The sequence below is a fragment of the Pseudomonas sp. Irchel s3f10 genome (genome assembly GCF_900187515.1).
GTDB classification, from domain to species: Bacteria; Pseudomonadota; Gammaproteobacteria; order Pseudomonadales; family Pseudomonadaceae; genus Aquipseudomonas; species Aquipseudomonas tensinigenes.
This window is the reverse complement of the sequence record NZ_FYDZ01000007.1, coordinates 230065-286225: the sequence shown is the minus strand read 5'-3', so window position 1 is coordinate 286225 and position 56161 is coordinate 230065. Positions and strand designations below refer to the sequence as shown.

Sequence of the window (56161 nt, the reverse complement as noted above, 5' to 3'; positions counted from 1 at the left end):
TCCAGAGATTTTGAAAGCCTTCTCTGGAACCTTGTATGGTGCCGGCACCAGGAGTCGAACCCGGGACCTACTGATTACAAGTCAGTTGCTCTACCAACTGAGCTATACCGGCGTTGTGGGCGACGATTATAGCGATTGGGAAGATCCTGTAAACCCCTGAATTCGAACTATTTTTGCATCGCGGCAAATTAAGCCCTGCGCAGTGCGCAACGTAGGCTTTGCGCCTGACGCACGATAGGGCTGTTTGGCAGAGCGCACATTGAGTTTCGGCTTTCTCGAGCGCCGCAATTATTCGTTCGGTGGCCCATTATTCGGCGGTTATGTCGGTTTGATTGGCAGCTTATGCACAACTGAGAGCCACGAAATCGGACTCAGGCGGGGTTTTGTGAACCCATTCTCATTTTGTTCGCAAATCCCTGTTTTACAGGTTTTTTATTCATGTGAACAAAAAATGACCAGTGCTGTTAACCCAGCGAAACAGGCGCAGATATTGGATCCACGGGAAAACCATCAACAGAGTTATCCACAGGCTGTGATGTTTTAAACGCGTTCGGCCAGTAGCAGCAAATTACGCGGAGTCAGCGGGGTGTCGCAGAAGGTTCCGAGGCGGACGGTGTAGTCCTGTTCTTCAAGGAAAAGCGCTCGATCCAGATTCAGCCAAAGCTCTAGCGGCCGTCGGAACAATCCGCGAAGCAATTCCAGATTGCGAACTTCGGCCAACCGCTGCCAACCCGCAGCTTCGAGTGCGGGCCAATCTGGCGAGCCGATTGTGGATAACTCTTTGAGCGCAGCCAAATCGCGACAGTAATTGGCGAACGGTTTTTCCAGCCAGGCGCTGGGCAGGGAGGGCGTCTGCAGGTATTCGTCGACGCCGCGCACTTGCCGTTGCAGCAGGTCAAAGGCCAGACGACGGGCCATCGAAGTGTCGCGCTGACGTCGGACCCGTGCACCGGCGGTAACGGTTTCGCTCATCGGCAGCGCCAGATCTTCCAGCGAGAGCTGTAGGAACGTTCTCGATCCAGCCGTGGACAATGGCTGATATTCGCTGCGACTGATGCGGTTGTAGCAGCAAGGCGCAATTGCCATTTGCTGGCAACCCACAGCACTGGCCAGTTGCATCAATCGCACATGCAGGTCACCGCAGGCGTGAAGGGCGACGGGCGTGTGATTCGCGCTCAATACAGCAGAGGCGTCCGCCGCCAGGACATTCTGTTCCACATGCAAAGCGTGCAAGTGATGACGCTGACTCAAGGCCTGACCGCTGGCGACCAACAGAGGGTCGTATTCAACGCAAGTCAGTTGCTGCCCCGCGGCCAACAAGCGTCGCCCCAAATGCCCCTTGCCCGAACACCAATCCAGCCAATGCGTCGGCTGCGAGGCAAAGGACAAACAACTGGCAAACGCCTCGATCTGCTGCCACTTGCGCCCCGGCACATCGACATTCAATCGATGCCCCGCAGCTTCCAGCGCATGTCCCGGCAACTCGCTAACAGAACTCAGTTCAGCCGACAACGCTGCCAATGAAGCAAATGGCTCCGGCGCAACGGCAAGATCAGCAGGTTGGTTGTGAGCACTTTCCGCGTCTTCCAGCGACCGTCCGCGCAGCCAAGAGGCCAGCTCCGGGTAGGATTCTTCCCAAGGAAGATGTAGATGAGTGAACGGTCGAGGTTTCCACAGCGCCTGATGCTCAATCAAAAAAGCATCCAGCGCCGTGAAGCGGGCGAGTAAGTCCTCGCCCGTCAGCACGTGGGAAATGTCAGCGCCCTTGGCAGGCATCGACGCGCAGCCAGCGCTCCAGCAGCTTGAAGCCGCGTACCAGCACGTAGGCCATCAGCAGATAGAACACGCCCGCCGCGAAGAAGATCTCCACCGGCAAGTAGGTGCGGGCAATGATCGTGCGCGCCATGCCGGTCAGTTCCAGCAGAGTCACGGTGCTGGCCAGCGCACTGGCCTTGAGCATCAGGATCACTTCGTTGCTGTACGCCGGCAGGCCGATGCGCGCGGCACGCGGGAGGATGATGTAGAACATCGCTTTCGGCTTGGACATGCCCAAGGCCCGCGCCGCTTCGATCTCACCCGGCGGAATCGCCTGAATTGCCCCGCGCAGAATCTCGGCGATGTACGCCGCCGTGTGCAGTGTCATGGTCACCGTGGCACACCAGAACGGATCGCGCAGGTACGGCCACAACGCGCTTTCACGCACCGCGTCGAACTGCGCCAGGCCGTAGTAGACCAGGAACAGCTGAACCAGCAACGGCGTGCCACGGAAAAAGAAGATGTAAGCGTAAGGCAGCGAGCGTGCGTACCACAGCTTCGAAGAGCGGGCGATGCCCAGCGGAATCGCCAGCAGCAGACCGGCAATCACGGCGATGGCGACCAGTTCCAGGGTCAGGGTCGCGCCCTGTGCCAGTTTCGGCAGCCACTTGATGATGACTTCCCAGTTCATTAAGCGCTCCTCGCAAAGCCGCGAGCGGCGCGTTTTTCCAGGAAGTGCATGCCGGTCATCGCCAGCACGGTCAGGCCCAGGTACATGATCGCGGCGACCATATAGAAGGTGAACGGTTGTTTCGACACGGTCACGCCGATTTGCGCGTGACGCATGATTTCTTCCAGGCCAATCACCGAGACCAGCGCGGTGTCTTTCATCAGGATCATGAACAGATTGCCCAGACCGGGCAGGGCGATGCGCCACATCTGCGGCATGATCAGCCGGGTGAAAATCCGCCATTTCGACAGGCCCAGGGCCTGGCCGGCCTCACGGTGGCCTTTGGGAATGGCAAGAATCGCACCACGGAACACTTCCGTGGCGTAAGCGCCGAAGCACAGTCCGAGTGCGATCACACCGGCGGCGAAGGCGTTGAGCTGCAGGTCGGGGTTGCCGAAGAACTCACCGAGGGCGCGCATCAGGTTGACCGTACCGAAGTAGATCAACAGCACCCAGAGCAATTCCGGGACGCCACGCACCAGGGTCGAATAAGTGCCGCCAAGCCATTGCAGCGGCTTGTACGGGGAAGTCTTGGCCAAGGCGCCGAGCAGACCGAGCACCAGTCCCAGGCACAGGGCGGTGAGGGCCAGTTGGACGGTCATCAGCGCGCCGGCAGCGAGGGCCGGGCCGAATCCGTAGAGGTCGATAATCATGGGTTTCTGTTCAAATTGCGGCAGGCAAAGTCGGGAGCCGACGCCGTTCAATCACGGCGCCAGTCCCACAGGTCAGGATCAGTAGATGCTGAACGGGAAGTACTTGTCGTTGATCTTCTTGTAGGTACCGTCGGCGACGATTTCCTTCAGCGCGGCGTTGAGCTTCTCACGCAGTGGATCGCCCTTGCGCACAGCGATGCCGATCTTGTCGCTTTCTACGACCGGGTCACCTTTGAACTCGTAGTTCTTGCCAGCGTCGCTTTTCAGCCAGTCATAGTTGGCGTACTTGTCAGCGAGGATCGCGTCGACACGACCTGAGGTCAGGTCGAGGTAGGCGTTTTCCTGGGTGTCGTAGAGGCTGACCTTGATGTCATCGGCGTAGGTGTCTTCCAGCCAGGTACCGGCCAGGGTCGCACGCTGGGTACCGATGGTCTTGCCTTTCAGCGAGTCCTTGTCGGTTTTGAAGTCGACGTTTTTCGGTGCGATGAACTGCAGCTTGTTCGAGTAGTACGGGTTGGTGAAGTCCACCGCGCCTTTGCGCTCTTCGGTAATCGACAGCGAGGAGATCAGGAAGTCGAACTTCTTCGCGTTCAGGGCCGGGATGATGCCGTCCCAGTCGGAAGTGACCACGGTGCACTCGACTTTCATCTTCGCGCACAGGGCGTCGCCGATGTCTTTGTCGAAGCCGACCACGTTGCCGCTGGCGTCTTTGTTGTTGAACGGCGGGTAGGCCGCTTCGATGCCCATCTTCAGGGTTTCAGCCATGGCACCGGCGCTGAACGCGAGGGTGACGGCGGCGGCCAGGAAGACCTTCTTGAAATTCTGCATGCATGTTGCTCCGTTAGCGGTTGCTGGACATGAATTGTTTGCAGCGCGCCGAAAGCGGGTTTTCGAACACCTGCTGAGGCGATCCTTGCTCTTCTATAAGGCCTTGGTGAAGGAACACCACTTCGCTGGAGACCTGACGGGCAAAGCCCATTTCGTGGGTCACGAGCAGCATGGTGCGGCCTTCTTCGGCCAATGCGCGGATGACACTAAGTACTTCCTGAACCATTTCCGGGTCAAGCGCCGAGGTGGGTTCGTCGAACAGGATCACCTTCGGTTGCATCGCCAGCGTGCGGGCAATCGCCGCGCGTTGTTGCTGGCCACCGGACAATTGCGCCGGATACGCGTGGCGCTTGTCGGCGATGCCGACCTTGGCCAGCAGCGCTTCGGCGACTTCGATCGCCTCGGCTTTGCTCTGGCCGAGCACGCGACGCGGTGCCTCGATGATGTTGTCGAGGATGCTCATGTGCGGCCACAGATTAAAGTTTTGAAACACAAAACCAATCTCGGAGCGCAGGCGGTTGATCTGTTTGCCATCGGCGGCAACCAGTTCGCCATTTTTGGCGGCCTTGAGCTTGAGTTCTTCACCGGCCACCAGAATCTGGCCCTGGTGCGGGTTCTCCAACAGGTTGATGCAACGCAGGAACGTGGACTTGCCGGAACCGGAGGAACCGAGGATCGAGATCACATCGCCGTCGCGGGCGGTCAGCGAGATGCCTTTGAGCACCTCCAGCTGTCCGTAGCGTTTGTGCAAGTTGCGGATTTCAAGCGCGGGCGTGGCCTCAGCCATGTGCGTTCCTCATATATGTTGCGCTCCTGCTGTTGGATGGCCTTCCTGGCGAGGCGGCCAAGCTAGCATAGCGTTTCAATGGCAGCCAACAGCGCTACGAGCGGTTAACGGGTGGCATGTGGCAGGTTGTCGCATCGGCACAGCAGACTGTCGCCCCATCAACAACCGAACGGGTGTTTGATCGTGCAAACCCGTGGGTGTCGCGTAAAAAAAGGCGCGATGTTGCCAGCTTTGGCGGGGTGTTGGAAGCGCTATCCGGCCGAACGTTCCTGATTCGCCCTTTTATTGTGCATCCCACACTTTTTCAGTGTGTTTCTGGTGCGCGAATTCGTCTTGAAAGTGAGTCGCAGGGTAACGCTCTGGCGGATTGCCATTAAATCCAAGGACTTGCGATGACTGTCCGGTCGCGCGCAAAGCCGCGGCACAGAAGAGTTTGAAACATTTTGGCGCAAAACTTGCGTGCAGAATAAGGAACGCCCCGTTGGTTTCTTTTTACGAGAAAGAAAATGCCAGACGGGCCGGACGCAATCGCTTTCCTCGCAAAGGTAGTTTCGATGAGCAGTACCCCAAGCACCAATGGCCTCGAACAGGGGCTCAAACCGCGTCATGTGACCATGTTGTCGATCGCCGGTGTAATCGGCGCCGGTCTGTTCGTTGGCTCCGGCCACGCCATCGCTGCCGCCGGCCCTGCCGTGCTGCTGGCCTACGCCGCCGCCGGTACCCTGGTGGTTTTAGTGATGCGCATGCTCGGCGAAATGGCCGTTGCCTCGCCGGACACTGGCTCCTTCTCGACGTACGCCGACCGTGCCATCGGGCACTGGGCCGGTTTCACCATCGGTTGGCTGTACTGGTGGTTCTGGGTCTTGGTGATTCCCCTGGAAGCCAACGCCGCCGCAACCATTCTCCATGCATGGTTCCCTGACGTCGGCATCTGGGCGTTCGCACTGGTCATCACCCTGTTGTTGACCGTCACCAACCTGTTCAGCGTAAAGAATTACGGCGAGTTCGAATTCTGGTTCGCGCTGATCAAAGTGCTGGCAATCATCGGCTTCATCATCCTCGGTCTGGCGGCGATCTTCGGCTTTCTGCCAAACAGCCAGGTCAGCGGCGTTTCGCACCTGTTCGACAGCGGCGGCTTCCTGCCAAACGGCATGGGTGCGGTGCTTGGCGCGATCCTGACCACCATGTTCTCTTTCATGGGTACCGAGATCGTGACCATCGCGGCCGCGGAATCGAAGAACCCGGGCAAGCAGATCTCCAAGGCCACCAATTCGGTGATCTGGCGGATCGGTCTGTTCTACCTCGTGTCGATCTTCATCGTTGTGGCCCTGGTGCCATGGAATGATCCTACGCTGGCCAACCTCGGTTCCTACCAGACCGTGCTTGAGCGCATGGGCATTCCTAACGCGAAAATGATCGTCGACATCGTGGTGCTGGTTGCTGTGACCAGCTGCCTGAACTCGGCGCTGTATACCTCGTCGCGCATGCTCTTCTCCCTCGGCAAGCGTGGTGATGCACCGGCCATGGCGACGCGGGTGAACAAAAGCGGTACGCCTTACTGGGCGGTGATGCTGTCCACTGGCGCGGCGTTCCTGTGCACCTTCGCCAACTACGTGGCCCCGGCTGCGGTGTTCGAATTCCTGCTGGCCAGCTCCGGCGCGATCGCACTGCTGGTGTACCTGGTGATCGCCTTCTCGCAACTGCGCATGCGTAAACAACGCATGGCACGCGGCGAGAAAATCGTCTTCAGCATGTGGCTGTTCCCGGGCCTGACCTACGCGGTGATCATCTTCATCGTCGCGGCCCTGACCATCATGCTGTTCCAGGAAGCGCATCGCGTGGAGATCCTCGCGACTGGTTTGCTGAGTCTGATGGTGGTGGCTGCCGGTCTGCTGGTGGCACGCCGTCGCAAGCTGGAAAAACGTGGCACGGTGGTGTTGAACTGATCCGTAACGCTTAATGCAAAACGGCCGCTGTCAGTGATGACGAGCGGCCGTTTTTGTTTGTGAGCGATGTTTATTCGCTCTTGTCTTCCTGTGCTTCCACCGACTTGCCATAAGCATCCAGCGCAACCCCGAAATCGGTGATGAACTGCGGTTCGCTCAGCCAGGCCTGGGCTTCTTCGATCGTTACGCCTTCGGCCCACATGCGGTAGTCGATCAGCATGTCGGCGGCCAGGTGGGTGGCGGCCATGCCTTCGTTGTCGGCGTTTTCCATGTCCAGCAGCTCTGGATGGTCAACGATGACGAACGCCAGCTCGCGCAGCAGTGTCAGCAGCATCTCGTTGCGGCTGATGGCTTCGGCGTCGCGCATTTTGCTGAACATCGCCAGGACGTATTCCGGCACCGGCTCGGCGAGGTGGCCGAGGTCTTCGTCCTGGTCCAGCGGCTTGCGGCCGACCATGCGGATTTGCTTGGCTTTGGCCTTGGCGCGTTTGGCGCGTTTCTGTTGCTTGTTCAGGGATGCCATGGGAACTCAGTTCTTCTGTTGGGTTTGTGCGGCAATCGCGTCGGACGCCGCCACATAGTCGGCCTGGAAGGCCGGGGATTCGATCCACGCCAGCGCGCCGGCCTCGTCGGTTTCCTGCGACCACTGGCGATACTCGATCAGCGCGGCAAGGATGAAATCCATCGCGCCTTCTTCGCCTTCCTGTTCGTAGACCAGTTCCAGCAGCGGGTCTTCGAGGAACGCGGTGCACAGCGCTTGCTGGCTGATCTTCTCGGCGTCGATCATTTTCTTGAACAGCTCGGTCAGGTCTACCGATTCGAAATCAATGCGGTCGTCGTTCGGGTCCAGCTCGACCGGCGCCTCGGCGCGTTTGGTGCGGTTCTGTTTGGCCTTGGCTTTGGCCCGGGTGGCGCGTTTTTGCTGCTTGTTGGCGGAGGCCATGATGTGTTCCGTCGTGCGTTGAGAGGGGCTCAGCTGCGCGGGACTTGCCGCCCGGGGGTGTCGGGGGCCAGTGTGCCGGTTTGCAGCCAGGTCAGAGCGATGGGCCATAGTGTGGCTTGGTATGCGCTGCGAAAAAAGGCGAAATGTCCGACTTGTTGTTCGTTGATGTCCTGCGGTTCGATGCGCAAGTGGGTTTTTGTAGCGTTGCTGAGGTAGTCGAGCAGGCGTTCGATGGCGGGAAGGGTGCCGTAGGGATCGTCGCTGATGCTGATCGCCAGTGTCTGTGCGCGTACGTTGGCGAAGGGCAGGGCGCCGCTCTTTTTCATCAACGCGCGACCACTGGGGCGCTGTTCGTAACGCGCGGCAGGCGTGCTCCAGTCGCGCACTACACCGGCCGGCGTATCTTCCAGCCAGCCAAGACGTTTGCCCGGGAAGTAACCGCAGATCAGCGTCAGCAGCGGCATCAACACATGCCATTTGCCAAACATGCGCCAGCGCTGTGCGGGGGCGTAATCGCGCCAGTAGGCGAACTGCGCACCGACGGTGACCAGCCGTCGGATAACTCGCCCGGATTCGCCCAGACCTGCCGCGCAACCGCCGAAGCTGTGGCCGACCACATCGATCGGCTGACCGGGAAACTCTCGTTGTGCGCGTTTGAGCATCGCTTCGAAATCCAGTGCGCCCCAATCTGTCCACGAGGCGTTCAAGCCTTTGATCGACGCGGATCGTGATTCGCCGATGCCGCGGTAGTCGTAGGTCATTACGTCGAAGCCGTTTGCGAACAGATAAGCCGCGAAACGCGAGTAGTGGCGGCAACGTACTGAGGTCGCGGCGTTGATGATCACTACCGGGCGTTGGCTATCAGGCAAGAACTGACGCCAGGTGAAACCACCAAGTGCAAAACCGTCGGCGGCAGCTTCTTTGAAAGGCTCACCTTGCTCAGCAGTCAAGGTTGGCGACCCTGACCGCATGTCTTGCCTTGCGGGCGTGTCCTGACAGCTCATGACGCTCGACCTTGAAGAGTAAGCTGACAACGATAGTCTCAGCGCCGCCCGGCAACAATCCGCAAGTTTTACTCGGTGGATTGAGTGAGCCTGCGCTCTTCGATCAACGCCTGCTCGCGATTGAGTTCCGCGCGTAACTCGTCTTCACTCGGCAGGATCGTCTTGTAACTGCTGGCAAACAGTTGCTCATTGCCCTTGAGCATTGAGTAACGCGCCACCGAGTCGTTGCTCTCGGCAGACAGAATAATCCCGACTGTCGGCTTGTCGCCCTCGCTGCGCATGAGCTCATCGTACATGCGCACATACATGTCCATCTGCCCGACATCGCGGGCGCTGAGCTTGCCGCGTTTGAGATCAATGATCACAAAGCATTTGAGCAGGTAGTTGTAGAACACCAGATCGATGTACAGATCGACGCCGTCGGTACTGATGCGTTGTTGGCGGGCGACAAAGGAAAAGCCTTTGCCCAGCTCTAGCAGAAAGCCCTGCAGATGGTCGATCAGAGCTTGTTCGAGACCGCTTTCCCTGACCTTGCCTGCCGAGGGCAGACCGAGAAATTCGAGCATGACGGGATCACGAATGAATTCACGCGGGTTGCATTTCAGCGCTTCGATATTGGTGGTGGCTTCTTCGATCACATCGGCTTTGTCCCGACTCATGAGGAGCCGCTCGTAGTACAGCGTAAGGATCTGGCGATCGAGGGCGCGGCTTGACCAGTTCAGATTGGCGCATTCGTCCATGTACCAATGGCGGGCTTTCTCGCTTTCAACCCGCAGTAGACGGCGGTAGTGGGTCCAGCTCAATTCGGGACGCAGTGCGTCTCGAATTGGAAATTTTTGATAAAACAGGCGCATCTTCCATAAATTGGTTTCATCAAAGCCTTTTCCGAACTGCCCAGTCAGATCCTTCGCCAGTAGGCCAATCAGCTGTTTTCCATAGCCCGCACGCTGGGCTCCCTCTTGTTCAAACTCGACAATATGCCTGCCGATCTGCCAGCAGGTCTGCACTTGAATCGTGTCCACCGCACGCAGTACTTTTTGCCGCGCCTGGCGAATCAATTCGCCCAGCTCCCCCAGCAACGAATCGATTTTCGGGTCTTGCGTGTCAGCAGGTTTTAGCGGGCTCATCGGCTCTTCCACATCGTTGGATACAGGCGTCAAAGCATGCCAAGAGTCGCCGCGTGGGTATGTCGGGCGAGCCGGTTAAATGGGACGGAAGAAGGGATTGATGTTGCAGGACGTTGCCGCTGAAAGATGCGTCAGAGAGTCATGGTCTGTAGTCCATTTCGTACACGTGCCAAGTTCCAAACAATCTAAAACCCACCCGGATACGCAAAATCTAAAAGGAGTAACGGTTGGGTTCTGCAAGAACCCGGGAGTCGTGATCATGAAACGCGTTCTTTCATTCATGCTGCCCATCGCCGCAGTCGCTGCATTGCTGTTTCCGGTGATGTTGCAGGCAGCCAGTCTTGAGCCCATCGACAGTACCGGGGTGCAAGTTCAGCAGCAACAACAGAACGGCGTCACTTATCTGGCTGGCGGGATCGGTGAGGATGAGGCGAAGGCTATTCAACAAAGCAGCGGTTACAACCTGCACATGACATTCGCCGTGGGCGCGCAAGATGAGTACACCGCTGATGTCGATGTAAGGATTGAAAAGTCTTCAGGGCAAACCGTACTTACGCTTAGCCAGACGGGCCCGCTGGTGTATGTGCAATTGCTGCCCGGCAAGTACACGGTGGTGGCCACGCGTAAAGGCGAAACGCGGCACGACGTGACCGACGTTGGCAGCGGCACCCCGCGCAATCTGGTGTTCCACTGGAATGATGCTGGATAGCGATGGGTGTGATGGCAGAGTTGAGGCGCGGGTACAATCCCGCGCCTCATCTTTGTGACGTAAGGAAACGCTGGTTTGAAAGGGATTTTGCGTACGGTTGGTGTCATCGGCCTGGTATTGCAGTTGGCCGGCTGCGGAACGTTTATCGGGCGTTTGAATGACGGTTTGTCCGATGCTCAGTATTACCGAGGCGTTGATGGCAACCTTCATCTGCTGGGTGTGCGTGGCGGCGGCAGCGATGGCATGCCGGCGGCGATCGTCTGTTACATGATGATTGTCTGCCCGCTCATCACCGTCGTATCCCTGCCAGTGGATGCCGCGCTGGATACGGTTCTGCTGCCTGTCGATTACATCAATACGCTTTAGGTTTTCTTTGCGCGGCGTTTGCGATTCGCTGGCTTCGACGGCTTCTGCACTTTGCGGTAGATCCACACGCCGAACACCGCAATTGCCAGCAGCAACACCATGACGACGCCTTGCCGCACAAATTCAAACCAGAACCGCCGGGGATGCTCGGCCAAGGTGTAGGTGCTGCGCGGGCCACGGTTGGTGGTGGTGATGGAGCCGCTGATCCAGCTGTCGATCAGCATCCAGATTGATGCGCCAATGGCGAAGGCAATCAGCACAACAAAGAGCACGGTCAGCCAGTAACTCGTGCGGCTCGGACGATAGGGCGGCGGATGAGGCAGGGGGACGCGGGTTCGTTTCTGGTTCATCAGCTTGATGACCCTCTTCCGTAAGGGGCGGCCAAAGTAGCGCGGATTACGGCTGATGGGAAAGCGCTGACGTACAAACCCGCGACCACTGAGTAAGGGCCGCATACTTCTATTTCGTGAAAAGTGTTTTTAGAACCAGGCCAGATTCTTCATCTATCCGGCAATCGAACCCGGAAAAGTTTCCAACCCACAGCGGTTCTTCGCTTATCACGCCGGTATAGGCGTCTCCACCGCCCATGCCAATATCGGGCGCTCGCCAGAGCAGGTTGCCTGAGCGGTCGTAGCAGAACAGATTTTGCGAGGGGGCTGCGCGCTCAAAAGCCATCCAGTCATAGATGACCAAGACTCGCTCGTTGATCAGGACGGCTTGCAGGACACAATAGCAGCCCTCAAAACGTATGCCGTCGCCGATGATCCATCTGCCGCTCACTTCAAGCCTCATGCGTTCCCTGCTGTGCCAAGCACTGTAATGCGCGAGTGTAGGTTTTCTGCGCCGCGTAAACAGCTGAACTCAGTGTTTATCAAATCGCAGGCATAAAAAAACCCTGAATCTTGCGATTCAGGGTTTTCGGTATTTGGTGCCCAGAGACGGAATCGAACCGCCGACACGGGGATTTTCAATCCCCTGCTCTACCGACTGAGCTATCTGGGCAACGGGGCGCATTAAAAGGGTTTTTCGGATTTACGTCAACGACTTTTTTAAAATTTCTTAAATTAATTCCGTCGCTTACGATCCGACCCCCGATTTTGCAGGGTTTACTCAGCAGGCGGAACGTAGCCTTCAGCCTTGGCGTATTCCTCGCCGGAGAAGTACTTGTCCATTTCGCCCTGCAGATATTTGCGGTCTTCGGCGTTCATCATGTTCAGACGCTTTTCGTTGATCAGCAGGGTTTGGTGTTTCTGCCAGTCAGCCCAGGCCTTGGCCGAGACGTGGTCGAAAATATCCTGACCTTTGGCGCCCGGGAAAGGAGCGCGGTCCAGCGCGGGCAGTTCTTCTTTGTACTTGCGGCACATTACGGTGCGGGTCATGGCGACTCTCCTGCATTCAAGACGGCGGCCGCGCGTTCGAGCAAGGTTTTGACCGGGGCGGCGAGGCCCAGGCGCGGCGGGGTGGCGAGGTTATACCAGAGCCAGTCGGCCTCGGCCACGTGATGGGCGGCCTCCTGCACCTGAACCAGCCAGGGTTCGATGGACAGCTGGAAATGACTGAACGTGTGGACGAGGCTCGGCAGCGCCTGCTGCTCGCCCATGGTCAGCGAGTGCTGAGCGGCGAGATGTTGCAGGTCATCGAGGTCGTCGAGTTCCGGCAGGCTCCACAAACCGCCCCACAAACCGCTCGAGGGGCGACGGTAAAGCAGAATCGCGCCGTCGCCGTTGGCGAGCATCGGCATCAGCGTGCGCTTCTGCGGGATGGCTTTGCGCGGCTTGGGGATCGGGTAGCGAGTTTCGAGACCGAGCATGTGCGCCTCGCAGCCACGCTCCAGTGGACACAGCAGGCAACTCGGCTTGCTGCGCGTACACAGTGTGGCGCCGAGATCCATCATCGCCTGGGTGTAGGCGTTGACCCGATCGTGCGGCGTAAAGCGCTCAGCGTTGGCCCAGAGCTGTTTGGCGACCTTCGGCTCGCCGGGGTAGCCCTCTTGCGCGGTAAAACGCGCCAGCACGCGTTTGACGTTGCCATCGAGAATCGGCGCGCGCAGGCCCATGCTGATGCTGGCGATGGCGCCCGCAGTAGAAAGGCCGATGCCTGGCAGGTCCGTGAGCTTTTCGACATCCCGCGGAAACTCGCCACCGTACTGGCTGACGACGATCTTCGCGGTCTTCTGCAAGTTGCGCGCACGGGTGTAGTAACCGAGCCCGGTCCACAGGTGCAGCACCTCGTCTTCCGGCGCTGCGGCCAGCGCTTCGACCGTCGGCAGCGCGGCCATGAAACGGTCAAAATAATTGAGCACGGTGCTGACCTGGGTCTGCTGCAACATGATCTCCGACACCCACACCCGATACGGGTTGATGTCCTGCTGCCAAGGTAAATCGTGGCGGCCGTGGCGGTCGAACCAATCCAGCACCGCCGTGGAAAATTGCTCCGCTCTCATCGCTTGAACAGCCCCTTCAATGCGTTTTTCAATTCCGGGCTGACCTTGTCACCGAGTTTTTCGTCGATTTTTTCACTGAGCTTGTCGCCGGCCAGTCTGGTCGCGACCTGACCGAGGCGATCATTGTCGACGCGGCAGGCTTTGGCGCCCAGTTCCAGCGGGCCACGGCAGCGCAGCGGCCATTCGACACCGACGAATTTTTCGCCGACCTGACAGGCTGGATCCGGCATGGCGCTGGTGTCGCCTTCGACGATGATGCCGACGCGGTAGTCCATGCCGAGCACGCGCAAATCGATGTCGCCGTCACCGTTGACGGTCATGCCGGGGATGCGCACTTTCAGGTCCGGATTGCTGGCGACGCCGTTGCGGAAGGTCAGGTTGCCCTTGAGTTCCTGGAACGGCGTGTCTTTGCCGCGTGGCTCGCCGCTGAGGGTTTTGCGGTTGAGCGTGGCGATGCCTTTGCACAGTTGCTGCTCAAGGTTGGCGTTGAGCAGCACGCCGTTGTTGATCACGAAACTGGCGTTGCCGTTAAGCGTATCGATCAGTGCCTGCTGGCTGTTGCCGCTGCCAGTGACATTGCTGGTGAGGGTCACCAGACCTTTGACCGGCGGGTTCTTGCCTTGGCTTTCGAGGATTTTTTCTACAGGCACGCGATTGAGCCTGGTCTGCAGATTCAGCACAGGCGCGCTCGGGCGTACATCGAGAGTCCCGTTGGCGGCGAAACCGCCGTTGTACAACTCACCGCTCAGGTTGGTCAGGGTCAGCAGGCCGCCCTGGCCGGTGGCTTTCAGTGCGGCGTTCTGGATCGGCAGTTTATCGAGGGTCAGTTGGCCGAAGGTCAGATCGGCGTCTACGTCGAGTTTGGCCAGACGTTCAACCGGCAGCAGGCGCTCGGTGCTCCAGGCGGTTTTGCTGGGTTTGTCCGGCAGAGGCGTTGAGCCGGCACCGGCCATCGCATCGGCTTCGGTGCTGGCGACTTCGGCCTGACGCACTTGCGTGGCGCTGTTGGCTTGCGCCGATTTTGGCGGCAGGTAGCGGTCGACGTTGAACGTGTCAGCCTTGAGGATTGCCCGCAGTGACTGTTTGGCGAAATCCTCGACGGCGATGCGGCCGCTGAAGCTGCTGTCGTCGAGTTTCAGGTTGATGTTGTCGAAAGCGATGCTGGTTGGCGTGGCGGCAACGCGGCTGACCAGTTCGACCTTGCTCAGGCTGCCTTCGGTCATGGCCGGCAGTTTCTGGCCGATGCTGTCGACGAATTTCGCCAGATCGAACTGGGCGATGGAGAGGCCGCCAGTGATTTGTGGGGTCTTGTCGAGGTCGTTGGCTTTCAGCTCGCCCAAGGCGCGCAATTGGTTGGCGGAGATCTTGATGCCGGTCCATTCGGCGACGTTCGCGGCTTTGTCCAGCGATAACTGGCCTTGAGCTGCGAAGGTCATGGTCTTGCCTTGCAACGGATCGCCGGCCAGCTCGCCGGACAGCTTCATGTCTTCGAACCTGTAGCGTTGCAGCGCGCGCTCGATGCGCAGCTCGCCGGTGAGCTCGGTACGCACGCGCAGGACGGGCTGGTTGGTGCCGAGGAATGCCGTGGCTTTCACCGGAATATTCGTCGAATCGTGTACCGGGCCGGTGCTCAACTGAATGCTTTCGGCGCTGAACTGCTTGCCCGTCAGTTCATCGTTGTATTCAACACGGGCGTTGTTGACGGTCAAGCTGTCGATATCCAGGCGGATCGGCTGTGGCGGTTTTTCGGGTTGGGCAGGGGCCTCTGCAGTGGCTGTGCTGGCCGGCGCCGGAGTGCCGGCAGGTGCGGCGGCTGTCGGCACTTTGCCGATGTCTTCCCAGTTACCGTGGCCGTTCTTGTCGCGTTTCAGGCGCAGATTCAGACCTTCAACGCGCACATCGCTCATTTGCACTTCGCGGCGCAACAGCGGTAGCACGCGCACGGACAGGCCGAGCATCTGCAGATCGGCATACGGTTCGGTCGGATTGATCAGGGTGGCGACGCTGGCTTCGTGCAGTTCCAGGCCGAGCCACGGAAACAGGCTCCAGCCGATGTCGCCATTGAGCGTCAGCTCGATGTGGGCCTTGTCGCGGGCTATCTGGCGGATCTCGTCTTTGTAATCGTTGGGATCGAAGAGGTGGGTCAGGGCAAAACCTGCCGCCACGATGATCAGCAACAGCCCGAGAAGTACCAGACCCAGGATTTTGCCGAACGCTTTCATGGGCGAGTCCTTGTAGTTAGTCGAATTCGTAATTTAGCCGGGGAGTATAGCGCTGCAACTGCCCGGTTCGCTGTGACGTCATGTTGCCGCGACTTCCAGCGGAACACACAATTTGGCGGCGAGTGCCTGAGCCTCCAGATGCCCGGCAGGCGCCAGCAGACGCAACTCAGCCCCCGCTTGCGACGCCATTTTCTGTGCTTGGTTCACCAGCCGTTCGGCAACTCCACGGCGACGGGTAACTTTTCTTACGCATAAATGGGACAAGTACCAGACGTCGTGGTGCCTTTGCAGAATGCCGGCACCGAGCAGGCGATCGTTGAAGCGGCCGGCAATAAGAGCCCCGTCCGCGAGTGCGCTTTCGATCAGCCCGGCCTCCCCGGAAAACGGCGTGAACAGCCATTCAGGGGCGTCGCGATAGATCTTCTGCAGATCCTGTTGATCCTGATAACTGGCGTCTTTCAAGGCTTGGACAATGATCGGCATGGCGTTTTCCTGGTGGTACGAGAACAGATGACAGAAAAAAGGTGATATCAGTTTGGTTTTTCTGTCACGTGCAAATGGTAACCTTCGCCCGTTCGTCCGTCCTTCTGCGACTTAACGTCGCGCCTTCAAGGAGCTTCACCCAAAAAAACGGTCATGCCTGCGTGCATAAAGGCCGGGGGTGAACAGTGGCTGGCGAACCATACTAATAATTGGGGGATACACAATGAGCACGAGCATCACGGCGGACGGCCTTCGCGCCGACCAGCCTGCGTTCCTGTCCAAGGAACGCATCATCGCCAAGCCCGGTTTCAACCGCTGGCTAGTTCCACCGGCCGCTCTGGCCATCCACCTGTGCATCGGCATGGCCTACGGCTTCTCGGTGTTCTGGTTGCCGCTGTCCAAGGCGTTGGGCGTTACTGCTCCAGTGGCTTGCGCACCGGACATGAGCTTCATCGCACAGGTATTTTCGTCGAACTGCGACTGGCCGATCTCCATGCTCGGCTGGATCTACACGCTGTTCTTCATCTTCCTCGGCTGCTCGGCAGCGATCTGGGGTGGCTGGCTGGAACACGCCGGGCCACGCAAGGCTGGCGTGGTATCGGCACTGTGCTGGTGTGGCGGTCTGCTGATCTCGGCGCTGGGTATTTATACCCATCAGATCTGGCTGATGTGGATCGGCTCCGGCGTGATTGGCGGTATCGGTCTCGGTCTGGGCTATATCTCGCCGGTGTCGACCCTGATCAAGTGGTTCCCGGACAAGCGCGGCATGGCCACCGGCATGGCGATCATGGGTTTCGGTGGCGGCGCGATGGTTGGTGCACCGCTGGCAACCGCACTGATGAGCCACTTCGGTTCGGCTGAGGGTGTCGGCGTCTGGCAGAGCTTCGTGGCCATGGCTGCGATCTACTTTGTGTTCATGATCGGTGGCGCTCTGGCTTACCGCGTGCCGCCAACCGGCTGGAAACCTGAAGGCTGGACCGCTCCGGCGAAGAAAGCTGCGAACGCAATGATCACCAACCGTCACGTGCACGTGAATGTGGCGTGGAAAACCCCGCAATTCCGTCTGGTCTGGCTGGTGCTGTGCCTGAACGTGTCCGCCGGTATCGGCATCCTCGGCATGGCTTCGCCACTGCTGCAGGAAGTGTTCGGCGGCAAGCTGCTGGGTGTTGATGTGCCGTTTGGTCAGCTCGATGCTGGGCAACTGGCTTCGATCGCGGCGATTGCTGCCGGTTTCACCGGTCTGCTGAGCCTGTTTAACATTGGTGGCCGCTTCTTCTGGGCCTCGTTCTCGGACTACCTGGGCCGCAAAAACACCTACTTCGTGTTCTTCGCCCTGGGTTTCGCCCTGTACGCACTGATCCCGAACATGGGCCATCTGGGCAACGTTGCGCTGTTCGTGGCGGCGTTCTGCATCATTCTGTCGATGTACGGCGGCGGTTTTGCCACTGTTCCGGCGTATCTGGCCGACCTGTTCGGTACGCAGATGGTTGGTGCGATCCACGGTCGTCTACTGACGGCTTGGGCTGCGGCTGGCGTGCTGGGTCCGGTATTGGTGAACTACCTGCGTGAATATCAGCTGAGCATCGGCGTTGAACGCGCTGCGGCTTACGACATCACCTTGTACATCCTCGCCGGCCTGCTGGTGCTGGGCTTCCTGTGCAACCTGATGGTGCGTCCGGTGGCTGACAAGTACTTCATGACCGACGCTGAACTGGCGGCCGAACAGGCGCTGGGCCACGATAAAGGTGCTGATGCCAGCACGGTTCTGGAGTGGAAAGCCGCAGCGGGCAGCAAGCCGCTGGCAATCGCTGCCTGGCTGGTTGTAGGTATTCCGTTGGCGTGGGGTGTGTGGGTAACCCTGCAGAAGACGGCGGTACTGTTTCACTAAGTAATGGGTCAAACGCAGTACCCCTGTGAGAGCGAGCCTGCTCGCGAAGACGGAGTGTCAGTCGACATAAATGTTGGCTGACCCACCGCATTCGCGAGCAGGCTCGCTCCCACATTTGTTTTTGCGCTGCCTGTAATGGCTTGTATGGACATGTCTACCCGCGACAGCCGGGGGTTCTATCCGTCAGCCATCTCACCTCTCGTGTTTCTGTTTGCGCCCCGCGTGCCTATAATGGCTGCCTTTTTCGCCCAATGATTTTGCGGAGCTGGTGATGGCCGAACGTAAGGCGTCTGTCGAGCGCGACACTCTGGAAACCCAGATCAAAGCCTCGATCAACCTTGATGGCACCGGAAAGGCCCGATTCGATATCGGTGTTCCTTTTCTTGAGCACATGCTGGATCAGATCGCCCGTCACGGGTTGATCGACCTGGATATTGAATGCAAGGGCGATCTGCATATCGACGACCACCATACGGTGGAAGACGTCGGTATCACCCTCGGCCAGGCGTTTGCCAAAGCCATCGGCGATAAAAAAGGCATCCGTCGCTACGGTCATGCCTACGTGCCGCTCGATGAAGCGCTATCGCGCGTCGTCATCGATTTCTCCGGTCGTCCAGGCCTGCAGATGCACGTGCCGTACACCCGCGCTACCGTCGGCGGCTTCGACGTTGACCTGTTCCAGGAATTCTTCCAGGGTTTCGTCAACCACGCGCTGGTCAGCCTGCACATCGACAACCTGCGTGGCACCAACACCCACCACCAGATCGAAACCGTGTTCAAGGCTTTCGGCCGCGCGCTGCGCATGGCCGTCGAGCTGGATGAGCGCATGGCCGGGCAAATGCCATCGACCAAAGGCGTTCTGTAATGCAGACGGTTGCAGTTATCGATTACGGCATGGGTAACCTGCACTCGGTGGCCAAGGCCCTCGAGCACGTCGGCGCCGGCAAGGTGCTGATCACCAGCGATGCTGCGGTGATTCGCGAAGCTGACCGCGTGGTGTTCCCCGGTGTTGGCGCGATTCGCGATTGCATGGCGGAGATCCGTCGCCTCGGCTTCGATTCGCTGGTGCGTGAAGTCAGTCAGGATCGTCCGTTCCTCGGTATCTGTGTCGGCATGCAAGCGTTGCTCGACACCAGCGAAGAGAACGACGGCGTCGACTGCATCGGCCTGTTCCCGGGCGCGGTGAAGTTCTTCGGCAAAGACCTGCATGAAGACGGCGAACACCTGAAAGTCCCGCACATGGGCTGGAACGAGGTGAAGCAGAAAGTCAGCCACCCGCTGTGGCATGACATTCCGGACATGGCGCGTTTCTACTTCGTGCACAGCTACTACATCGCCGCCGCCAACGCGCGGCAGGTGGTCGGTGGCGGTCATTACGGCGTCGATTTCGCTGCGGCGCTGGCCGACGGCTCGCGTTTCGCCGTGCAGTTCCACCCGGAGAAAAGCCATACCCATGGCCTGCAATTGCTGCAGAACTTCGCCGCGTGGGACGGTCGCTGGTAAATGGCTGCCAAGAAGTCCAAACCGCCGATCCTGACCCTCACTCCCGAACAGGAGAACGAGGCCAATCGCAAGATTCAGCGGTTCATGGAAGACCGTTTCGAACTCGACCTGGGTTCGTTCGAAGCGGCGGAAATTCTTGAGCTGTTTACCCGCGAAATTGCTCCGCACTATTACAACAGGGCGATTTTCGATGTGCAGACCCACCTCAAAGAGCGGTTTGAAAGCATCGAAAGCGACCTGTGGGCGCTCGAAAAAAATTAGGAGCAGCTGCAAGCCGCAAGCTTCAAGCTGCAAGAACTGGTACACCGCATGCTCGCAGCTAGTCGCTTGCAGCTTGCCGCTCTTTTGACGAAGGAAAAAGCATGCTGATTATTCCCGCTATCGATCTTAAAGACGGTGCCTGCGTACGTCTGCGCCAGGGCCGCATGGAAGATTCCACAGTGTTCTCCGATGACCCGGTGAGCATGGCTGCCAAGTGGGTGGAGGGCGGTTGCCGCCGTCTGCATCTGGTCGATCTGAACGGCGCTTTCGAAGGCCAGCCAGTCAACGGCGAAGTGGTCACCGCGATTGCCAAGCGCTACCCGACCCTGCCGATCCAGATCGGTGGCGGTATCCGTTCGCTGGAAACCATCGAACACTACGTCAAGGCTGGCGTCAGCTACGTGATCATCGGCACCAAAGCGGTGAAAGATCCTGCATTCGTCGCTGAAGCGTGCCGTGCGTTCCCGGGCAAGATCATCGTCGGTCTGGATGCCAAAGACGGTTTTGTCGCCACCGATGGCTGGGCTGAAATCAGCACCGTGCAGGTCATCGATCTGGCCAAGCAGTTTGAAGCCGACGGCGTGTCCTCGATCGTTTATACCGACATCGCCAAAGACGGCATGATGCAGGGCTGCAACGTGCCGTTCACCGCTGCGCTGGCCGCTGCGACCAAGATCCCGGTGATCGCCTCCGGCGGCATCCACAATCTGGGTGACATCAAGTCGCTGCTCGACGCCAAGGCGCCAGGCATCATCGGCGCCATCACGGGTCGCGCGATTTATGAGGGCACGCTGGATGTGGCAGAAGCCCAGGCTTTCTGCGATAGCTACGCGACCAGCTCCAAGCTGTAAGCTGCGAGCTGCAAGTTAGAAGCGCGACCGCGTCCGCTCTTTCTTGCAGCTTGAAGCTTGAAGCTTGCAACTCTTAATCGGAGATTAAGCCCATGGCGTTAGCCAAGCGCATCATCCCTTGCCTGGACGTGGACAACGGCCGGGTCGTCAAAGGTGTGAAGTTCGAGAACATCCGCGACGCCGGTGACCCGGTGGAAATCGCCCGTCGTTACGACGAGCAGGGTGCCGACGAGATTACTTTTCTCGACATCACCGCCAGCGTCGATGGTCGCGACACCACGCTGCATACCGTCGAGCGCATGGCCAGCCAGGTGTTCATCCCGCTGACCGTCGGCGGTGGCGTGCGTACCGTGCAGGACATTCGCAATCTGCTCAATGCCGGTGCAGACAAGGTGTCGATCAACACCGCGGCCGTGTTCAACCCGGAGTTCGTCGGTGAAGCCGCACAGCATTTCGGCTCGCAGTGCATCGTTGTCGCCATCGACGCGAAGAAAGTCTCCGGCCCGGGCGAAACCCCGCGCTGGGAAATCTTCACCCACGGCGGGCGCAAGCCAACCGGCCTCGACGCGGTCGAGTGGGCGAAGAAAATGGAAGGCCTCGGTGCCGGTGAGATCCTGCTGACCAGCATGGATCAGGACGGCATGAAAAACGGTTTTGATCTCGGCGTGACCCGCGCGATCAGCGATGCGCTGGGCATTCCGGTAATTGCTTCCGGTGGCGTCGGCAACTTGCAGCACCTGGCTGACGGCATTCTCGAGGGGCACGCCAGTGCAGTGCTGGCGGCGAGTATTTTCCACTTCGGCGAATACACTGTGCAGGAAGCCAAGGCCTATATGGCCAAACGCGGCATCGTGATGCGTTAAGCGTCAAATTCGATACAGGCCAGTGGACACCATGGCGCACCCAAGGCACTCTTGGGCACGCCATGGATTTCGGTAGCCCGACATGATCAAACGCCTGCTTCTCGTTCTCGCCAGTGTTTCTTTGTTGCTGGTCAACACGGCTCGTGCCGAGGACAGTCCCGACACCGATCTGGTGCTCCTTACCGAAAACTTCCCGCCGTACAACATGGCGAAGAACGGCAAGAACTTCGCCCAGGGCGAAAACATCAACGGTATCGCCACCGATATCGTGCGTGAGATGTTCCGGCGCTCCGGCCTCACTTACAGTCTGACTCTGCGCTTTCCCTGGGAGCGGGTGTACAAACTGGCGCTGGAAAATCCCGGCTACGGTGCTTTCGTGATGGCACGCCTGCCTGATCGCGAGAAACTCTTCAAATGGGTCGGACCGATCGGCCCCGACGACTGGATCCTGTTGGCCAAGGCCGACAGCAAGATCACTCTCGAAACCCTGAATGACGCGCGCAAGTACAAGATCGGCGCCTACAAGGGCGATGCCATTGCCGAGACGCTGACCAAACAAGGCTTGAAGCCAGTGGTTGTGCTGCGCGATCAGGACAATGCGAAAAAGTTGGTCAATGGTCAGATCGACCTGTGGGCCACGGGGGATCCTGCCGGGCGCTATCTGGCGCGGCAGGATGGTGTGACGGGTCTCAAGACCGTGCTGCGCTTCAATAGCGCCGAGTTGTATCTGGCTCTCAACAAAGACATTTCTGACGAAGTCGTCGCCAGGTTGCAGGCGGCATTGGATCAGATGCGCAAGGACGGCGTTATCGACGAGATCATGGGGCGTTATCTGTAGCCGTTGGCAATTCTGTCGGCGCTGGCGTTTGCGTGATGGCGTCATTCGCTACAGAAGTGTCTATCGCGTCCGCGGCTTGCGGCTCTTCCTCAGGCAGGATCGGCTCATCCGGTACCGGCAATGTGTAGGCGCTGAAGTGCAAACTGTTGGCGTCGGTGTAACTGACAGCGCCGGTAACGTGCGTACCGTCTGCGCGTAGCAGCGTGTATTGACTTTGCATCAGGTAGACCGCCATCGAGCTGTTTTTGGCCATGACCGCGGCGATTTCAATCGGCGTTGAGTTGAGCCAGTCGTTTGAGTGGACTTCGCATTGGGTGAACTCATTGTTCAAGCGCGCCGAAAACAGGAAAGGCCGGGACACATTACTCTTCCATTGCGCGCCGAACTCGATCGAGGTGCGGTTGGTGAATGCGCGCAGACCTTCGCTGCTCTGTGCCCGGGGTGCGGTCCAGCGCATCGTCCTGTTTTGGTTTTCCCCGTTGTAGCGATGGCATATGAGCTGATACTGATCCGTGCGTTGCAGAAGATAGAAAGGTGACTGGCGCAGTTGTTCGCGTCTGGAAAACTGCGGGTCTTTTACCGCGAACCAGGGAAGTCTGGCGGTGTGCGTGGATATCTCGGGTATTTGCGAAGACGGCGAAACTGCACTGTCAAGAATCGGCGCGCCGGGACGGGGATTGATCTGCAGCGGGATCTCAAGGCGCAGTGAGTAAAGGAGGAAGTCAGCGGGCCTGGAATGACTGTTCCAGCCGACAAAGGTGCCGGGTGCCAGATGAATCACATTCGACGGGGCTGAGGGTGGAACGACACTCCAGGTGCTGACGCTTTGTCGGGCACCGCTGCCCTTGTCGTTCCACACCGGTTCACTGACGCCTGATGCGATGACGAGATCGGCGCGGACACAGCGAACCGCGTTGAGTGATGGTTTTTCGTAGCCGTCGGAGCATACAGAGCCCAGTGCCACGTAACCTTCGGGTGGAACGGGTCGCCAGATTGCACCGTCCTTCCTGGATCCCGCCCCGGTATCCTTCCAGATCAGCTCGTAGTCATTTGGGCGACTCAGCGCTTTGCCTTTGCCAGGATCGGCACTGGGTGTTCCAGCCTCGCAAACCACAGCCACCACATGTCGGTCGGTAATGTTGTTGTGATGATCAATCGCCACGTCGCCCAATGGAAAATAGCCGGGAAGCACATCGGCGGCAGGAGTGGGGCGCCAGAAGGCGGCCGGTTTTGCCCGCGAACCGCTGGTGTCCCAGACGCGGAGAAACTCCGTGGTGAAGTTGATCAGCAGATTGTCGTGTTGAATGGCATCCGTTTGCCCGATCGGCGAAACGCTATCGTCATGAGTAGTCATGGTAGCTCCTGATAGTTGAAAGGCGACTCAGGGGAGTCGCGACCTGTTGCAGGTCTTACTATCCGGGGCTGGGCCCGATGGCTGGCGGTAACTATGTATCTACAGTCGTGACAACCTGTTACCGGTACACGCCATCTTTGCCATGGCCAGCCATGGCGCGATTGCTGCGCACGCTGATCATCTGTTTGATGTCGATCCACTCGATACCCTGGGCCTTCAGTCTGGGCAGTTCTCGTTCCAGCACCGCCAGCGTCTGTGGATACGGATGGCCGATCATGACGGCCGAGCCCTGCTTGCGGGCCAGACTGATCGCCGTCTGCAACTGAGTGAAGATTGCGGCCTCAGTGCGCTCGTCATCGAGAAATACATCCCGCGAAACGCTCGCCAGATCGATTTTCTGTGCCTGCTGTGCCGCCACGGTTTGAGCGCTGGTGCGGCTGTCGACGAAAAACTTGTGGCGGCGCTGCAACTCGCCCATCAACCACGCCATCGCCACCGGTTGCGCCGTCATGCGGCTGCCCATGTGGTTATTGATGCCAGCAGTGTACGGGACCATTTTGAATGCGGCGTTGAGGCGTTTTTGCAGTTCTTCGATCGGCAAATCCGGGTGCCAGGCATAAGGCCCGGTGGCCGGGTCCATCGGCATGTGCAGGATGACGATCTTGCCGGCGCGATGGGCTTCGCGGGCGAACTCGGTGGCGTGCGGGGTATCTGGCATGATCGCCGTGGTCACCGGGCCGGGCAGAGCCAGCACGCGGCGATCGCGGGGCAGGTTCTGCCCCAGGTCGTCGATGATCAGTGTCAGGTAGGCTTTGTGCGGCGTTGAACTGGCGGGCTCTGCATGAGCAGCACCCGCCAGACAGCACAATAAAACAAAGAGAAAACGCAGAGACATCCTCAACGGCCGGACGTAATGCTCAGCCCTTTGAGCAGGCTCAGGGCCTGGGCCAATTGGTAATCGTCATCCTGCGGCATGGCTTTGGCCTTGCTGGCGGATCCGCTCGGCTTGTCCGCGCCGCCGTTGCCGTTGCCCAAGTGACCTTGCAGGTCGGCTTCCTTGAAGTATTCGCCGTCGGCCTCGCTGGTGATCTTGGCCTTGCGCACTTCGATGTCCGGCACGATGCCCTGGGCCTGAATCGAACGGCCATTCGGTGTGAAGTACAGCGCGGTGGTGATCTTCAATGCACGGTCGTTGTTCAGCGGCAGCACGGTTTGTACCGAGCCTTTACCGAAACTGGTGGTGCCCATGACCACCGCGCGTTTCTGGTCCTGCAGGGCGCCGGCGACGATTTCCGAAGCCGAGGCGCTGCCACCGTTGATCAACACCACCATCGGCACCGCTTCGCTTTCGTCTTTGCCGGTAGCGGAGAAGCGCAGTTCGGAATTGGCGATGCGGCCTTTGGTGTAAACGATCAGGCCTTTGGTGATGAAGTGGTCGACCACTTCCACCGCCGCCTGCAACACGCCGCCCGGGTTGTTGCGCAGGTCGAGGATGATGCCGTTGAGCTTCTTGCCGTTGTCCTTGCGCAGCTTGGCCAGGGCCTTGGAAACCTCTTCGCCGGTCTTGACCTGGAACTGGGTGATGCGGATGTACGCATAGCCGGTTTCCAGCAGTTGCGCCTTGACGCTCTTCACCTGAATCACCGCACGGGCCAGGGTCACGTCGAACGGCGTGCCGCCGTCGCGTACCAGGGTCAGGGTGATTTTCTGGCCGATCTTGCCGCGCATCTTGTCGACGGCTTCGGTCATGGTTTGGCCGCGCGTTGGCGCGCCGTTGATCTTGACGATGAAGTCGCCGGCCTGAATGCCGGCTTTCGACGCCGGGGTGTCATCGATTGGCGAGACCACTTTGATGAAGCCGTCTTCGGCACCGACTTCAATACCCAGACCGCCGAATTCACCGCTGGTGCTTTCCTGTAGCTCGGTGAAATCTTCAGGGCCCAGATAGGCGGAATGCGGATCAAGGTTGCTGAGCATGCCCTTGATCGCGTTTTCCAGCAGGGTCTTGTCGTCTACCGGCTCGACGTAAGCGGCTTTGATCCGGTCCATGACCTCGGCAAAGGTGCGCAACTCTTCCAGTGGCAACGGTGCCTTGGAGGTCGCGGCAGTGCCTGCCGGAGCGACGGTCGGGGCCGGTTGCGCGGCGAACGCCAGAGGCGCGCCGATCACCAGGGCGATCGTCAGGGCCAGCGAGGTAAGGCGGGACAAATGCAGCATGTCGAACGAACTCCTGAATTAGATGGCGCGCTTATCCTTGCGCGCGGCACCATTGCGCCGGATCACTCGGGTGACCCTGCTGACGAATTGCGAAATACAGCGCTGATGTGTCCTGGCCGCCACTGTTACCGACAGTGGAGATGGACTCACCGGCTTTAACCACATCACCGGCCGATTTGAGCAGCGTCTGGTTGTGACCGTAAAGACTCAGAAAACCGTTGCCGTGATCGAGGATCACCAGCAACCCGGCGCCGCGCAGCCAATCGGCGAACACTACGCGCCCCCCGTGTACCGCATGCACCTGGCTGCCGGCGGAGGCGCTGATCATCACGCCGTCCCACTTGGTGCGGGCATCGTCGCCACGGCTTTCGCCGAAGCGTGCCAGCAGTCGACCATCAACCGGCCACGGAAGTTTTCCCCGGGTTGCAGCAAAAGGACCACCGAAGGTCTCGCCGCTGCTGGAGACCAGCGCGCCGGGAGTGGATCTGGCCGGTTTTCGTGGGGCGTCGCTGTTTTCAGCCTGCGCCTCACGCAAGCGCTTTTTTTCCGCTTCCTGCTGGGCGATCAGCGCTTTCTGCCGCGCTTCTTCTGCCTCACGGGCCTGGCGGGCCAGGGTTTCTTCAATGGTTTTAAGGACTTTAGACAGGTCTGCCTGATCCTGCTCGCGGGCGGCGAGTTTCTGGTCGCGGGCCTTCACATCGTCATTCAGCTTGGCGAGCACCTGTTGGCGTTCCTTGCGGACTTTCTCGAGTGCTTCGCGCTGAGTGTCGAGGTCGCTTTTCTGTACCAGCAATTGCGCTTGCTGCAAACCGATGTCTTTTTCGACATTGGCCAGTTGGCGCAGGGTTTCATTGAAGCTCTTCAACTGCTCCAGACGCGCCTGGCTCAGGTAATCGTAATAGGTCAGGGTGCGGGCGAATTTCTCGGGATTCTGCTGGTTGAGCAGCAGCTTGAGGTATTCCTGCCGACCGTTCTGATAAGCCGCACGGGCCTGAATGGCGATCAGTCGCTGCTGTTCAGTGCGCGCGCTCTGGAGTTTTTTTTTCTCTGCATCGAGTCGCTGCAGCTCGGATTCGCTTTTCTGCAGTTCTTTCTGCAGCGCGTCGACCTGCTTCTGCAGCTTGCCCAACTCGGTTTCAGTGCCCTTGAGTTCTTTCTGCACGCCGGATTTTTCTTCCTGGACTTTGCCCAGCAGCTTTTTCAGCTCGGCAATGTCCTGACGCGTGGCGTCCAACTGCTGTTGGGTTTGCGCGCGCTCGTCAGCGAAGGCCGGTTGGAGCAGGCAGGTCAGAGCGAGGGCGATCAGGACGCGGAGCATAGAGGCGGGCGGCACCAGGGTAATGGACGGCCTAGTATGCCCGCCCGAGGCTGCAAAAAAAACGCCCAATTGGGGCTGTGTGATAACTGGCCTGAAAAACACCACAAACCAATGTAGGAGTGAGCCTGCTCGCGATGGCTTACTGACATTCAACAGAGTAGTTGACTGTCAGATGGCTATCGCGAGCAGGCTCACTCCTACAGGGTTTTGCGGTGTTTTGGCGATTCGGGTCAGACCAGAATCGAGGTGCCGGTCATTTCCGCTGGTTTTTCCAGGCCCAGCAGTTTCAGCATGGTCGGCGCCACGTCCGCCAGCACGCCGCCTTCACGCACTTTCAAATCGCGCTTGCCGACATAAATGAACGGCACTGGCTCGGTGGTGTGCGCGGTATGCGCTTGCCCGGTGGATTCATCGGCCATTTGCTCGACGTTGCCGTGGTCAGCAGTGATCAGTGCCTCGCCACCGACCTTTTCCAGCGCATCGACAATGCGACCCACGCAAGTATCGAGGCATTCAACCGCCTTCACGGCGGCGTCGAACACGCCGCTGTGGCCAACCATGTCGCCGTTGGCGTAGTTGACCACGATCACGTCGTAACGCTGGTTTTCGATGGCGTCGACGATGCGGTCGGTCACCTCAGGTGCGCTCATTTCCGGCTGCAAGTCATAGGTAGCGACTTTCGGCGACGGGATCAGGATGCGCTCTTCACCCGGGAACGGTTCTTCGCGACCACCGGAGAAAAAGAAGGTCACGTGCGCGTATTTCTCGGTTTCGGCGATGCGCAGCTGGGTTTTGCCGTTCTTCGCCAAATAATCGCCCAGCACGTTTTCCAGGCTGCCCGCGGCGAATGCCGATGGCGCCGGAATGCTTGCGGCGTATTGGGTCAGCATGACGAAACCGGCCAGTTTCGGCTGGCGTGCGCGTTCGAAATCCTTGAAGTCGTCTTCGACGAACACGCGAGTCAGCTCGCGGGCACGGTCGGCGCGGAAGTTCATGAACACCACGGCATCGCCGTCTTCGACTTTCACCGGCTCACCGATGGTCGTGGCTTTGACGAATTCGTCGCTCTCGCCGCGAGCGTAAGCAGCATCCAGACCTTCCTGAGCGGTGGCCGCGTGGAATTCGCTGTTGCCGTCGACGATCAGGTTGTAGGCCTGGGCGACACGATCCCAACGATTGTCGCGATCCATGGCGAAGTAGCGACCGATGATGCTGGCGATACGGCCCTTGCCCAGCGCCTGGAAGGTCGCGTCGAGCAGTTCGATCGACGATGCAGCGCTTTTCGGCGGCGTGTCGCGGCCATCGAGGAAAGCGTGCAGGTAGATTTTTTCAGCACCGCGCTTGAAGGCCAGTTCGGCCATGGCGATCAGGTGATCCTGGTGGCTGTGCACGCCGCCATCGGACAGCAGGCCCATGAAGTGCACGGCTTTGCCGGCAGCCACGGCTTTATCCACAGCGGCGCAGATGGTCGGGTTCTCGAAGAACTCACCGTCGCGGATCGACTTGGTCACGCGCGTGAAGTCCTGATACACCACGCGGCCGGCGCCGAGGTTCATGTGGCCGACTTCGGAGTTGCCCATCTGGCCGTCCGGCAGGCCGACGTCCATGCCGCTGCCCGAGATCAAGCCGTTCGGCACCGTGGCCCAGAGACGATCGAGAACAGGCTTCTTTGCCGCAAAAACGGCGTTGGATTCGGGGCTGTCGCTGTGACCGAAGCCGTCGAGAATCATCAGGACCAAAGGTTTAGGCGTGGTAGTCATGGAATCCACTCGTGGCTAATAAAGAAGAGGGCGATGGAAAAGGGAGTTGGAGTTTAAAGCTAAGTTCCGACCGCGTCACCGCCGGACGGGGTTTGGCCGACCATAGTGGCTGTGTATACTGGCCGACATTTTAACGCCCTGGAACCTCCTTCGATGGTTGCTCACCTGATTGAATTTGCCACTAACCACTACATTCTTGTCGGTATCTTCGTCGTACTGCTGGCTCTGCTGCTGGCGCACACGATGCAGGGCGGCGGTAAAAGCCTGAGCACTGGTGAGCTGACTGCACTGGTCAACAAAGACGCAGGCGTAGTGGTAGACATCCGTCCGGCCAAGGATTTCGCTGCCGGCCACATCGTTGGCGCGGTGAACATTCCTCAGGACAAACTGGCTGCGCGCACCGCCGAGCTGGAAAAGCACAAGGCCAAGACCATTATTCTGGTCGACGCCTTGGGCCAGACCGCCGGCACCCATGCCCGCGAGCTGATGAAATCCGGCTTCACCGCCGCCAAGCTATCCGGCGGGATTTCCAGCTGGAAAGGCGACAACCTGCCGCTGGTGAAGTGATATGAGCGAAGTCATCGTCTACTCCAGCGATTACTGCCCTTATTGCGTGCGAGCCAAGCAGTTGCTCGCGAACAAAGGCGTGGCCTTCGAAGAGATCAAGGTCGATGGCAAGCCGCAGATTCGTGCTGCCATGAGCCAGAAGGCCGGGCGTACGTCCGTGCCGCAGATCTGGATCGGCGACAAGCACATCGGCGGTTGTGACGATTTGTATGCCCTGGAGCGCGCCGGCAAGCTCGACGCGCTGCTCAAGGCCTGAACGGCTGCACCTACGTACAGCACTCCCTAAAAGACCCAAGATCGATAAGGATCTGAGATGACTGACCAACAGAACACTGCAGCCAGCGAAGAAGAAACCGCACCGCAATTCTCCTTGCAGCGCATCTACGTACGCGACCTGTCCTTCGAAGCCCCGAAAAGCCCGGCGATCTTCCGCCAGCAGTGGGACCCGGCGGTCGGCCTGGATCTGAACACTCGCCAGAAAGCGCTGGAAGGTGATTTCTACGAAGTCGTGCTGACCCTGTCCGTCACCGTGAAAAACGGTGAAGAAGTCGCCTTTATCGCTGAAGTGCAACAGGCCGGTATCTTCCTGATCAAGAACCTGGATGCGGCTTCGATGAGCCACACCCTGGGTGCGTTCTGCCCGAACATTCTGTTCCCGTACGCGCGCGAAACCCTGGACAGCCTGGTGACCCGTGGTTCGTTCCCAGCCCTGATGCTGGCTCCGGTGAACTTCGACGCCCTGTACGCGCAAGAGCTGCAGCGCATGCAGGAAAGCGGCGAGACGCCAACCGTTCAGTAAGACGGTTTGGCAACACCCCATGTGGGAGCGAGCCTGCTCGCGAAGAGGGCGTGTCAGATGACAGATTTGTCGACTGATACACCGCTTTCGCGAGCAGGTTCGCTCCCACATTTGTTTTGCGGTGTTATTTGAAGTCGTTCTGGCGCCAGGCTTCGTACACGGCGACCGCGACGGTGTTGGACAGATTCAGGCTGCGGCAGCCTTCGCGCATCGGCAGGCGCAGGCGCTGTTCTGGCGGCAGGGCGTCGAGCACTTCCGGCGGCAGGCCACGGCTTTCCGGGCCGAAGATGAACGCATCGCCAGGAACAAACGCGGCATCATGAAACGGTCGCGAACCCTTGGTGGTGAACGCAAACAGTCTTGGGTTGCCCAGGCTTTCCAAGCAACTGGCCAGGTCCGCGTGACGTTGCAGCGTGGCATATTCGTGGTAATCGAGACCGGCACGGCGCAAGCGTTTGTCGTCCATCTCGAAGCCCAGCGGTTCGATCAAATGCAGGTGGCAGCCGCTGTTGGCGCACAGCCTGATAACGTTGCCGGTATTCGGCGGAATTTCTGGTTGAAAAAGGATGACGTGAAACATGCACGGCTCCGAAGGTAAAGATGAGCGGCATTCTACGCCGCCTGTGGACAACCGTTCGAAACTATTCCCGCGAGTCATCGGTTCGCTGGCGATTGTCGGCTTGATGATCGGCTTGATGATCGGCCGCCTGACCACGCCGGATCCGACTGTGCTGCAGCAAGTCGAGGTGACGGAACAAGGGCTGGTGGTGTGGTTCAACAATGAGCCCAAGCTGCACGGCGAGATCATCGATGGCACCGTGGCGCTGCTGTTTCAGGCTGAAGGCCCGGCGCAGAAGGGCCAGCTCAAGCTCAACGGCAAAGACGTCAACTGGCGTACGCGCAAAAGTGACGGCGGATTGCTGTTGACGATACTGGCAGCGCGGCCTCTACAGGGCGAGTGGGCAGGCAGCGAGGTCGACGATCGCTGGCGCCTGGAGATTCGATTGCAAGCGAACTGAGCCGAGACTAACCGTCCGGCTTGGTCACTCCTACGCTTATTGACGCCGTTTCCCACTACAAAAATCTGTTTTTCCGCTCTCCCTCTTGGCGTGCGCACGCTATCGTGCGGTTCTTCTTTAAACCGGCAGGATGCCGAAACCGTCGTTCCTTGCGTGAAGCCAGGGGCGAGTTCTTCAAGGATGAAAAACATGCCAGTAAAACCACCTCGCGGTGGCAATACCCACGTGGATGTCCCCGGTGGCCCGAGCCGCCCGGGTGATGTGGATACTTCGCTCCCCGATCCATCGATCCGCAGAGGCGTCGACTCAGGTCTTGCGCTCGATGACCTGCAGCTGCGAGCCGGGCCATCGCGCGATACACACGCTGATGTCGTCCGCCCGGAGCCGGCCGTGCTGGTTCAAATGACTGCCGTTGACATCCCGCATCCGGCAGCCGTGCCGCTACTGGAGAATTACTTGATCGGCGCCAGGATAACGCTTCCAGATGCCGACAGCCGTGGCCTCAGGGTGTTTAACAAGCGTACTTACGTCGATCTGTCAGAGGGCGGCACTGTTCTGGTTGCAATGGATCCGGTCAATGCAACGTATCGCGCACGGTTACCCAATGAGCGGCATCCTTCCGGCCCCGAGTTGGTGCGCGACATTGACAGCGGTCTTTGGCATCCACGCGAAGGCGTTGACCTGACCCTTCGAGCACAAGTGAAAAAAAGCCTTCCGGAACTGTCCGATCGACAAGCGGATGACTTTGTATCCCGGTTTGGTGACAAGGAGACGTTAGAGACTGAACTCAAACGCATTCAACTGGGTTTGCCGCAGTTGGAGCGTGAGCTCAGCACCTGGACGAATGCCCTCAAGGACTCTCCCGGCGCCGAGTACGCGAGTCGACTGTCACTGAGTGCCAAGCTGATTCAACTGTACAAGTGGCAAGGCGACGATCTCGACCCTTGGGGGCGAGTCTATCGCGGCGGGCGAATGGCAGGTTTCAGGCTGGATATCAATCTGAGCGAATGGCCCATGCAAAGGGCTCCACTTTTTTCTACACCCATCAATTCCGTTGTTTCTCTTACCCTGAGAGGTTCTTCGTCACAAACACCGAAGGATTTCTTCGCCGGGTTTCCCAGCCTTGGAACATTGAGGACGTCAGGCCAGGTGTATGGACTGCCTGACGGAGTCGGACGGCTCACGGAGTTGCGCGTGGCGGACTTGAGTAATCCTCTGCTCCACCTTTCGCTAGCCGATATTGAACAATTGAAACAGCTGCCACGTTTGCGCGAGCTGAACCTGGAAGGCCATCCCCTCGGGTATGGTTTTTCGATACGCGATATGACTGAGCTGCGGGTGTTGAAACTGGATAATACCAGTCTTGTCGGTTTGCCTGGGGGACTGAACGAGTTGGCCGGATGGTCGCGGTTACAGGTATTGGATCTTCAACGAAATCCTTTTATAGGGCGTGCGCCTGACGTTACCGGGATGTCCGAGCTGCGGGTATTGAATCTGACGCAGACCGGTATCAGCCAGATCCCTGGCGGGCTGGGCAGCGGGAATGGCCCCAAAGGCTTGGAAATATTGAAACTCGGCGAAAATTCGCTGTTTGATGCGCCTTCGCTCGAAGGAATGAGCAATTTGCGGGAACTTGATCTTTCCAGCACGGATATCGACAAGTTTCCCGCCGGCATCACTTCTGAAATTCCCGCGACAGTATTGAATCTCGCGAACAATCGAATCAGATCGATTCCCGAATCAGTGGAGCTTAGAGCAGGCTTCAACTTGACCGGAAATCCTATTACAGACCCCGCGTCCCTGCGGCGATTGATATTTGCGCGTCGACAAACGGGCACCGATATCTGGTTGGGAGTAGAGAGCGTTGATACGTCGGCGGATCTCTGGCTACGACATGTGCCACACGCGCAAGCTCCAGAGAAACTGGCGCTGTGGGACAGGTTGAACAGCTTTTCTGAAAGCAGTTTGTTCTCGCGGATTCGAAATCTGAGCCGTACGCCTGAATTCTTCGTAGAACGTCAGCTATTAGAGCGCCGGGTCTGGGCGTTTCTCGAAAGTTTCGAAAAGGCAGGCGCTGTTGAACGGTCTCGCCTCAGGGACGTAGCCAGGAAGGAAACGAGTCCAGGAAAGATGCTGGAAAGGCTGGAGGAGGAAATAAAGGCACTTGATCCCGGGCGACAGAATCAGCCCTTGCATCATCTACCCAAGCGTCCGAGGCTCGACTGACCTCGGGGCTGCGGCGTAAAAGCGGGAATCCCTGACCTGCCTGTATCAGGGTTCCCAAAACGGGGTGGACTTCGCTAGCAGCGTCGGTCCGGTGTAAAGAGGGAACCCCCGGCCTGCCTGTACCAAGGATCCCAAAACGGTGGGCGCATCGCGTTGCGGTGTGCGCCCGGTATAAAGAGGGGAATCCCCGGCCTGCCTGTACCAAGGTCCCCGAAACGGGTGGTGAAACGAATCACCTGTAAGAGGTAGTGCAGGGGGCGTGCCAGGTTTTCATTTGCTGAAACAAAAAAGTGTATGAGAAATACGAAAGGCCCGTAATTCGGGGCTTTCATGTTTTTGGACAGTGGGGTTTTTGGTTTTTTCAGGAAGGAGTGTGGCGATGCAGCTGTGCGCGATCGCGGGTCATTGTGCATTGATGCGGTGCACGGGGGCCCCTCACCCTAACCCTCTCCCAGAGGGAGAGGGGACTGACCGAGTTGCCCGGTCAAATTACGCCGACCTGAGATACCGAGCCGAACTCAGGCCTCGAAGCCACCTGAAATCGGCTCCCTTTGCCCTCTCCCCCTTGGGGAGAGGGCTGGGGTGAGGGGGATCGATCCTGAGTACACAACCATCCTCAAGCGAACAAGGTTTTAACCCTCATCCCCCTCATCATCATCGCCGCCATCAACCTTCATCCCCAATTCCTTGATCTTGCGCGTCAGGGTATTACGCCCCCAACCCAACAACACCGCCGCATCACGCCGCCGCCCCGCCGTGTGCTTCAGCGCCGTCTCGATCATGATCCGCTCAAACGCCGGCACCGCACTGTCGAGCAAACTCGACTGGCCACGCGCCAAGGCCTGATCGGCCCACTGACGCAGCGCCTGCTCCCAGTTGGTCACCGGTGCCGAGTCCTGCGGCAGGTTCAGGAGTTCTGGCGGCAGGTCGCTGATGTGCACCTCGCGCCCGGACGCCATCACGGTGATCCAGCGGCAGGTGTTCTCCAACTGCCGCACGTTACCGCCCCACGGCAGGTTCTTCAGGTACTCCTCGGTCTCGCTTTTCAGCAGCTTCGGCTCCACGGCCAGTTCTTGCGCGGCGCGGCTGAGGAAGTGCTTGGCCAGGGTCGGAATGTCTTCGCGACGATCCGACAGGCGCGGGATGTGGATGCGGATGACGTTGAGGCGATGGAACAAGTCCTCACGGAATTTGCCGGCGTGTACCAGGGTTTCCAGATTCTGGTGCGTCGCGGCGATGATGCGTACATCGACTTTCACCGGCACATGCCCGCCTACGCGGTAGAACTCGCCATCGGCCAGAACTCGCAGCAAACGGGTTTGCGTATCCGCCGGCATGTCGCCGATTTCATCAAGGAATAGCGTGCCGCCGTCAGCCTGTTCAAAACGCCCGCGACGCAGGTTCGCCGCGCCGGTGAACGCGCCTTTCTCATGGCCGAACAGTTCGGATTCCATCAGATCCTTGGGGATCGCCGCCATGTTAAGCGCGATGAACGGCGAGGCCGCGCGCGGGCTGTGGCGGTGCAGGGCGTGCGCGACCAGTTCTTTACCGGTGCCGGATTCGCCGTTGATCAGCACGGTGATGTTGGAGTGGCTCAAGCGGCCGATGGCGCGAAACACTTCCTGCATCGCCGGCGCTTCGCCGATGATTTCCGGGGTGCGGGTCAGCGCCGGCACGACTTCCAGGCCTTGCTGTTCTTGTGCGTGCTGATTGGCGCGCTTGACCAGCGACACCGCTTCATCAACGTCGAACGGCTTCGGCAAATACTCAAATGCACCGCCCTGATAGGAGGCGACAGCGCTGTCCAGATCGGAGTGAGCGGTCATGATGATGACCGGCAACCGTGGATGCTGCTCGCGGATCCGCGCCAGAAGGTCCAGACCACTGGCACCCGGCATGCGGATATCGGAAATGATCACGTCAGGCTGCTGACGGGCCAGACGACTCATCACGCCATCGGCGCTGTCGAAGCTCTGGGTGGTCATGCCTTCCTGCTGCAAGGCTTTTTCCAGAACCCAACGGATAGAACGGTCGTCATCGACGATCCACACGGTTTCACTACGGCTCATGTCGATGTGGCTCCTTGTTCCAGTGGCAGAAAGATCGAGAAAGTGGTGTGGCCTGGATGGCTGTCACACTCGATCAGGCCCTGGTGCTGGCTGATGATGTTCTGGGTTATGGCCAGGCCGAGTCCGGTACCGTCCGGGCGTCCGCTGACCATGGGAAAGAAAATGGTTTCCTGAAGTTCCGCCGGGATCCCGGGGCCGTTGTCGATGATCTCGATCTTGGTCACCAGACGATGGCGGACGTGGCCGATGGTGAACTGGCGCATGGTCCGGGTGCGCAGGCTGATGCGGCCCAGGCGCAGTTCGTTCTGGCTGCTGATCGCCTGCATCGCGTTGCGCACGATGTTCAATACGGCCTGAATCATTTGCTCGCGGTCGATCAAGACGTCGGGAATGCTTGGATCGTAATCGCGCACCAAGGTGATGCAGCCCTGGCTTTCGGCTTCGACCAGTTGGCAGACGCGCTCCAGCACTTCGTGGACGTTGCACATGGCCAGCGATGGCAGTTTGTTCGAGCCGAGCATGCGGTCGACCAGATTGCGCAGGCGGTCGGCCTCTTCAATGATCACGTTGGTGTAATCGCGCAGGCTGTCTTCCGGCAGTTCGCGGGCCAAAAGTTGCGCGGCGCCACGGATGCCACCCAGCGGGTTCTTGATCTCGTGGGCGAGGCCGCGCACCAGCATCTTGCTGGTTTCCTGTTTGGACAGCTGCGCCTCTTCCTTGGTGATTCGCAGCAAGCGGTCACGCGGGTGGACTTCCAGCAGCAACATCGTGGCGCCGTTGCTGAGGATCGGCGTCACCGCGTAATCCACAGTAAGGGTTTGGCCGGTGAGCGCGGTGAGCATGGCTTCGCGTTTGGTGAACGGGTGCGCCTGCTCCACCGCCTGGCGCAGGGAATTCAGCGCCTCGGTGGATTCGGTGAACAGCTCGCTGATGAACTGGCCATGGCTGCGCTGCCCGCTGATGGCGAGCAGCATCTCCGCCGCCGGGTTCATGTACTCAAGGCGCAATTCGGCGTCGAGCAGGATGGTGGCGGTGGTCAGGTTGTCGAGCAGCAAACGGTGAATTGCGTCGCTAATGGTCATCGGAGCCTCTTTTAGGGGCGGAGCGTGCGCAACAAGCAAGCGTCGGTATCGGGAAAATGCAAAAACCAAACCAAGGCTCTGAAAAGAAGCGTTTAACCTGTGAAACAGGCGTTTGACGCTCGTTTGCGTGGCACAGGGCCAGCTCTCACGGGTAGTTTCGAACCAAAATGGGTTGGATTGTGGGTACGGTGCAGCCTATTGCACCAATATAGTGCGCAAAGCTGAACGGCGTTAGAAGAAACGCAGGAAGGGGTTTTTCGGCTCGGGCGGTTTGTCTTTCAGTGGGCATTCCGGACGGATGCCGTAGTCGTCCTTGGTGCAGGGTTTGACCTGACGCTTCTGCGCAAGCGAGATGCGCAGCATATGGAAGGGCTGGTTGGCGGTGCGTTCGACGGTACGGCCTTCGGTGTCAAGGATTTCCACGGAAAGGTTGTGGCTGCCACGATCAATGTTGTTCAGCGGGAACACTGGACTGAGGCCTGGCTCGCCCGTGGCCTGTCCGTCCAGTAGCAGGCGATAACGGTGACCTCGCTGTAGTCCGGGCTCGCTGGTGACGCTGACAATGATTTCACCTGCGCTGCTGCGAATCGTGGCATCGGGTTCAGGTATCAGAATGCGCAGCATGTCGTAATGGAATAGAGGCTGTTCGACGGATTTTTTCGCGGTGGTGACCGGCGCGGCGGCCGTTGGGTTGGCCGACATGCGATTGCTGGTTGCGATGGGCACTCGCTTGGCGTTGCCGCGTGGTTGGTCGGTGTAGACGCGATTGCCCTGCGCATCGGTATAGGTGAAGACCTCAGCCGATGCTTGCAGCGTCAGCAGTGCCAACACGGTGATAAGCCACGCGCGAGTCATGGCTTGTGTACTCGCTGTACGCTAAGGGCCGCTGGCGGGCTCTGCTGAATGATCGTCTGCCCGTCGATCACTTGCACGGCGAGACGATGTTCGCCCCGATCCACGTTCACCAGTTGCAGGATCGGCACGTTGCTCGGCTGACCGTAGGGTTCATCGTCCAATACCAGTCTTAATTGATGCGGTGGCCGCAGGCGCGGTTTGATCAGCACGTTGACGGTGAAGGTGCCGTTGTTGGCGCGCAGGGCTTCTTCGGTGGGCAGGCCGGCGATTTCCAGAATCTCATAGGCATCGCTGCGTGCCGGCTGGCGATTGTCCGTGCCAAAGGGGGCCGGTGCGCTGGGCGCCTGAGGCTCGACACGATTGAGCGGCGGCAACTCCACCGGCTGCGCCTGCACGCCATCGGGCGAGTGATCGCTGTACACCGTGTTGCCATTGGCATCGGTGTACTTGTAGATCTGCGCGGCGGCGGGCAGGGCGATCAGCAGCAGAATGTAGAGAAAGGTGCGACCCATGAAATCGACCGGGATTGAAAGCGATGGGGTGCAGCATAGGACAGACGCGGCGGTTGGCCCAACTCGGTAAACATTCAGAGATCATTCAGACACCACAAATCCCCTGTAGGAGTGAGCCTGCTCGCGATGGCGTAGTGTCAGTCAGCATCACCTTCAATGATCCACCGCTATCGCGAGCAGGCTCACTCCTACAGGGATTTGCGTCGAGCCATAAATCGCAATAAAAAAGGCCTCCCGAAGGAGGCCTCTTTCACTCACGCCGCGTAGCGCAGCGCTACCGGATCAGCAGCTGTAGTACAGCTCATATTCCAGTGGGTGTACGAAGGTACGGACCTTGATTTCTTCTTCGGATTTCAGCGCGATGTAAGCGTCGATGAAGTCGTCGGAAAACACGCCGCCCTTGGTCAGGAACGCACGGCCTTTATCCAGCTCTTCCAGAGCTTCTTTCAGGCTGCCGCAAACTTGCGGGATCTCTTTCGCCTCTTCAGGCGGCAGGTCGTACAGGTTTTTGTCGGCAGCGTCGCCTGGGTGGATCTTGTTCTGGATACCGTCCAGGCCAGCCATCAGCAGTGCTGCGAAAGCCAGGTACGGGTTGGCAGCCGGATCCGGGAAACGCGCTTCGATACGACGGCCACGTGGGCTGTTGACGTAAGGAATACGGATCGACGCGGAACGGTTGCGAGCCGAGTAGGCCAGCATCACCGGCGCTTCGAAACCTGGCACCAGACGCTTGTAGGAGTTGGTGGCCGGGTTGGTGAAGCCGTTCAGTGCCTTACCGTGCTTGATGATACCGCCGATGAAGTACAGAGCGGTTTCGGACAGGCCGGCATAGCCTTCGCCAGCGAAGGTGTTCTTGCCATCTTTGGCGATGGACATGTGCACGTGCATACCCGAACCGTTGTCACCGTACAGTGGCTTCGGCATGAAGGTAGCGGTGCGGCCGTAGGCGTCAGCCACGTTGTGGACAACGTATTTCAGCGTCTGAACTTCGTCAGCTTTTTTCACCAGGGTGTTGAACTTGACACCGATTTCGTTCTGACCGGCAGTTGCCACTTCGTGGTGGTGAACTTCAACGGTCTGGCCCATTTCTTCCAGTGCGTTGCACATGGCAGTGCGGATTTCGTGATCGTGGTCGAACGGCGGAACCGGGAAGTAACCACCTTTGATACCAGGGCGGTGGCCTTTGTTGCCGCCTTCGATGTCCTGGTCGGACATCCACGAACCTTGTTCGGAGTAGATCTTGAACATCGAACCAGAGATGTCGGACTTGAACTTCACTTCGTCGAAGATGAAGAACTCAGGCTCTGGACCGGCGAATACGGTGTCACCGATACCGGTGGTCTTCAGGTATTCCTCGGCACGGTGAGCGATGGCGCGCGGGTCGCGATCGTAACCTTGCATGGTCGACGGTTCGATGATGTCGCACACCAGGATCAGGGTGGCGTCTTCGGTGAACGGGTCGAGCACGGCAGTTTCGTCGTCCGGCAGCAGGATCATGTCGGAGGCTTCGATGCCTTTCCAGCCAGCGATGGAGGAACCGTCGAACATCTTGCCGACTTCGAAGAAGTCGTCTTCCAGCGCATCGCGAGCCGGCATGGTCACGTGGTGCTGAGTGCCTTTGGTGTCCGTGAAGCGCAGATCAATCCACTTGACGTCATGATCTTTGATGAGTTGAACCGACTTCGACATAGTGTCCTCCGGGTGAATTAGGGCTGGTAGTGGATGCCCTTAATAGTGGTGATGCCGGCGCGAATACTCTGCCAAGGCAACCTGCCTCACAAGGGAGCAAATTGCATGCCAGTGCCCCAGCATGGGTTTTTTGCCCCAAATTCACGCTTATTAAGGTGCGGAGCTTCTTAAAGCAGAAAATATCGCCCTTTAATGTAGCGTCACAATCTGCAAATGACCTGTTTTGGTGCATGCAAAACCTTCTGCACATTAACTGGTTAAACCTTGAGCAATTTCCGCTATAATCCGCGCCCCCCTTTTTCGGCTGGCCGTTCGCGCGCTGTTTTCATGAAACTAATCGTAAAAGTCTTCCCCGAGATCACCATCAAAAGCCGACCTGTCCGGACGAAGTTCATCCGCCAGTTGGCCAAGAACATCCGCACCGTGCTCCGTGACCTGGACCCGGCCGTGGTGGTGAACGGTGTGTGGGACAATCTCGAACTGGAAACCCGCATTACCGACGCCAAAGCCTTGAAAGAGATGGGTGAGCGCCTGACCTGCATGCCGGGCATCGCGCACTTTCTGCAGATCGACGAGTACCCGCTGGGCGACTTCGACGACATCACCGAGAAGTGCAAACAGCACTACGGCGCTGCGCTGGCCGGGAAGATTTTCTCGGTGCGCTGCAAGCGTGCCGGCAAGCACACCTTCAGCTCGATGGACGTCGAAAAATACGTCGGCAGCAAGCTGCGTCGTGAGTGCGGTGCCGCCGGTATCGATCTGAAAGCGCCGGAAATCGAAGTCCGGATCGAAGTTCGCGACAAACGGTTGTTTGTGATCCACAGCCAGCACAACGGCATCGGCGGTTACCCGCTGGGTGCGTTGGAGCAGACGCTGGTATTGATGTCCGGCGGCTTTGACTCGACCGTTGCGGCCTACCAGATCATTCGTCGCGGCCTGATGACGCACTTCTGCTTCTTCAATCTGGGCGGTCGTGCCCACGAATTGGGCGTGATGGAAGTCGCGCATTTCATCTGGAAGAAGTACGGCAGCTCGCAACGCGTGCTATTTGTCAGTGTTCCGTTCGAAGAAGTGTTGGGCGAAATTCTCGGCAAAGTCGATAACAGTCATATGGGCGTCGTATTGAAGCGTATGATGTTGCGCGCGGCTTCCAACATCGCCGACCGTCTGCACATCGAAGCGCTGGTCACCGGCGAGGCGATCTCCCAGGTGTCGAGCCAGACGCTGCCGAACCTGTCGGTGATCGACTGCGTGACCGACAAACTGGTCCTGCGTCCGCTGATCGTGGCGCACAAGCAGGACATCATCGACACGGCCAACGAGATTGGCACCGCCGATTTCGCCCGGCACATGCCGGAGTACTGTGGGGTCATTTCGGTCAATCCGAAGACTGCCGCCAAACGCGGTCGCGTTGAGCACGAAGAGAAAGAATTCGACATGGCGGTGCTCGAGCGTGCGCTCGAAAACGCCAAACTGGTGCCGATCGATCGGGTGATCGACGAATTGGGCCAGGACGTACAGATTGAAGAAGTCAGCGAAGCACTGGCCGGCCAGATCGTGATCGACATCCGTCACCCGGATGCCGCCGAGGATGAGCCGCTGGAACTCGCTGGCGTAGAAGTACAGACGATGCCGTTCTACGCAGTGAACGCTCGTTTCAAGGAGCTGGATCCGACTCGCCAGTACCTGCTGTATTGCGACAAAGGCGTGATGAGTCGCCTGCATGCTCACCATTTGCTCAGTGAGGGGCATGCCAATGTGCGCGTTTATCGACCGAGCTAAGTGCCCGGGGCTGTTTGCCTGTGGCCTGCGTCACCGGCCCCCCGACACCGCCGTCAAGCTGTAACGGCCATGCCGGACACTACTGCTAATCGCTGCCAAGACTTGTCAGCAAACCGAATCCTCTGATCGAGATACACAAGTGATCGAAAATCTACGCAACATCGCCATCATTGCCCACGTTGACCATGGTAAAACCACCCTGGTAGACAAACTCCTGCGTCAATCCGGCACTCTGGAGCGCAACGAGCTCAACGACGAGCGCGTGATGGACTCCAACGACCAGGAAAAAGAGCGCGGTATTACCATTCTGGCGAAAAACACCGCCATCAACTGGAACGGCTACCACATCAACATCGTGGACACCCCGGGCCACGCCGACTTCGGCGGCGAAGTTGAACGCGTAATGTCGATGGTTGACTCCGTTCTGCTGCTGGTTGACGCTCAAGACGGCCCTATGCCGCAAACCCGTTTCGTGACCAAGAAGGCTTTCGAAGCCGGCCTGCGTCCGATCGTGGTAATCAACAAGGTTGACCGTCCAGGCGCGCGTCCGGACTGGGTTCTGGACCAGATCTTCGACCTGTTCGACAACCTCGGTGCTACCGAAGAACAACTGGACTTCCAGGTTGTTTACGCTTCGGCCCTGAACGGCATTGCCGGTCTGGACCACACCGCCATGGCGGAAGACATGACTCCGCTGTACCAAGCGGTAGTCGACCACGTTCCGCCTCCGGCTGTTGACCGTGATGGCGCGTTCCAGATGCAGATCTCCGCTCTGGACTACAACAGCTTCCTGGGTGTTATCGGCGTTGGCCGTATCGCTCGTGGCCGCGTCAAGCCGAACACCCCGGTTGTGGCGATCGGTGCCGACGGCAAGCGCCGTAACGGCCGTATCCTGAAACTGATGGGTCACCACGGTCTGCACCGCATCGACGTTGAAGAAGCTGCAGCAGGCGATATCGTTTGCATCAGCGGTATGGACTCGCTGTTCATCTCCGACACTCTGTGCCACCCGGACACTGTCGAGGCGATGAAGCCTCTGACCGTTGACGAGCCAACCGTTTCGATGACCTTCCAGGTAAACGACTCGCCATTCTGCGGTAAAGAAGGCAAGTTCGTGACGTCCCGTAACATCAAGGACCGTCTGGACAAAGAGCTGCTGTACAACGTTGCACTGCGCGTTGAAGAAGGCGACACCGCTGACAAGTTCAAGGTTTCCGGCCGTGGTGAGCTGCACCTCTCGGTACTGATCGAAACCATGCGTCGCGAAGGCTTCGAGCTGGCCCTGGGCCGTCCTGAAGTGATCATTCGTGAAGTGAACGGCGTTAAACAAGAACCGTTCGAAAACGTCACCATCGACATCCCTGAAGAAGCGCAGGGCAAGGTCATGGAAGAGATGGGTCTGCGTAAGGGCGACCTGAGCAACATGGTGCCGGATGGCAAAGGCCGTGTTCGTCTGGAATACAACATCCCTGCTCGCGGTCTGATCGGTTTCCGTAACCAGTTCCTGACCCTGACCAACGGTGCTGGCATCCTGACCTCGATCTTCGATCGCTACGACACCGTCAAGTCGGGCCACATGTCCGGCCGTCAGAACGGCGTTCTGGTTTCGGTTGAAACCGGCAAGGCACTGACCTACTCGCTGGAAACCCTGCAGGCTCGTGGCAAGCTGTTCGTAGAACACGGCCAGGAGATCTACAACGGTCAAATCGTTGGTCAGAACAGCCGCGACAACGACCTGGGTGTAAACCCAACCAAAGGCAAGAAGCTCGACAACATGCGTGCTTCGGGTAAAGACGAAACCATCGCTCTGGTTCCACCTGTTCGCTTCACTCTGGAACAGGCTCTGGAATACATCCAGGAAGACGAGCTGTGCGAAGTTACTCCTAAGTCCATCCGTCTTCGCAAGAAGATCCTGGACGAAAGCGAGCGTACCCGCGCTGCCAAGAAAGCCAAGGCGTAATTTAGCCCGAGCTTGAAAAAACGCCCCCGGTCGCGAGACCGGGGGCGTTTTTGTTTGTCTGGGGGATGTGCAGATTGGGCCTTGAAGATCAAAAGCCCCTCACCCTAGCCCTCTCCCTGAGGGAGAGGGGACCGAATGGGGGATATTCATGAGATGCACCGACTTGCAAGAATTCTGCTGAATCCACAATCGATTTGGTGGGATGTACCGAATCTATAATCGACTATATTTTTCAGGTCGATGTATGGCGCAAGACACCTCGGTCGGCCCCCTCTCCCTTTGGGAGAGGGCTGGGGTGAGGGTAAGCGTTTAAAACTTCTCGATCGCGCGGAAATTCTGCTCGCGCACCACTTCCTTCGGCTTGTACGCGCAATACCCCGGCCGCGGGCCGATCTTCGGGTGATTGCGGCAGGTATCCGGGCGCTTGTCATAAATGGTGCACAGGCGGCTCTTACGATCCAGGTAGTAGCAATCGTTGTTGCTCATGCGCTGCAGGGTGAAGATGCCGGACTTCTGATTGAAACGCTCAACCAGGCCTTCCTTTTGCAGACGCTTGGCGATGTTCTTCGGCGGGTCGCCCAGTTCGAACTCGTCTACCACGCCGATGCGCACCAGATCCTTGATCTTCACCTCAACCGGCAGCGTGCAGCAGCTCGACACGCAGGAACCGCACATCGGGGCTGAGTATTTTGCCCACGTATCGAGACGGTCGATCTCGGCGGCGGCAATCAGGTTGGGCTTCATCATCGGGAGTTACCAGGCGTGTGTGCATCAGGGCGCGCGATCATACCGGGACTGGTGGATTTTTGAACAACCTTTCGCCAGATTTTTTCTGCATACAGGCACATTGCCGGACAATTCGGCACGGCCCCTGCATTCATTAGCTCACTCGCCAAGGTAATGCCGGGCTATCTCACAGTCTCAGGAAATACTGCCGAACCAGAGCCCTCACCGTCGGTCAGACCGTCTAGGCTCAGACAATTCCCGCTCGCTCGAGGTCCTATTGATGACTCAAGAACCACTAGTTCGCGAAGCAGAGGTGGCCGCATTCCGCGACGCCGTCCTGACCAAACTCACCTACGCGGTGGGCAAAGACCCCGATCACGCCTTCGACCATGACTGGTTCGAAGCCATTGCGTTGGCGGCGCGTGATCACATGGTCGAACACTGGATGGACCACACCCGGCAGATCTACCGCAAAGGTCAGAAACGGGTGTATTACCTCTCGCTGGAATTTCTTATCGGCCGCCTGCTCTATGACAGCCTGAGCAATCTGGGTCTGCTCGACGTCGCCCGTGAAGCGTTGACTGAGCTCGGTGTCGATCTGGAACGCATCCGCTTGCTGGAGCCCGATGCGGCCCTCGGCAACGGCGGCCTCGGTCGTCTGGCGGCGTGCTTCATGGAAAGTATGTCGACCCTCGGCATTGCCGGCCACGGTTATGGCATTCGTTATGAACACGGCTTGTTCCGCCAGGCGATTGTCGATGGCTGGCAGCAGGAGCAGACCGAGCATTGGCTGGATTTCGGCAACCCGTGGGAGTTTGAACGGCCAGAGGTCGTCTACACCATCGGCTTTGGTGGCAGCGTCGAAACCGTCACCGATGTCTCTGGTAAATCCAAGCAAGTCTGGTCGCCAGCAGAAACCGTTCGCGCCATTGCTTACGACACGCCGGTGGTCGGCTGGCGCGGGGCGAGCGTTAACACTTTGCGCCTGTGGCGTGCCCGCGCCATGGAAGATCTGCACCTGGAACGCTTCAACGCCGGTGACCACTTGGGCGCCGTCGCCGAAGTAGCCCGTGCCGAAAGCATCTCCCGCGTGCTTTACCCGGCGGACAGCACCGAAGCAGGGCAAGAACTGCGCCTGCGCCAGGAATATTTCTTTGTCGCTGCGTCGCTGCAAGATCTGCTGCGTCGTCACCGCAATATGCACACCTCGGTATTGACCTTGGGCGATCACGCGGCGATCCAGCTCAACGACACCCATCCCTCGATTGCCGTAGCCGAACTGATGCGCCAACTGGTCGACGTCTACGACGTGGCGTGGGATGCGGCATGGCAAGTCACCGTCGACACGCTGTCGTACACCAACCACACGCTGCTGCCAGAAGCGCTGGAAACCTGGCCGGTGGGCCTGATGGAACGCATGCTGCCGCGACACATGCAGATCATTTACCTGATCAACGCCCAGCACATCGATTCGCTGCGGGCCAAAGGCATTCACGATTTCGACGTGCTGCGCGCGGTGTCGCTGATCGAAGAAGACAACGGTCGCCGGGTGCGCATGGGCAACCTCGCTTTCCTCGGTTCGCACAGCGTCAACGGCGTGTCCGGATTGCACACGCAACTGATGCGCAAAACCGTGTTCGCCGAACTGCACAAGCTCTACCCGGAGCGGATCAACAACAAAACCAACGGCATTACCTTCCGCCGCTGGTTGTACCAGGCCAACTCCGAACTGACTTCGATGCTGGTCGATGCGCTCGGCCCGGATCTATTGGATAACCCTGAAGAGCGCCTGCTCGATCTTGAGCCGTTCGCCGAAAAAACCGCGTTCCGCAAAGCTTTCGCCGAGCAACGCCTGCACAGCAAAAAAGCCCTGGCCTATCTGATTCACGAACGGTTGGGCATCGCGGTCAATCCGGCGGCGATGTTTGATGTGCAGGTTAAACGGATCCACGAATACAAACGCCAGTTGCTCAACCTGATGCACACCGTGGCGCTGTATCAGGCGATTCGCGCCGAGCCGGAAGTCGACTGGGTGCCCCGGGTGAAAATCTTCGCCGGCAAGGCTGCGGCGAGTTATCACCAGGCCAAACTGATCATCAAACTGACCAACGACATCGCGCGGGTGGTGAACAACGATCCGACGGTGCGCGGCTTGCTGAAAGTGGTGTTTTTGCCTAACTACAATGTCAGCCTGGCGGAAAGCATCATTCCGGCGGCGGACTTGTCCGAGCAGATTTCCACTGCCGGCTTCGAAGCGTCGGGCACCAGTAACATGAAGTTCGGCCTCAACGGCGCACTGACCATCGGCACGCTGGACGGCGCCAACGTGGAAATGTGCGAACGCATTGGTGCTGAGCACATGTTCATTTTCGGCCTCAGCGCGCAGCAGGTCGAAGCGCGCAAACAGAATCACGAGTTCAGCGCGTTGCCGGACATTGCCGCGTCGCATCGTTTGAACGATGTGCTGCAAGCGATTCGCAGCGGGGTGTTCTCGCCGGATGACACTTCGCGCTACACCGGGCTGATCGATTCGCTGGTGGATTACGACCGCTTCCTGGTCTGCGCCGACTTCGACTCCTATTGGGAAGCGCAGAAACGCGTTGAAGAGCATTGGCACGACAGCAACAACTGGTGGCGTTCGGCGGTGCTGAACACGGCGCGGATGGGCTGGTTCTCCTCGGACCGGACGATTCGCGAGTACGCCACGGATATCTGGAAAGCGTTGGAGTAACTTTCCACAACAAATGTGCGCAAGGCCCAACGTTTGTTGGGCCGGATCGATATACTGAGCGCCGGTTACCGGCAGCGCCAGTCACCACCAGTCCAATGTGGGAGCGAGCCTGCTCGCGAAGCGGTTGTCATGTTAAACAGAAATGTTGGCTGACAAACCGCTTTCGCGAGCAGGCTCGCTCCCACTGGGTTTGTGCCTAGACTGAAGCAATCGCCGGACTCGCCCTGTCTTGGGGCTGCTTAGGGATATCGACCATGCAATGGATGTTCATGTTGATCGGGCTGGTGCTCGGCTGGCTGCTCGACGAGTCGTTCAGTGATGCGCTGTTGGGCGCGTTGCTGGGGCTGGCAATCGGGCAGACGATTCGCATTGCGCGGCTTGGCTCGCAGGCGATGGAGCAGCAACGTCAACTTGAGCAGGCGAAGGTCGCTTTGCAGGGCGTCGAACAGCGCCTGTTTCTGCTCGAAGGGGCACCGGTTCGTGCCGCGTCGCCAGCGAGTACGCCGCCGGTTACCGAGCCCGTCGTAGAACCGGTCAAAGCCGCCGAAGAAGCCCCGGCTCCCGAACTGGTCTGGGAACTGCCGCCCGAACTCGAACCAATTTCCGCCGTCGCCAGAGAAACCCCTCAACCACTGCCCGCCGATGTCTGGCGCCTCGACGCCGTTACGCCCGAACCACCAAAACCCGCCGAACCCCGTGGCCCGAACCTGATCGAACGCGGCATCAGTGCTGCGCGTAACTGGCTGTTCGGCGGCAACACCGTGCTGCGCGTTGGCGTGGTCTTGTTGTTCTTCGGTCTGGCGTTCCTGCTGCGCTATGCCACCGAAGGCATGGTCGTGCCTATCGAGTTGCGTTACGCCGGTGTCGCGGCGGCCGCGTTGGGCTTGCTCGCGCTGGGCTGGTGGCTACGCCGGCGCAACAGCAATTACGCGTTGATGCTGCAAGGCACCGGGATCGCGGTGCTGTACCTGACGGTGTTTGCGGCGATGCGTCTGCACCCGTTGCTTGATCCATCGGCCGCGCTCGGCCTGCTGGTGGCGGTCACCGTTTTCTCGGCGATCCTCGCCATCACTCAGGATGCTTTAGGGCTGGCGGCTGCAGCGGCATTGGGCGGTTTTGCCGCGCCGATCCTGACCTCGACCGGCGCCGGCAACCACGTCGCGCTGTTCAGCTATTTCGCGCTGCTCAACGCCGGCATTCTCGCCATCGCCTGGTTCAAGGCCTGGCGTCTGCTCAACCTGATCGGCTTCGTCGGCACCTTCGGTATCGGCTTCGCCTGGGGCCTGCGTTCGTATGCGCCGGAGCTGTTGTGGAGCACCGAGCCGTTTCTGATTCTGTTTTTCCTGATGTACCTCGCCATCGGTCTGTTGTTCGCTCGGCGCAAATTGCTCGATATGCCAGATGCGCCGGCGGAGGACGATCGCGAGGCTTTGCTGCACTGGTCGGCGCGAAAGGGCGATTACGTCGATGGGACGATGCTATTCGGCCCGCCGATCATTGGCTTTGGTTTGCAGTTTGCGCTGGTACAGCATCTGGAGTTTGCCGCGGCGTTCAGTGCGCTGGCGTTGGGCATGATCTATATGGCGCTGGCCAAGGTATTGATGGGCGGTCGTGCGGTACTGCTGGGTGAAACCTGTCTGGCGCTTGGGGTGATTTTTGCCAGTCTGGCGATTCCGTTGGGGCTGGATGCGCGCTGGACGTCGGCGGCGTGGGCGGTGGAAGGTGCGGGGATTTTCTGGCTGGGGTTGCGTCAGCATCGACCGTTTGCCCGGGCGTTTGCCTTGCTGCTACAACTCGGTTCCGCGCTGGCGTTCCTCAGCCAGTTGCGGGTTGGCGAGAGCAGTCTGCTCGACGGTGCTCCGCTGGGCGCGTTGATGCTCGGCATCGCGTTGCTGTTCAGTTTCTATCAACTGCGCAAGGCTGCGCTGGAACAGGCGTCGCCGTGGGAACGCCAGGGCCTGCCAGTGCTGGCAGCTCTTGGCCTGACTTTCCTCTACCTGCTGGCGCCGCTGTTTTTCTTCGTGCAGGGCACGGCGATCAGTTGGGCGCTGGCCGGGTTGGCGACTCTGTTTATCGGTTTGCGGATTCAGTCGCGTACGTTCCTGTTCTCTGCGTTTGCCGTGCAGTTGCTCGGTGGCGCGTTGTTTCTGCTGCGTCTGCAAGGTGCAGGGGAAGATTCCGCCGCTGTGTTCAGCGCCGGTTGGAGCGGCTTGCTCAGTGCTTCGCTGATCGGTCTGGCGTTGATCGCCGGCATGCTGGTGGCCGCTCGCGATGAAATGGTGCGCAGCGATGTACGCCTGTTGCGCGGTCTGTCGGTGGTATTGCTGGCCGGTCTGGTGCTGATCAATCTGGCGGTGCTGTTCGTACTGCCGTGGCAGACCGCGAGTGCGGTGTGGGCCGCGAGTGGTTTGCTGATTATCTGGCTGAGCCTGTACCTCAGGCAGCGTGTAAGTTTTGTCTTTGGTCTGCTGTTGCAGTTGATCGGTGGCGCGGCGTTTTTGCTGGCCGGCCCCGAGTTGCTTGGGCCGCTGTCCAGCGAAGGTCTGAAGCCTTTGGCCCATGGCGGATTCTGGACGCCGCTGGTGCTGGGGCTGGCGGCGATGATCGGTGCGTGGCGTCTGCAACTGGGTAATCATGCCTCAGCATTCGATGCGTTGAGTTTGCAGCGCTTGTCCGAAGTATTGCTGGTGTGGGGCGCCGGCTGGTGGGCGTTGGCGTGGGTCAGCGAGGTGCTGCGCTTTGCATCGCCGACTCTGCAAGGCACGTTATTGCTGTTGGTCGCCGCCGTCAGCGTGGCGTTGTGGACTGTGTTGTCGCTACGTTTGAAATGGCCGGCGCTGGGCTTGCTCTGCACTTTGCTGATTCCGGCTGCCGGACTTGTCCTGATCGCCGCGTGGCACTCGCGTTATCACCCGGCTGCGGATTTCGGCTGGCTGGCGTGGGCGGCGGTGTTCGCCGTGCATTTCTTCAGCCTGCGCCGCTTGGCACCGATGCTGCCGGCACGAGCCTTGAGCACCGCGCATGTGCTCGGCTGTTGGTTGCTGATTGGCGTGCTGGCGCTGGAATTGCGTTACGGCCTGCTGCTGTTGTCCGAGCAATACAACGCCTGGCGCTGGCTCGGCTGGGCGATTCTGCCGAGCGTCTATCTGTTGCTGGCGGCGGCACCGCGCACCTGGCCGTGGCCGGTGGCGGCATTCCCTCGCGAATACCGCTTGTATGCCGCCGCACCGTTGGCGGTTTTGATGCTGGCGTGGTTCTGGCTGGCAAATGGCATCAGCGATGGTAATGCCGAGCCACTTCCTTACGTGCCGCTGCTCAATCCATTAGAGCTGGGTCTGTTGTTTGCTTTGTTCGGCGTCTATGTCTGGTCGCGCAGTGCAGTTTCGCAGCTGTCGATTCGCCAGGACTACGCCGATTACGCGACGCAAATGGTCGCCGGGGTTTCGCTGTTCGCCTTCTGCACCGCGTTGGTCACCCGCGCGGCGCACCATTGGGCCGGCATCCCGTTCGAGCTGGATACGTTGCTCGCCTCAATGCTGGTGCAGGCCGGATTGTCCATCGTCTGGACGCTGATGGCGCTGGGGCTGATGATCGGCGGCCACCTGCGCCATCGCCGCGAGGTCTGGCTCATCGGCGCGGCGCTGATTGCGCTGGTGGTGGCCAAACTGATTTTTGTCGAACTGAGCAACCGTGGCGGCCTCGCCCGGATCGTCTCGTTTATCGGCGTGGGTGTGTTGCTGCTGGTGGTTGGCTATTTCGCGCCGCTGCCACCCAAACGCGTCGAAACTGAGCCGGCGGCGGACAAACCGGCCCCGGACACCGAAGGAGTTGCATCTTGAGTCGCATGCTGAATCTGGGTTGGTTGGCGTTGGGCGTGGTGATGGTGGCCGGTGCTCAGGAAAAACCGGCGGACTTCGCCACGCAAGTGCCGCTGGCGGTGAGCGGCAACGGCCCGTGGTATCGCCTCGAATTGCCGTTGAGCGTGCAATTGCAGGCGCGCCAGACCGATCTCAGCGACTTGCGCGTGTTCAACGCCGCTGGCGAACCACAGGCCTATGCTCTGGCTCGTGAATCGGCGCAGACCCGCGACGACGGCCAGTTGCACGAGGTGAAGTGGTTCCCGCTGTACAACGCCGCCGACGCCAGCGAACGCGCGCCGAACGTGCGCGTGCAATCGACCACCAACGGCACGCTGGTCGAAGTACAACCGTCCAGCCAGTTGGAGGCGGGTGAAGAAGTGCTGCGCGGCTGGCTGCTCGATGCCAGCGCGATCAAGGCGCCGTTGCAGCAGTTGATCCTCGACTGGACCAGCGAGCGCGACGGCTTTCAGCGCTTCAGCATCGAAGCCAGCGACGACCTGCAACACTGGCAAGCGTGGGGCGAAGGGCAGGTGGCACGACTGACCTTTTCCGATGAGCGCATCGAGCAGCATGAGGTGACGTTGCCGGGGCAGTCGGCGCGTTATGTGCGGCTGTTGTGGGAGTCGCCGAATTCGGCGCCGATCCTGACGGCGGCCCAATTGAAAAGCAGTGATCCGCGCAACGTTCCGCTGCCGTTGGTCTGGTCGCAGGCATTGGCCGGCAGCAGCGCCAAGGCCGGGGAATATACCTGGCAGCTTCCGATGGGGCTGAATGTCGAGCGGGTGCAGGTCGAAATCAAACAACCGAACAGTCTGGCGCCGGTTACATTGTCGGGCCGACGTGAAAGCAGCTTGCCGTGGCAGGAATTGAGCAGCGGTCTGCTCTATCGCCTGACCCAGAATGGTCAGGACGTGCAACAGAATGAATTGCAGCTTTATGGGCAGACTGTGCAGCAGTTGAAGCTGAGCGTGGATGAGCGCGGCGGAGGGTTAGGTGAGCAGGCGCCGAGTCTTAAATATGCGGTGCGGGCAACTCAGGTGATTTTCCTTGCGCGCGGGGAGGGGCCTTACAGTCTGGCAGTGGGTAATCCAATGGTGAAAACGGCGAATCTACCGTTGGCGACGCTGATTCCGGATTTCAAACCGGAGAAACTGGCGGCGTTGGGTAAGGCTGTGGTTCAGGGTGAGGCGGTTGTTACGCAGACTTCTACGGCGACGACGGCGGCGGTGGCCGAGACCAATTGGAAGAAGATCGGGTTGTGGGCGGTATTGTTGCTCAGTGTGGTTTTTCTCGGGGCGATGGCGTTCAGCTTGTTGCGTAAGCCTCCCGCTAAATCCTGAAAGGGCGGGTGCTGCGCACCCGATCGCGAGCAGGCTCACTCCTACAGGGGATCGCATTTCTTCAGTTGGAATACTGTCAACTGTAGGAGTGAGCCTGCTCGCGATAGCGTTTTCCCAAACGACAAAAATCCAAAAACTGTCTCGATCACCTGCACCACCCGTCCCGAACCGGTCTACGCTAAACCCGCTACCTGAACTCTCCACTGACAATCACGTCTCATACAGGCAAATACACCCCAACGCACGTTACCGGGCGTCTTCGCTCGCTACGGTTTCAGACTCCCTGTAAACTGCGCGGGTTTTTAGCCCCCCATTCCACCGGAGCCGTCCATGTCCCGCGTTACCCTGAGTCGCTATTTGATTGAGCAGACCCGCAGCAATAACACTCCTGCCGATCTGCGTTTCCTGATCGAAGTGGTCGCGCGTGCTTGCAAAGAAATCAGCCACGCCGTGTCCAAAGGCGCCCTGGGTGGTGTTCTGGGCAGCATGGGCACTGAAAACGTCCAAGGCGAAGTGCAGAAGAAACTCGACGTGATCTCCAATGAGATCCTGCTCGAAGCCAACGAATGGGGCGGTCACCTGGCCGGCATGGCGTCCGAAGAAATGGACAATGCCTACCAGATCCCGGGCAAATACCCGAAAGGCGCGTACCTGCTGGTATTCGACCCACTGGACGGTTCGTCGAACATCGACATTAACGCCCCGGTCGGTACCATCTTTTCGGTACTGCGTTGCCCGAACGAATACCTGAGCCAGAATGAGCCGCTAAACGAAAAAGCGTTCCTGCAGCCAGGCACTCAGCAAGTTGCCGCCGGTTACGCGATCTACGGCCCGCAGACCATGCTGGTACTGACCCTGGGCGACGGCGTCAAAGGCTTCACCCTCGACCGCGAAATGGGCAGCTTCGTGCTGACCCACGAAGACATCACCATTCCTGAATCGACCCAGGAATTTGCGATCAACATGTCCAACCAGCGTCACTGGGAAGCCCCGGTACAACGCTACGTGGGCGAGTTGCTGGCCGGTGAAGAAGGTCCGCTGAAAAAGAACTACAACATGCGTTGGGTCGCGGCGATGGTTGCCGACGTACACCGCATCCTGACCCGTGGCGGTCTGTTCATGTACCCGCGCGACAGCCGTGAGCCTTCCAAGCCAGGCAAACTGCGTCTGATGTACGAAGCCAACCCGATGTCGTTCCTGGTGGAACAAGCGGGCGGCGCGTCCACCGACGGTCACCAGCGCATTCTCGACATTCAGCCGGAAGGCCTGCACCAGCGCGTAGCGGTGTTCCTCGGTTCGAAAGAAGAAGTCGCACGCGCTACGGCTTACCACAAGGAATAAACCATGACCGCGCCCTGGCAGCCGTTGCTCGATTGGTGGTTCGGACATGCCGAATCCCCCGACGAGATAGCGGCTGACAAGGGCAAGTTGTGGTTCGGTAAGCGAGACAGCCAAGACCTCGAAGCGCGTGAGCGTTTCGGGGTCTTTGTCGATCAGGCCCTGGCTGGCGAATTGACCGAGTGGACGCAACGTCCCGAAGGTTGGCTGGCGCTGGTGCTGTTGCTTGATCAATTGCCGCGAATGATCTTTCGCGACACTCCCAAAGCGTTTTCCGGTGATCTGCGCGCGCAGAAACTCGTTGCCCAAGGCATTGCCGCGGACTTTGATCGGCAGTTGAAACCGATTCAGCGTGTATTCATTTATCTGGTGTTTGAGCACTGCGAGAATCTTGCGGTGCAGAACGAGGCGGTTTCCCGGTTTATCGATCTGGTGGCTGAACAGCCGGAAGGTGAGCGGGCGGTGTTTGCCGACAATCTGGATTATGCCGAGCGGCATCAAAAGGTGATTGCGCGGTTTGGCCGGTTTCCGCATCGCAATGCGGTGTTGGGGCGGGAGTCTACGGCTGAGGAGTTGGTGTTTCTCGATCAGCCTGGATCACGGTTCTAAATCAAGGATTGCCTCGTAGAAGCCGTTTCATCAACAGTGCCGGTAGGCTTTTTCGCGTATCGACAATGATATGGATGAAAACCGTTTTTTCTCGCACCTCATAAATAATCCGGTTCCTTCCCAAAACAATCTGGCGGTATTGGCCGAGATTGAGTTTCTCGATTTCTTCGGGGATTGATCCTGAATAAGGCAGATCTGCGAGGCCGAGAATCGCAGTCTTGAGATCGGCATAAGTGCTTTGCCAAATTTGGAATGAAAACTGTCTGACGAGGTAGGAGCGAAGTTCTTTGAGATCTGTTTGTGCGGACTGGAGAATAACCACCTTTAAACTCATTGATGATCGGCCTTGTCCATTTCGGCAAAAACATCTTCAGCATCACTGAACTTGCCTTCCTCAATCTCCCGATTACCCATCGCCAACAGTTTCAACAAGGCCATCGTGCCTTCTTGCTCTTCAAAGCTTTTCACATCCATCACCACTAGCTTGGCTTCACCGTTTTGAGTGATTACCAGCGGCTCGCGGCTTTCTGTGATTGATTTGACGATTTCGGCCGTGTGACTTTTCAGGTAACTGATGGGTTTGATTTGCGATGAAAGCTTCATGGTTGAGCCCCGCTAAATTGAATGGGACTGAGTTTAGTCTTAATTCAGTCCAGTGTCAGTTCGAGTAGACGAGCGTGTTTCAATTCCAAATTCTTTCGTCTCTGATGCCGCCATCGCGGGCAAGTCCGCTCCCGCTGGATATCTGTGAACCATACAGAACCATTGTAGGGCCGAGCTTGCTCGCGAAGGCGCCAAAAGCAGCGCCGCTTAAATGCGGAAACTACCCACCAATTGCTTCAACCGCGCCGCCTGCTGCTCCAGATCCGAGCACGCCCGCAACGTCGCCTGCAAGTTCTCCACACCTTCCTGATTCAGCGTGTTGATCTCGTTGATATCGACATTGATCGACTCGACCACCGCCGTCTGCTCTTCAGTCGCCGTTGCTACCGACTGGTTCATCCCGTCGATCTCGCCGATACGCTGAGTCACGCTGCCCAGTCGCTCGCCGGCCTGGTTGGCGATGCCGACGCTGCTTTCGCTCTCGCGCTGGCTCTCGGTCATGATGCTGACTGCCTGCCGCGCGCCGACCTGCAGCTCTTCGATCATCTTCTGTACTTGCTGCGCCGAATCCTGAGTGCGGTGCGCCAGATTACGCACTTCATCGGCGACCACGGCAAAACCACGACCGGCTTCACCGGCCCGCGCCGCTTCGATCGCGGCGTTGAGCGCGAGCAGGTTGGTCTGCTGGGAAATACTGGTGATCACTTCGAGAATCTGGCCGATGTTCACCGTGTTGCTGTTCAGGGTTTCGATGTTGCCGCAGGAATCGCTGATCTTCGCCGACAGCTGTTGCATGGCCTGGATGGTTTTATCCACAACCTGCTGACCGTCGACCGCGAGGCTGCGGGCATCGCTGGAGTGCTGCGAGGCGAGGGCGGCGTTCTGGGCGATTTCCTGCGCGGCGGCGCCCAGCTGGTTAATCGCGGCAGCGACGCTATTAGTGCGAGTGGCTTGCTGGTCGGAGTTGTACATCGACGAGTTCGACGCTGCGACCACGCGCAGGGCGACTTCGTTGACCTGGCCGGTGGCCGAAGACACTTCACGGATCGAGGTGTGAATGCGCTCGACGAAGCGGTTGAACGAGGTGCCCAGTGCGCCGAACTCGTCGTTGCCGTGAATCACCAGACGTTTGGTCAGGTCGCCTTCACCTTCGGCGATGTCGTGCATGGCGCGGCCCATGGTCAGCAGCGGCTGCATCAACACACGGATGAGCATGCCGAGCAGGGCGATGATGATCACCACGGCAATGACCATGGCGATCAGCGCCGAGGTGCGGAACTCGCTGAGCATTGCGAACGCGGTGTCTTTATCGAGTACCAGCGCCACGTACCAGTCGGCCGACGGCACGCCGTTGATGTGGGTGAAGGAGATCAACTGAGTCTTGCCGTTGAACTCGACTTCTTTCAGGCCGGCGCTGACTTTCGGCGCGCCATTCGGGTAGGCCTCGGCGAGGGTCTTGAGCACCAGTTTGCTGTCCGGGTGGATCAGGATCTTGCCCTCGCTGCTGACGATGAACGCGTGGCCGTGGCCGCCGAAGTTAAGCGA

The 56161-nt window shown here is 59.0% G+C and carries 52 protein-coding genes, 2 tRNA genes and 1 pseudogene (1 of these 55 cut by a window edge); 22 read left to right on the top strand and 33 right to left on the bottom strand.

Annotation, left to right across the window (positions count from 1 at the left end):
• Positions 1-36 precede the first annotated feature (36 nt).
• The 6 genes from CKW17_RS17555 to CKW17_RS17530 form a co-directional block, all read right to left on the bottom strand.
• Positions 37-112, bottom strand: a tRNA-Thr gene (locus CKW17_RS17555).
• Positions 113-540: 428 nt separating this feature from the next.
• Complete coding sequence (locus CKW17_RS17550) at positions 541-1776, bottom strand: methyltransferase (protein ID WP_095120781.1); 1236 nt, start codon at positions 1774-1776, stop codon at positions 541-543.
• Complete coding sequence (locus tag CKW17_RS17545) at positions 1757-2446, bottom strand: ABC transporter permease (RefSeq protein ID WP_095120780.1); 690 nt, start codon at positions 2444-2446, stop codon at positions 1757-1759. Before CKW17_RS17545 ends, CKW17_RS17550 begins: the two co-directional genes overlap by 20 nt.
• Complete coding sequence (locus CKW17_RS17540; RefSeq protein WP_007909165.1) at positions 2446-3138, bottom strand: ABC transporter permease; 693 nt, start codon at positions 3136-3138, stop codon at positions 2446-2448. The genes CKW17_RS17545 and CKW17_RS17540 overlap by 1 nt, the downstream gene beginning before the upstream one ends.
• A gap of 78 nt (positions 3139-3216) precedes the next feature.
• Positions 3217-3966: an ABC transporter substrate-binding protein gene (locus CKW17_RS17535; RefSeq protein WP_007909166.1), complete on the bottom strand. Its 750-nt coding sequence runs from the start codon at positions 3964-3966 to the stop codon at positions 3217-3219.
• 13 nt (positions 3967-3979) lie between these two features.
• Entirely contained in the window at positions 3980-4753 is a 774-nt protein-coding gene (locus CKW17_RS17530; protein WP_007909167.1) for an ABC transporter ATP-binding protein, read from the bottom strand.
• Positions 4754-5307: 554 nt separating this feature from the next.
• On the opposite strand from CKW17_RS17530, the gene gabP reads away from it, so the two are divergent.
• Positions 5308-6699, top strand: a complete 1392-nt coding sequence (gene gabP, locus CKW17_RS17525; protein ID WP_095120779.1) for a GABA permease — start codon at positions 5308-5310, stop codon at positions 6697-6699.
• 70 nt (positions 6700-6769) lie between these two features.
• On the opposite strand, the gene CKW17_RS17520 is transcribed toward gabP, so the two are convergent.
• The 4 genes from CKW17_RS17520 to CKW17_RS17505 form a co-directional block, all read right to left on the bottom strand.
• Positions 6770-7222: a hypothetical protein gene (locus tag CKW17_RS17520; protein ID WP_095120778.1), complete on the bottom strand. Its 453-nt coding sequence runs from the start codon at positions 7220-7222 to the stop codon at positions 6770-6772.
• 6 nt (positions 7223-7228) lie between these two features.
• On the bottom strand, positions 7229-7642 hold the full coding sequence (locus tag CKW17_RS17515; RefSeq protein WP_008080543.1) for a hypothetical protein: 414 nt from the start codon (positions 7640-7642) through the stop codon (positions 7229-7231).
• 29 nt (positions 7643-7671) lie between these two features.
• Entirely contained in the window at positions 7672-8646 is a 975-nt protein-coding gene (locus tag CKW17_RS17510) for an alpha/beta fold hydrolase (protein WP_095120777.1), read from the bottom strand.
• Between the two features lie 68 nt (positions 8647-8714).
• The gene (locus CKW17_RS17505; protein ID WP_095120776.1) at positions 8715-9773 is read right to left on the bottom strand and encodes a YhcG family protein; all 1059 of its coding nucleotides are present in this window, start codon (positions 9771-9773) and stop codon (positions 8715-8717) included.
• 259 nt (positions 9774-10032) lie between these two features.
• Between CKW17_RS17505 and CKW17_RS17500 the strand changes: the two genes are divergently transcribed.
• Positions 10033-10482 carry a hypothetical protein gene (locus CKW17_RS17500; protein WP_095120775.1) on the top strand — a complete coding sequence of 150 codons (450 nt, stop codon included), beginning with the start codon at positions 10033-10035 and terminating at the stop codon, positions 10480-10482.
• Between the two features lie 75 nt (positions 10483-10557).
• The gene (locus CKW17_RS17495) at positions 10558-10848 is read left to right on the top strand and encodes a YceK/YidQ family lipoprotein (RefSeq protein ID WP_095120774.1); all 291 of its coding nucleotides are present in this window, start codon (positions 10558-10560) and stop codon (positions 10846-10848) included.
• Here the strand turns inward: CKW17_RS17495 and CKW17_RS17490 are convergent.
• The 7 genes from CKW17_RS17490 to CKW17_RS17460 all read right to left on the bottom strand — a co-directional run bounded on the left by CKW17_RS17490 (position 10845) and on the right by CKW17_RS17460 (position 15996).
• Positions 10845-11198, bottom strand: coding sequence for a hypothetical protein (locus CKW17_RS17490; protein WP_095120773.1), 354 nt, complete (start codon positions 11196-11198; stop codon positions 10845-10847). The two genes, CKW17_RS17495 and CKW17_RS17490, sit on opposite strands and share 4 nt — an antisense overlap.
• Positions 11199-11307: 109 nt before the next feature.
• Positions 11308-11640 (bottom strand): hypothetical protein, encoded by a 333-nt coding sequence (locus tag CKW17_RS17485; RefSeq protein ID WP_095120772.1) that lies wholly within the window; start codon positions 11638-11640, stop codon positions 11308-11310.
• A gap of 134 nt (positions 11641-11774) precedes the next feature.
• Positions 11775-11850 (bottom strand) — tRNA-Phe (locus tag CKW17_RS17480).
• Between the two features lie 104 nt (positions 11851-11954).
• Positions 11955-12227, bottom strand: a complete 273-nt coding sequence (locus CKW17_RS17475) for an oxidative damage protection protein (RefSeq protein WP_016986336.1) — start codon at positions 12225-12227, stop codon at positions 11955-11957.
• Positions 12224-13291 (bottom strand): A/G-specific adenine glycosylase, encoded by a 1068-nt coding sequence (mutY, locus tag CKW17_RS17470; RefSeq protein ID WP_095120771.1) that lies wholly within the window; start codon positions 13289-13291, stop codon positions 12224-12226. The genes CKW17_RS17475 and mutY overlap by 4 nt, the downstream gene beginning before the upstream one ends.
• Positions 13288-15513: an AsmA family protein gene (locus CKW17_RS17465; protein ID WP_095120770.1), complete on the bottom strand. Its 2226-nt coding sequence runs from the start codon at positions 15511-15513 to the stop codon at positions 13288-13290. The genes mutY and CKW17_RS17465 overlap by 4 nt, the downstream gene beginning before the upstream one ends.
• A 78-nt stretch (positions 15514-15591) precedes the next feature.
• On the bottom strand, positions 15592-15996 hold the full coding sequence (locus CKW17_RS17460; RefSeq protein WP_095120769.1) for an acetyl-CoA sensor PanZ family protein: 405 nt from the start codon (positions 15994-15996) through the stop codon (positions 15592-15594).
• Positions 15997-16219: 223 nt separating this feature from the next.
• On the opposite strand from CKW17_RS17460, the gene CKW17_RS17455 reads away from it, so the two are divergent.
• From CKW17_RS17455 to CKW17_RS17425, 7 genes are all read left to right on the top strand, one after another.
• Entirely contained in the window at positions 16220-17884 is a 1665-nt protein-coding gene (locus CKW17_RS17455) for an OFA family MFS transporter (protein ID WP_095120768.1), read from the top strand.
• A 271-nt stretch (positions 17885-18155) separates the two neighbouring features.
• Positions 18156-18749, top strand: coding sequence for an imidazoleglycerol-phosphate dehydratase HisB (gene hisB / locus CKW17_RS17450; protein WP_007909204.1), 594 nt, complete (start codon positions 18156-18158; stop codon positions 18747-18749).
• A complete protein-coding gene (gene hisH, locus CKW17_RS17445) occupies positions 18749-19387 on the top strand; it encodes an imidazole glycerol phosphate synthase subunit HisH (protein WP_007909206.1) in 639 nt (212 codons plus the stop codon). The genes hisB and hisH overlap by 1 nt, the downstream gene beginning before the upstream one ends.
• On the top strand, positions 19388-19648 hold the full coding sequence (locus CKW17_RS17440; protein WP_003220751.1) for a DUF2164 domain-containing protein: 261 nt from the start codon (positions 19388-19390) through the stop codon (positions 19646-19648).
• A 101-nt stretch (positions 19649-19749) separates the two neighbouring features.
• On the top strand, positions 19750-20499 hold the full coding sequence (gene hisA, locus CKW17_RS17435; RefSeq protein WP_053116589.1) for a 1-(5-phosphoribosyl)-5-[(5-phosphoribosylamino)methylideneamino]imidazole-4-carboxamide isomerase: 750 nt from the start codon (positions 19750-19752) through the stop codon (positions 20497-20499).
• A 92-nt stretch (positions 20500-20591) separates the two neighbouring features.
• Positions 20592-21362: an imidazole glycerol phosphate synthase subunit HisF gene (gene hisF, locus CKW17_RS17430; protein ID WP_007909211.1), complete on the top strand. Its 771-nt coding sequence runs from the start codon at positions 20592-20594 to the stop codon at positions 21360-21362.
• An 82-nt stretch (positions 21363-21444) separates the two neighbouring features.
• Positions 21445-22200, top strand: coding sequence for an ABC transporter substrate-binding protein (locus CKW17_RS17425; protein ID WP_095120767.1), 756 nt, complete (start codon positions 21445-21447; stop codon positions 22198-22200).
• Here CKW17_RS17425 and CKW17_RS17420 read toward each other — a convergent pair.
• From CKW17_RS17420 to gpmI, 5 genes are all read right to left on the bottom strand, one after another.
• Positions 22181-23554, bottom strand: a complete 1374-nt coding sequence (locus CKW17_RS17420) for a Vps62-related protein (protein WP_095120766.1) — start codon at positions 23552-23554, stop codon at positions 22181-22183. The genes CKW17_RS17425 and CKW17_RS17420 overlap by 20 nt on opposite strands.
• 118 nt (positions 23555-23672) lie before the next feature.
• Positions 23673-24449, bottom strand: coding sequence for a divergent polysaccharide deacetylase family protein (locus tag CKW17_RS17415; RefSeq protein ID WP_095120765.1), 777 nt, complete (start codon positions 24447-24449; stop codon positions 23673-23675).
• 2 nt (positions 24450-24451) lie between these two features.
• Positions 24452-25771: a S41 family peptidase gene (locus tag CKW17_RS17410; protein WP_095120764.1), complete on the bottom strand. Its 1320-nt coding sequence runs from the start codon at positions 25769-25771 to the stop codon at positions 24452-24454.
• Between the two features lie 31 nt (positions 25772-25802).
• The gene (locus CKW17_RS17405) at positions 25803-27089 is read right to left on the bottom strand and encodes a murein hydrolase activator EnvC (RefSeq protein WP_095120763.1); all 1287 of its coding nucleotides are present in this window, start codon (positions 27087-27089) and stop codon (positions 25803-25805) included.
• 230 nt (positions 27090-27319) lie between these two features.
• Complete coding sequence (gene gpmI, locus CKW17_RS17400) at positions 27320-28849, bottom strand: 2,3-bisphosphoglycerate-independent phosphoglycerate mutase (RefSeq protein WP_095120762.1); 1530 nt, start codon at positions 28847-28849, stop codon at positions 27320-27322.
• Between the two features lie 153 nt (positions 28850-29002).
• On the opposite strand from gpmI, the gene CKW17_RS17395 reads away from it, so the two are divergent.
• Genes CKW17_RS17395 through secB form a run of 3 tightly spaced genes read left to right on the top strand, consistent with a single transcriptional unit; the run spans position 29003 to position 30215 of the window.
• Positions 29003-29416, top strand: coding sequence for a rhodanese-like domain-containing protein (locus CKW17_RS17395; RefSeq protein WP_064388915.1), 414 nt, complete (start codon positions 29003-29005; stop codon positions 29414-29416).
• 1 nt (position 29417) lies between these two features.
• Positions 29418-29672, top strand: coding sequence for a glutaredoxin 3 (gene grxC / locus CKW17_RS17390; RefSeq protein ID WP_095120761.1), 255 nt, complete (start codon positions 29418-29420; stop codon positions 29670-29672).
• A 57-nt stretch (positions 29673-29729) separates the two neighbouring features.
• Positions 29730-30215: a protein-export chaperone SecB gene (secB, locus tag CKW17_RS17385; RefSeq protein WP_016772114.1), complete on the top strand. Its 486-nt coding sequence runs from the start codon at positions 29730-29732 to the stop codon at positions 30213-30215.
• A 124-nt stretch (positions 30216-30339) separates the two neighbouring features.
• Here secB and CKW17_RS17380 read toward each other — a convergent pair whose 3' ends face one another.
• Positions 30340-30795 (bottom strand): tRNA (cytidine(34)-2'-O)-methyltransferase, encoded by a 456-nt coding sequence (locus CKW17_RS17380; RefSeq protein WP_007909235.1) that lies wholly within the window; start codon positions 30793-30795, stop codon positions 30340-30342.
• Here CKW17_RS17380 and CKW17_RS17375 point away from each other — a divergent pair.
• Both CKW17_RS17375 and CKW17_RS17370 read left to right on the top strand, forming a co-directional pair.
• Entirely contained in the window at positions 30794-31234 is a 441-nt protein-coding gene (locus CKW17_RS17375; protein ID WP_016986348.1) for a hypothetical protein, read from the top strand. The two genes, CKW17_RS17380 and CKW17_RS17375, sit on opposite strands and share 2 nt — an antisense overlap.
• A gap of 189 nt (positions 31235-31423) precedes the next feature.
• Entirely contained in the window at positions 31424-33460 is a 2037-nt protein-coding gene (locus tag CKW17_RS17370) for a leucine-rich repeat domain-containing protein (RefSeq protein ID WP_256586247.1), read from the top strand.
• A gap of 632 nt (positions 33461-34092) precedes the next feature.
• Here the strand turns inward: CKW17_RS17370 and ntrC are convergent.
• The 5 genes from ntrC to glnA form a co-directional block, all read right to left on the bottom strand.
• The gene (ntrC, locus tag CKW17_RS17365) at positions 34093-35529 is read right to left on the bottom strand and encodes a nitrogen regulation protein NR(I) (RefSeq protein ID WP_007909238.1); all 1437 of its coding nucleotides are present in this window, start codon (positions 35527-35529) and stop codon (positions 34093-34095) included.
• The gene (glnL, locus tag CKW17_RS17360) at positions 35526-36611 is read right to left on the bottom strand and encodes a nitrogen regulation protein NR(II) (protein ID WP_007909240.1); all 1086 of its coding nucleotides are present in this window, start codon (positions 36609-36611) and stop codon (positions 35526-35528) included. The genes ntrC and glnL overlap by 4 nt, the downstream gene beginning before the upstream one ends.
• A 231-nt stretch (positions 36612-36842) precedes the next feature.
• Positions 36843-37466, bottom strand: coding sequence for a DUF4124 domain-containing protein (locus CKW17_RS17355; RefSeq protein WP_095120760.1), 624 nt, complete (start codon positions 37464-37466; stop codon positions 36843-36845).
• On the bottom strand, positions 37463-37978 hold the full coding sequence (locus CKW17_RS17350) for a DUF4124 domain-containing protein (RefSeq protein WP_095120759.1): 516 nt from the start codon (positions 37976-37978) through the stop codon (positions 37463-37465). Before CKW17_RS17350 ends, CKW17_RS17355 begins: the two co-directional genes overlap by 4 nt.
• 282 nt (positions 37979-38260) lie before the next feature.
• Positions 38261-39667 (bottom strand): glutamate--ammonia ligase, encoded by a 1407-nt coding sequence (glnA, locus tag CKW17_RS17345; protein ID WP_016985745.1) that lies wholly within the window; start codon positions 39665-39667, stop codon positions 38261-38263.
• Between the two features lie 327 nt (positions 39668-39994).
• Here glnA and thiI point away from each other — a divergent pair, with 327 nt between their 5' ends.
• Both thiI and typA read left to right on the top strand, forming a co-directional pair.
• Positions 39995-41449, top strand: coding sequence for a tRNA uracil 4-sulfurtransferase ThiI (thiI, locus tag CKW17_RS17335; protein ID WP_095120757.1), 1455 nt, complete (start codon positions 39995-39997; stop codon positions 41447-41449).
• A gap of 139 nt (positions 41450-41588) precedes the next feature.
• Positions 41589-43409 carry a translational GTPase TypA gene (gene typA, locus CKW17_RS17330; RefSeq protein WP_034153003.1) on the top strand — a complete coding sequence of 607 codons (1821 nt, stop codon included), beginning with the start codon at positions 41589-41591 and terminating at the stop codon, positions 43407-43409.
• Between the two features lie 309 nt (positions 43410-43718).
• Here typA and CKW17_RS17325 read toward each other — a convergent pair whose 3' ends face one another.
• Positions 43719-44156 (bottom strand): YkgJ family cysteine cluster protein, encoded by a 438-nt coding sequence (locus tag CKW17_RS17325; RefSeq protein WP_038359983.1) that lies wholly within the window; start codon positions 44154-44156, stop codon positions 43719-43721.
• Between the two features lie 259 nt (positions 44157-44415).
• Between CKW17_RS17325 and CKW17_RS17320 the strand changes: the two genes are divergently transcribed.
• From CKW17_RS17320 to CKW17_RS17300, 5 genes are all read left to right on the top strand, one after another.
• Positions 44416-46866, top strand: coding sequence for a glycogen/starch/alpha-glucan phosphorylase (locus CKW17_RS17320; protein ID WP_038359984.1), 2451 nt, complete (start codon positions 44416-44418; stop codon positions 46864-46866).
• Between the two features lie 254 nt (positions 46867-47120).
• Entirely contained in the window at positions 47121-50705 is a 3585-nt protein-coding gene (locus CKW17_RS17315) for a DUF2339 domain-containing protein (protein ID WP_095120756.1), read from the top strand.
• Positions 50702-52066: a DUF3999 domain-containing protein gene (locus tag CKW17_RS17310; RefSeq protein ID WP_095120755.1), complete on the top strand. Its 1365-nt coding sequence runs from the start codon at positions 50702-50704 to the stop codon at positions 52064-52066. The genes CKW17_RS17315 and CKW17_RS17310 overlap by 4 nt, the downstream gene beginning before the upstream one ends.
• Before the next feature lie 330 nt (positions 52067-52396).
• The gene (locus CKW17_RS17305; protein WP_007909265.1) at positions 52397-53407 is read left to right on the top strand and encodes a class 1 fructose-bisphosphatase; all 1011 of its coding nucleotides are present in this window, start codon (positions 52397-52399) and stop codon (positions 53405-53407) included.
• A gap of 3 nt (positions 53408-53410) precedes the next feature.
• Positions 53411-54013 carry a DUF924 family protein gene (locus tag CKW17_RS17300; protein WP_095120754.1) on the top strand — a complete coding sequence of 201 codons (603 nt, stop codon included), beginning with the start codon at positions 53411-53413 and terminating at the stop codon, positions 54011-54013.
• 1 nt (position 54014) lies between these two features.
• Here CKW17_RS17300 and CKW17_RS17295 read toward each other — a convergent pair whose 3' ends face one another.
• The 4 genes and pseudogenes from CKW17_RS17295 to CKW17_RS30785 form a co-directional block, all read right to left on the bottom strand.
• Positions 54015-54347, bottom strand: coding sequence for a type II toxin-antitoxin system RelE/ParE family toxin (locus tag CKW17_RS17295; protein WP_038359991.1), 333 nt, complete (start codon positions 54345-54347; stop codon positions 54015-54017).
• The gene (locus tag CKW17_RS17290) at positions 54344-54616 is read right to left on the bottom strand and encodes a type II toxin-antitoxin system Phd/YefM family antitoxin (RefSeq protein ID WP_095120753.1); all 273 of its coding nucleotides are present in this window, start codon (positions 54614-54616) and stop codon (positions 54344-54346) included. The genes CKW17_RS17295 and CKW17_RS17290 overlap by 4 nt, the downstream gene beginning before the upstream one ends.
• Before the next feature lie 207 nt (positions 54617-54823).
• Complete coding sequence (locus CKW17_RS30790) at positions 54824-55588, bottom strand: methyl-accepting chemotaxis protein (RefSeq protein WP_371850962.1); 765 nt, start codon at positions 55586-55588, stop codon at positions 54824-54826.
• A 93-nt stretch (positions 55589-55681) separates the two neighbouring features.
• Positions 55682-56161: pseudogene (locus CKW17_RS30785) on the bottom strand (cache domain-containing protein) (its annotated part continues 543 nt past the right edge of the window); the annotation flags it as partial.

Bases quoted from the DNA above. Each gene is read 5' to 3' on its own strand.
- CKW17_RS17485 (WP_095120772.1), bottom strand. From the start codon at position 11,640: ATGAGGCTTGAAGTGAGCGGCAGATGGATCATCGGCGACGGCATACGT.
- CKW17_RS17315 (WP_095120756.1), top strand. From the start codon at position 47,121: ATGCAATGGATGTTCATGTTGATCGGGCTGGTGCTCGGCTGGCTGCTC.
- secB (WP_016772114.1), top strand. From the start codon at position 29,730: ATGACTGACCAACAGAACACTGCAGCCAGCGAAGAAGAAACCGCACCG.
- CKW17_RS17395 (WP_064388915.1), top strand. From the start codon at position 29,003: ATGGTTGCTCACCTGATTGAATTTGCCACTAACCACTACATTCTTGTC.
- CKW17_RS17455 (WP_095120768.1), top strand. From the start codon at position 16,220: ATGAGCACGAGCATCACGGCGGACGGCCTTCGCGCCGACCAGCCTGCG.
- CKW17_RS17350 (WP_095120759.1), bottom strand. From the start codon at position 37,978: ATGGGTCGCACCTTTCTCTACATTCTGCTGCTGATCGCCCTGCCCGCC.
- CKW17_RS17500 (WP_095120775.1), top strand. From the start codon at position 10,033: ATGAAACGCGTTCTTTCATTCATGCTGCCCATCGCCGCAGTCGCTGCA.
- glnA (WP_016985745.1), bottom strand. From the start codon at position 39,667: ATGTCGAAGTCGGTTCAACTCATCAAAGATCATGACGTCAAGTGGATT.
- CKW17_RS17415 (WP_095120765.1), bottom strand. From the start codon at position 24,449: ATGTCTCTGCGTTTTCTCTTTGTTTTATTGTGCTGTCTGGCGGGTGCT.
- grxC (WP_095120761.1), top strand. From the start codon at position 29,418: ATGAGCGAAGTCATCGTCTACTCCAGCGATTACTGCCCTTATTGCGTG.
- CKW17_RS17355 (WP_095120760.1), bottom strand. From the start codon at position 37,466: ATGACTCGCGCGTGGCTTATCACCGTGTTGGCACTGCTGACGCTGCAA.
- gpmI (WP_095120762.1), bottom strand. From the start codon at position 28,849: ATGACTACCACGCCTAAACCTTTGGTCCTGATGATTCTCGACGGCTTC.
- glnL (WP_007909240.1), bottom strand. From the start codon at position 36,611: ATGACCATTAGCGACGCAATTCACCGTTTGCTGCTCGACAACCTGACC.
- CKW17_RS17380 (WP_007909235.1), bottom strand. From the start codon at position 30,795: ATGTTTCACGTCATCCTTTTTCAACCAGAAATTCCGCCGAATACCGGC.
- CKW17_RS30790 (WP_371850962.1), bottom strand. From the start codon at position 55,588: ATGTACAACTCCGACCAGCAAGCCACTCGCACTAATAGCGTCGCTGCC.
- mutY (WP_095120771.1), bottom strand. From the start codon at position 13,291: ATGAGAGCGGAGCAATTTTCCACGGCGGTGCTGGATTGGTTCGACCGC.
- CKW17_RS17290 (WP_095120753.1), bottom strand. From the start codon at position 54,616: ATGAAGCTTTCATCGCAAATCAAACCCATCAGTTACCTGAAAAGTCAC.
- CKW17_RS17405 (WP_095120763.1), bottom strand. From the start codon at position 27,089: ATGCTCCGCGTCCTGATCGCCCTCGCTCTGACCTGCCTGCTCCAACCG.
- hisB (WP_007909204.1), top strand. From the start codon at position 18,156: ATGGCCGAACGTAAGGCGTCTGTCGAGCGCGACACTCTGGAAACCCAG.
- CKW17_RS17425 (WP_095120767.1), top strand. From the start codon at position 21,445: ATGATCAAACGCCTGCTTCTCGTTCTCGCCAGTGTTTCTTTGTTGCTG.
- CKW17_RS17410 (WP_095120764.1), bottom strand. From the start codon at position 25,771: ATGCTGCATTTGTCCCGCCTTACCTCGCTGGCCCTGACGATCGCCCTG.
- CKW17_RS17420 (WP_095120766.1), bottom strand. From the start codon at position 23,554: ATGACTACTCATGACGATAGCGTTTCGCCGATCGGGCAAACGGATGCC.
- CKW17_RS17530 (WP_007909167.1), bottom strand. From the start codon at position 4,753: ATGGCTGAGGCCACGCCCGCGCTTGAAATCCGCAACTTGCACAAACGC.
- CKW17_RS17465 (WP_095120770.1), bottom strand. From the start codon at position 15,513: ATGAAAGCGTTCGGCAAAATCCTGGGTCTGGTACTTCTCGGGCTGTTG.
- CKW17_RS17305 (WP_007909265.1), top strand. From the start codon at position 52,397: ATGTCCCGCGTTACCCTGAGTCGCTATTTGATTGAGCAGACCCGCAGC.
- hisH (WP_007909206.1), top strand. From the start codon at position 18,749: ATGCAGACGGTTGCAGTTATCGATTACGGCATGGGTAACCTGCACTCG.
- CKW17_RS17520 (WP_095120778.1), bottom strand. From the start codon at position 7,222: ATGGCATCCCTGAACAAGCAACAGAAACGCGCCAAACGCGCCAAGGCC.
- CKW17_RS17540 (WP_007909165.1), bottom strand. From the start codon at position 3,138: ATGATTATCGACCTCTACGGATTCGGCCCGGCCCTCGCTGCCGGCGCG.
- CKW17_RS17320 (WP_038359984.1), top strand. From the start codon at position 44,416: ATGACTCAAGAACCACTAGTTCGCGAAGCAGAGGTGGCCGCATTCCGC.
- hisA (WP_053116589.1), top strand. From the start codon at position 19,750: ATGCTGATTATTCCCGCTATCGATCTTAAAGACGGTGCCTGCGTACGT.
- CKW17_RS17370 (WP_256586247.1), top strand. From the start codon at position 31,424: ATGCCAGTAAAACCACCTCGCGGTGGCAATACCCACGTGGATGTCCCC.
- hisF (WP_007909211.1), top strand. From the start codon at position 20,592: ATGGCGTTAGCCAAGCGCATCATCCCTTGCCTGGACGTGGACAACGGC.
- CKW17_RS17325 (WP_038359983.1), bottom strand. From the start codon at position 44,156: ATGATGAAGCCCAACCTGATTGCCGCCGCCGAGATCGACCGTCTCGAT.
- CKW17_RS17535 (WP_007909166.1), bottom strand. From the start codon at position 3,966: ATGCAGAATTTCAAGAAGGTCTTCCTGGCCGCCGCCGTCACCCTCGCG.
- CKW17_RS17300 (WP_095120754.1), top strand. From the start codon at position 53,411: ATGACCGCGCCCTGGCAGCCGTTGCTCGATTGGTGGTTCGGACATGCC.
- CKW17_RS17515 (WP_008080543.1), bottom strand. From the start codon at position 7,642: ATGGCCTCCGCCAACAAGCAGCAAAAACGCGCCACCCGGGCCAAAGCC.
- CKW17_RS17545 (WP_095120780.1), bottom strand. From the start codon at position 2,446: ATGAACTGGGAAGTCATCATCAAGTGGCTGCCGAAACTGGCACAGGGC.
- CKW17_RS17295 (WP_038359991.1), bottom strand. From the start codon at position 54,347: ATGAGTTTAAAGGTGGTTATTCTCCAGTCCGCACAAACAGATCTCAAA.
- CKW17_RS17460 (WP_095120769.1), bottom strand. From the start codon at position 15,996: ATGCCGATCATTGTCCAAGCCTTGAAAGACGCCAGTTATCAGGATCAA.
- thiI (WP_095120757.1), top strand. From the start codon at position 39,995: ATGAAACTAATCGTAAAAGTCTTCCCCGAGATCACCATCAAAAGCCGA.
- CKW17_RS17490 (WP_095120773.1), bottom strand. From the start codon at position 11,198: ATGAACCAGAAACGAACCCGCGTCCCCCTGCCTCATCCGCCGCCCTAT.
- CKW17_RS17440 (WP_003220751.1), top strand. From the start codon at position 19,388: ATGGCTGCCAAGAAGTCCAAACCGCCGATCCTGACCCTCACTCCCGAA.
- CKW17_RS17550 (WP_095120781.1), bottom strand. From the start codon at position 1,776: ATGCCTGCCAAGGGCGCTGACATTTCCCACGTGCTGACGGGCGAGGAC.
- CKW17_RS17505 (WP_095120776.1), bottom strand. From the start codon at position 9,773: ATGAGCCCGCTAAAACCTGCTGACACGCAAGACCCGAAAATCGATTCG.
- gabP (WP_095120779.1), top strand. From the start codon at position 5,308: ATGAGCAGTACCCCAAGCACCAATGGCCTCGAACAGGGGCTCAAACCG.
- CKW17_RS17510 (WP_095120777.1), bottom strand. From the start codon at position 8,646: ATGAGCTGTCAGGACACGCCCGCAAGGCAAGACATGCGGTCAGGGTCG.
- CKW17_RS17475 (WP_016986336.1), bottom strand. From the start codon at position 12,227: ATGACCCGCACCGTAATGTGCCGCAAGTACAAAGAAGAACTGCCCGCG.
- CKW17_RS17375 (WP_016986348.1), top strand. From the start codon at position 30,794: ATGCACGGCTCCGAAGGTAAAGATGAGCGGCATTCTACGCCGCCTGTG.
- ntrC (WP_007909238.1), bottom strand. From the start codon at position 35,529: ATGAGCCGTAGTGAAACCGTGTGGATCGTCGATGACGACCGTTCTATC.